Origin of the sequence: Acinetobacter kookii (genome assembly GCF_900096895.1) — a bacterium.
Classification (GTDB): domain Bacteria; phylum Pseudomonadota; class Gammaproteobacteria; order Pseudomonadales; family Moraxellaceae; genus Acinetobacter; species Acinetobacter kookii.
Genome location: NZ_FMYO01000001.1, coordinates 57,672 through 115,342 on the forward strand (window position 1 = coordinate 57,672; position 57,671 = coordinate 115,342).

At 40.2% G+C, this 57,671-nt stretch carries 62 protein-coding genes and 1 pseudogene (1 of these 63 only partly in view); 16 read left to right on the forward strand and 47 right to left on the reverse strand.

Annotated elements, in window-relative coordinates; all coding sequences use genetic code 11:
• Positions 1-183: 183 nt before the first annotated feature.
• Positions 184-417: a DUF2171 domain-containing protein gene (locus BLP85_RS00260; RefSeq protein ID WP_092818147.1), complete on the forward strand. Its 234-nt coding sequence runs from the start codon at positions 184-186 to the stop codon at positions 415-417.
• A 476-nt stretch (positions 418-893) separates the two neighbouring features.
• Here BLP85_RS00260 and BLP85_RS00270 read toward each other — a convergent pair whose 3' ends face one another.
• The 4 genes from BLP85_RS00270 to BLP85_RS00285 form a co-directional block, all read right to left on the reverse strand.
• Positions 894-1,115, reverse strand: coding sequence for a hypothetical protein (locus tag BLP85_RS00270; protein WP_092818148.1), 222 nt, complete (start codon positions 1,113-1,115; stop codon positions 894-896).
• A gap of 72 nt (positions 1,116-1,187) precedes the next feature.
• Positions 1,188-1,328 (reverse strand): hypothetical protein, encoded by a 141-nt coding sequence (locus tag BLP85_RS14880; RefSeq protein WP_165493318.1) that lies wholly within the window; start codon positions 1,326-1,328, stop codon positions 1,188-1,190.
• Between the two features lie 562 nt (positions 1,329-1,890).
• Positions 1,891-4,017, reverse strand: coding sequence for a catalase HPII (katE, locus tag BLP85_RS00280; RefSeq protein ID WP_092818150.1), 2,127 nt, complete (start codon positions 4,015-4,017; stop codon positions 1,891-1,893).
• Positions 4,018-4,102: 85 nt separating this feature from the next.
• The gene (locus BLP85_RS00285) at positions 4,103-5,518 is read right to left on the reverse strand and encodes an iron-containing redox enzyme family protein (RefSeq protein ID WP_092818151.1); all 1,416 of its coding nucleotides are present in this window, start codon (positions 5,516-5,518) and stop codon (positions 4,103-4,105) included.
• 247 nt (positions 5,519-5,765) lie between these two features.
• Here BLP85_RS00285 and BLP85_RS00290 point away from each other — a divergent pair, with 247 nt between their 5' ends.
• The 3 genes from BLP85_RS00290 to BLP85_RS00300 all read left to right on the forward strand — a co-directional run bounded on the left by BLP85_RS00290 (position 5,766) and on the right by BLP85_RS00300 (position 7,198).
• The gene (locus tag BLP85_RS00290) at positions 5,766-6,236 is read left to right on the forward strand and encodes a CinA family protein (protein ID WP_092818152.1); all 471 of its coding nucleotides are present in this window, start codon (positions 5,766-5,768) and stop codon (positions 6,234-6,236) included.
• Positions 6,237-6,441: 205 nt separating this feature from the next.
• Complete coding sequence (locus tag BLP85_RS14795; RefSeq protein WP_143002172.1) at positions 6,442-6,795, forward strand: hypothetical protein; 354 nt, start codon at positions 6,442-6,444, stop codon at positions 6,793-6,795.
• Between the two features lie 91 nt (positions 6,796-6,886).
• Positions 6,887-7,198 carry a hypothetical protein gene (locus tag BLP85_RS00300; RefSeq protein ID WP_092818153.1) on the forward strand — a complete coding sequence of 104 codons (312 nt, stop codon included), beginning with the start codon at positions 6,887-6,889 and terminating at the stop codon, positions 7,196-7,198.
• A gap of 675 nt (positions 7,199-7,873) precedes the next feature.
• On the opposite strand, the gene BLP85_RS00305 is transcribed toward BLP85_RS00300, so the two are convergent.
• From BLP85_RS00305 to BLP85_RS00320, 4 genes are all read right to left on the reverse strand, one after another.
• Positions 7,874-8,110 (reverse strand): hypothetical protein, encoded by a 237-nt coding sequence (locus BLP85_RS00305; protein ID WP_425550232.1) that lies wholly within the window; start codon positions 8,108-8,110, stop codon positions 7,874-7,876.
• A gap of 267 nt (positions 8,111-8,377) precedes the next feature.
• Positions 8,378-9,466: a YheT family hydrolase gene (locus BLP85_RS00310; RefSeq protein WP_092818154.1), complete on the reverse strand. Its 1,089-nt coding sequence runs from the start codon at positions 9,464-9,466 to the stop codon at positions 8,378-8,380.
• Positions 9,467-9,549: 83 nt separating this feature from the next.
• Positions 9,550-9,960 carry a nuclear transport factor 2 family protein gene (locus BLP85_RS00315; RefSeq protein WP_092818155.1) on the reverse strand — a complete coding sequence of 137 codons (411 nt, stop codon included), beginning with the start codon at positions 9,958-9,960 and terminating at the stop codon, positions 9,550-9,552.
• 170 nt (positions 9,961-10,130) lie between these two features.
• Positions 10,131-12,155 carry an FAD-dependent oxidoreductase gene (locus tag BLP85_RS00320; protein WP_092818156.1) on the reverse strand — a complete coding sequence of 675 codons (2,025 nt, stop codon included), beginning with the start codon at positions 12,153-12,155 and terminating at the stop codon, positions 10,131-10,133.
• Positions 12,156-12,290: 135 nt separating this feature from the next.
• Here BLP85_RS00320 and BLP85_RS00325 point away from each other — a divergent pair, with 135 nt between their 5' ends.
• The 4 genes from BLP85_RS00325 to BLP85_RS00340 all read left to right on the forward strand — a co-directional run bounded on the left by BLP85_RS00325 (position 12,291) and on the right by BLP85_RS00340 (position 15,498).
• Positions 12,291-12,836, forward strand: a complete 546-nt coding sequence (locus tag BLP85_RS00325; RefSeq protein ID WP_092818157.1) for a PadR family transcriptional regulator — start codon at positions 12,291-12,293, stop codon at positions 12,834-12,836.
• 14 nt (positions 12,837-12,850) lie between these two features.
• Positions 12,851-13,771, forward strand: a complete 921-nt coding sequence (locus BLP85_RS00330) for an alpha/beta fold hydrolase (protein ID WP_092818158.1) — start codon at positions 12,851-12,853, stop codon at positions 13,769-13,771.
• Between the two features lie 26 nt (positions 13,772-13,797).
• Positions 13,798-14,502 (forward strand): SIR2 family NAD-dependent protein deacylase, encoded by a 705-nt coding sequence (locus BLP85_RS00335; RefSeq protein WP_092818159.1) that lies wholly within the window; start codon positions 13,798-13,800, stop codon positions 14,500-14,502.
• A 96-nt stretch (positions 14,503-14,598) separates the two neighbouring features.
• A complete protein-coding gene (locus tag BLP85_RS00340) occupies positions 14,599-15,498 on the forward strand; it encodes a LysR substrate-binding domain-containing protein (RefSeq protein WP_092818160.1) in 900 nt (299 codons plus the stop codon).
• 425 nt (positions 15,499-15,923) lie between these two features.
• Here BLP85_RS00340 and map read toward each other — a convergent pair whose 3' ends face one another.
• Positions 15,924-16,718 (reverse strand): type I methionyl aminopeptidase, encoded by a 795-nt coding sequence (gene map / locus BLP85_RS00345; RefSeq protein ID WP_092818161.1) that lies wholly within the window; start codon positions 16,716-16,718, stop codon positions 15,924-15,926.
• A 359-nt stretch (positions 16,719-17,077) separates the two neighbouring features.
• On the opposite strand from map, the gene brnQ reads away from it, so the two are divergent.
• Positions 17,078-18,370: a branched-chain amino acid transport system II carrier protein gene (gene brnQ / locus BLP85_RS00350; protein ID WP_092818162.1), complete on the forward strand. Its 1,293-nt coding sequence runs from the start codon at positions 17,078-17,080 to the stop codon at positions 18,368-18,370.
• A gap of 466 nt (positions 18,371-18,836) precedes the next feature.
• A complete protein-coding gene (locus BLP85_RS00355) occupies positions 18,837-19,079 on the forward strand; it encodes a hypothetical protein (protein WP_092818163.1) in 243 nt (80 codons plus the stop codon).
• A gap of 74 nt (positions 19,080-19,153) precedes the next feature.
• On the opposite strand, the gene BLP85_RS00360 is transcribed toward BLP85_RS00355, so the two are convergent.
• The gene (locus BLP85_RS00360) at positions 19,154-19,624 is read right to left on the reverse strand and encodes a hypothetical protein (protein ID WP_092818164.1); all 471 of its coding nucleotides are present in this window, start codon (positions 19,622-19,624) and stop codon (positions 19,154-19,156) included.
• A 118-nt stretch (positions 19,625-19,742) separates the two neighbouring features.
• On the opposite strand from BLP85_RS00360, the gene BLP85_RS00365 reads away from it, so the two are divergent.
• Entirely contained in the window at positions 19,743-20,609 is an 867-nt protein-coding gene (locus BLP85_RS00365) for an alpha/beta hydrolase family protein (protein WP_092818165.1), read from the forward strand.
• Positions 20,610-20,879: 270 nt separating this feature from the next.
• Positions 20,880-21,365 carry an Lrp/AsnC family transcriptional regulator gene (locus BLP85_RS00370; RefSeq protein WP_092818166.1) on the forward strand — a complete coding sequence of 162 codons (486 nt, stop codon included), beginning with the start codon at positions 20,880-20,882 and terminating at the stop codon, positions 21,363-21,365.
• A 370-nt stretch (positions 21,366-21,735) separates the two neighbouring features.
• Here BLP85_RS00370 and BLP85_RS00375 read toward each other — a convergent pair whose 3' ends face one another.
• The gene (locus BLP85_RS00375) at positions 21,736-22,533 is read right to left on the reverse strand and encodes a BRO-N domain-containing protein (protein ID WP_092818167.1); all 798 of its coding nucleotides are present in this window, start codon (positions 22,531-22,533) and stop codon (positions 21,736-21,738) included.
• Positions 22,534-22,736: 203 nt separating this feature from the next.
• On the opposite strand from BLP85_RS00375, the gene BLP85_RS00380 reads away from it, so the two are divergent.
• Positions 22,737-23,093, forward strand: a complete 357-nt coding sequence (locus BLP85_RS00380) for an Arc family DNA-binding protein (protein WP_092818168.1) — start codon at positions 22,737-22,739, stop codon at positions 23,091-23,093.
• Positions 23,094-23,122: 29 nt separating this feature from the next.
• On the forward strand, positions 23,123-24,904 hold the full coding sequence (locus BLP85_RS00385) for a DUF4209 domain-containing protein (RefSeq protein WP_092818169.1): 1,782 nt from the start codon (positions 23,123-23,125) through the stop codon (positions 24,902-24,904).
• Between the two features lie 26 nt (positions 24,905-24,930).
• Here the strand turns inward: BLP85_RS00385 and BLP85_RS00390 are convergent, their stop codons facing one another.
• Positions 24,931-25,137, reverse strand: a complete 207-nt coding sequence (locus BLP85_RS00390) for a hypothetical protein (protein ID WP_092818170.1) — start codon at positions 25,135-25,137, stop codon at positions 24,931-24,933.
• Between the two features lie 388 nt (positions 25,138-25,525).
• Here BLP85_RS00390 and BLP85_RS00400 point away from each other — a divergent pair, with 388 nt between their 5' ends.
• On the forward strand, positions 25,526-26,236 hold the full coding sequence (locus BLP85_RS00400) for a hypothetical protein (RefSeq protein WP_092818171.1): 711 nt from the start codon (positions 25,526-25,528) through the stop codon (positions 26,234-26,236).
• Between the two features lie 12 nt (positions 26,237-26,248).
• Positions 26,249-27,355: an ImmA/IrrE family metallo-endopeptidase gene (locus BLP85_RS00405; protein WP_092818172.1), complete on the forward strand. Its 1,107-nt coding sequence runs from the start codon at positions 26,249-26,251 to the stop codon at positions 27,353-27,355.
• A 40-nt stretch (positions 27,356-27,395) separates the two neighbouring features.
• Here the strand turns inward: BLP85_RS00405 and BLP85_RS00410 are convergent, their stop codons facing one another.
• The 35 genes and pseudogenes from BLP85_RS00410 to BLP85_RS00575 form a co-directional block, all read right to left on the reverse strand.
• On the reverse strand, positions 27,396-27,680 hold the full coding sequence (locus tag BLP85_RS00410) for a HigA family addiction module antitoxin (protein ID WP_092818173.1): 285 nt from the start codon (positions 27,678-27,680) through the stop codon (positions 27,396-27,398).
• Between the two features lie 24 nt (positions 27,681-27,704).
• On the reverse strand, positions 27,705-27,986 hold the full coding sequence (locus tag BLP85_RS00415; RefSeq protein WP_086197396.1) for a type II toxin-antitoxin system RelE/ParE family toxin: 282 nt from the start codon (positions 27,984-27,986) through the stop codon (positions 27,705-27,707).
• A gap of 89 nt (positions 27,987-28,075) precedes the next feature.
• The gene (locus tag BLP85_RS00420; protein ID WP_092818174.1) at positions 28,076-28,663 is read right to left on the reverse strand and encodes an N-acetylmuramidase family protein; all 588 of its coding nucleotides are present in this window, start codon (positions 28,661-28,663) and stop codon (positions 28,076-28,078) included.
• Positions 28,664-28,739: 76 nt separating this feature from the next.
• Positions 28,740-28,889, reverse strand: a complete 150-nt coding sequence (locus BLP85_RS14885; protein ID WP_171259613.1) for a hypothetical protein — start codon at positions 28,887-28,889, stop codon at positions 28,740-28,742.
• 100 nt (positions 28,890-28,989) lie between these two features.
• Positions 28,990-29,376, reverse strand: coding sequence for a hypothetical protein (locus BLP85_RS00425; protein ID WP_086197398.1), 387 nt, complete (start codon positions 29,374-29,376; stop codon positions 28,990-28,992).
• 68 nt (positions 29,377-29,444) lie between these two features.
• Positions 29,445-29,678: a hypothetical protein gene (locus BLP85_RS00430; RefSeq protein ID WP_092818175.1), complete on the reverse strand. Its 234-nt coding sequence runs from the start codon at positions 29,676-29,678 to the stop codon at positions 29,445-29,447.
• Positions 29,671-31,650, reverse strand: a complete 1,980-nt coding sequence (locus BLP85_RS00435) for a hypothetical protein (RefSeq protein ID WP_409449171.1) — start codon at positions 31,648-31,650, stop codon at positions 29,671-29,673. Before BLP85_RS00435 ends, BLP85_RS00430 begins: the two co-directional genes overlap by 8 nt.
• A 14-nt stretch (positions 31,651-31,664) precedes the next feature.
• Positions 31,665-32,051, reverse strand: a complete 387-nt coding sequence (locus tag BLP85_RS00440) for a hypothetical protein (RefSeq protein WP_092818178.1) — start codon at positions 32,049-32,051, stop codon at positions 31,665-31,667.
• On the reverse strand, positions 32,048-32,353 hold the full coding sequence (locus BLP85_RS00445) for a hypothetical protein (protein WP_092818179.1): 306 nt from the start codon (positions 32,351-32,353) through the stop codon (positions 32,048-32,050). The genes BLP85_RS00440 and BLP85_RS00445 overlap by 4 nt, the downstream gene beginning before the upstream one ends.
• Positions 32,353-33,582, reverse strand: a complete 1,230-nt coding sequence (locus BLP85_RS00450; RefSeq protein WP_092818181.1) for a hypothetical protein — start codon at positions 33,580-33,582, stop codon at positions 32,353-32,355. Before BLP85_RS00450 ends, BLP85_RS00445 begins: the two co-directional genes overlap by 1 nt.
• A 54-nt stretch (positions 33,583-33,636) precedes the next feature.
• Positions 33,637-35,256 (reverse strand): hypothetical protein, encoded by a 1,620-nt coding sequence (locus BLP85_RS00455; RefSeq protein ID WP_092818183.1) that lies wholly within the window; start codon positions 35,254-35,256, stop codon positions 33,637-33,639.
• 282 nt (positions 35,257-35,538) lie between these two features.
• A pseudogene (locus tag BLP85_RS00460) lies at positions 35,539-37,315 on the reverse strand (hypothetical protein); the annotation flags it as partial.
• Positions 37,305-37,724, reverse strand: coding sequence for a hypothetical protein (locus tag BLP85_RS00465; RefSeq protein ID WP_092818184.1), 420 nt, complete (start codon positions 37,722-37,724; stop codon positions 37,305-37,307). The pseudogene BLP85_RS00460 and the gene BLP85_RS00465, both read right to left, overlap by 11 nt.
• Complete coding sequence (locus tag BLP85_RS00470) at positions 37,721-41,275, reverse strand: tape measure protein (RefSeq protein ID WP_092818185.1); 3,555 nt, start codon at positions 41,273-41,275, stop codon at positions 37,721-37,723. Before BLP85_RS00470 ends, BLP85_RS00465 begins: the two co-directional genes overlap by 4 nt.
• A gap of 104 nt (positions 41,276-41,379) precedes the next feature.
• Positions 41,380-41,529 (reverse strand): hypothetical protein, encoded by a 150-nt coding sequence (locus tag BLP85_RS14890; protein WP_171259614.1) that lies wholly within the window; start codon positions 41,527-41,529, stop codon positions 41,380-41,382.
• A 352-nt stretch (positions 41,530-41,881) separates the two neighbouring features.
• Positions 41,882-42,448, reverse strand: a complete 567-nt coding sequence (locus BLP85_RS00475) for a hypothetical protein (RefSeq protein ID WP_092818186.1) — start codon at positions 42,446-42,448, stop codon at positions 41,882-41,884.
• A 340-nt stretch (positions 42,449-42,788) separates the two neighbouring features.
• Positions 42,789-43,532, reverse strand: a complete 744-nt coding sequence (locus BLP85_RS00480) for a phage tail tube protein (protein ID WP_092818187.1) — start codon at positions 43,530-43,532, stop codon at positions 42,789-42,791.
• Positions 43,532-43,702: a hypothetical protein gene (locus BLP85_RS14895; RefSeq protein WP_171259615.1), complete on the reverse strand. Its 171-nt coding sequence runs from the start codon at positions 43,700-43,702 to the stop codon at positions 43,532-43,534. Before BLP85_RS14895 ends, BLP85_RS00480 begins: the two co-directional genes overlap by 1 nt.
• A gap of 4 nt (positions 43,703-43,706) precedes the next feature.
• Entirely contained in the window at positions 43,707-44,159 is a 453-nt protein-coding gene (locus BLP85_RS00485) for a phage tail terminator protein (RefSeq protein ID WP_092818189.1), read from the reverse strand.
• A complete protein-coding gene (locus tag BLP85_RS00490) occupies positions 44,152-44,652 on the reverse strand; it encodes a phage virion morphogenesis protein (protein WP_265733815.1) in 501 nt (166 codons plus the stop codon). Before BLP85_RS00490 ends, BLP85_RS00485 begins: the two co-directional genes overlap by 8 nt.
• 55 nt (positions 44,653-44,707) lie before the next feature.
• A complete protein-coding gene (locus BLP85_RS00495; protein WP_092818191.1) occupies positions 44,708-45,148 on the reverse strand; it encodes a phage protein Gp36 family protein in 441 nt (146 codons plus the stop codon).
• 7 nt (positions 45,149-45,155) lie between these two features.
• Complete coding sequence (locus BLP85_RS00500; RefSeq protein ID WP_092818192.1) at positions 45,156-45,431, reverse strand: hypothetical protein; 276 nt, start codon at positions 45,429-45,431, stop codon at positions 45,156-45,158.
• A gap of 10 nt (positions 45,432-45,441) precedes the next feature.
• Positions 45,442-46,515: a major capsid protein gene (locus BLP85_RS00505; protein ID WP_092818193.1), complete on the reverse strand. Its 1,074-nt coding sequence runs from the start codon at positions 46,513-46,515 to the stop codon at positions 45,442-45,444.
• Positions 46,516-46,518: 3 nt separating this feature from the next.
• Positions 46,519-46,902 (reverse strand): hypothetical protein, encoded by a 384-nt coding sequence (locus BLP85_RS00510; protein WP_092818194.1) that lies wholly within the window; start codon positions 46,900-46,902, stop codon positions 46,519-46,521.
• Entirely contained in the window at positions 46,902-47,873 is a 972-nt protein-coding gene (locus BLP85_RS00515; protein ID WP_092818195.1) for a hypothetical protein, read from the reverse strand. Before BLP85_RS00515 ends, BLP85_RS00510 begins: the two co-directional genes overlap by 1 nt.
• 224 nt (positions 47,874-48,097) lie before the next feature.
• Entirely contained in the window at positions 48,098-49,303 is a 1,206-nt protein-coding gene (locus BLP85_RS00525; protein ID WP_092818197.1) for a phage head morphogenesis protein, read from the reverse strand.
• A 2-nt stretch (positions 49,304-49,305) separates the two neighbouring features.
• Positions 49,306-50,766, reverse strand: a complete 1,461-nt coding sequence (locus tag BLP85_RS00530) for a phage portal protein family protein (protein WP_092818198.1) — start codon at positions 50,764-50,766, stop codon at positions 49,306-49,308.
• 9 nt (positions 50,767-50,775) lie between these two features.
• Positions 50,776-52,452 (reverse strand): terminase, encoded by a 1,677-nt coding sequence (locus BLP85_RS00535; protein ID WP_092818199.1) that lies wholly within the window; start codon positions 52,450-52,452, stop codon positions 50,776-50,778.
• Positions 52,449-52,940, reverse strand: a complete 492-nt coding sequence (locus BLP85_RS00540; protein ID WP_092818201.1) for a DUF2280 domain-containing protein — start codon at positions 52,938-52,940, stop codon at positions 52,449-52,451. The genes BLP85_RS00535 and BLP85_RS00540 overlap by 4 nt, the downstream gene beginning before the upstream one ends.
• 57 nt (positions 52,941-52,997) lie before the next feature.
• Positions 52,998-53,639 carry a putative metallopeptidase gene (locus BLP85_RS00545; RefSeq protein ID WP_092818202.1) on the reverse strand — a complete coding sequence of 214 codons (642 nt, stop codon included), beginning with the start codon at positions 53,637-53,639 and terminating at the stop codon, positions 52,998-53,000.
• Positions 53,599-54,036: a hypothetical protein gene (locus BLP85_RS00550; protein WP_092818203.1), complete on the reverse strand. Its 438-nt coding sequence runs from the start codon at positions 54,034-54,036 to the stop codon at positions 53,599-53,601. The genes BLP85_RS00545 and BLP85_RS00550 overlap by 41 nt, the downstream gene beginning before the upstream one ends.
• Before the next feature lie 35 nt (positions 54,037-54,071).
• Positions 54,072-54,296 (reverse strand): hypothetical protein, encoded by a 225-nt coding sequence (locus BLP85_RS00555; RefSeq protein WP_092818204.1) that lies wholly within the window; start codon positions 54,294-54,296, stop codon positions 54,072-54,074.
• A 539-nt stretch (positions 54,297-54,835) separates the two neighbouring features.
• Complete coding sequence (locus tag BLP85_RS14900; RefSeq protein WP_171259616.1) at positions 54,836-54,991, reverse strand: hypothetical protein; 156 nt, start codon at positions 54,989-54,991, stop codon at positions 54,836-54,838.
• Positions 54,992-56,610: 1,619 nt separating this feature from the next.
• A complete protein-coding gene (locus BLP85_RS00565; protein WP_092818206.1) occupies positions 56,611-57,075 on the reverse strand; it encodes a hypothetical protein in 465 nt (154 codons plus the stop codon).
• Between the two features lie 509 nt (positions 57,076-57,584).
• Positions 57,585-57,671, reverse strand: the 3' end of a protein-coding gene (locus BLP85_RS00575) for a hypothetical protein (protein WP_092818208.1). Its footprint extends 150 nt past the window's final position; the window shows 87 of its 237 coding nt (coding positions 151-237); its start codon lies beyond the right edge, outside the window; its stop codon occupies positions 57,585-57,587.

Genomic DNA, 57,671 nt, shown 5'->3' on the forward strand with positions numbered 1-57,671 from the left:
TCGAATACTGAGTTTCGCTATAAATTTTAATAAGACATAAATTTTTTTCTAAAGCTTGATATTTATGCACTAAGGTAAAGTTGCTTAAAGATTTGTTCCCTTTTGCATATATATGGCGCGAAAGATGAGAGAATGTCTTAAATTAGAAGGTACAAGATTACCGCTATATAGGAGAGGTATGAAATGACTACTATGAACGTAAATGACATTACCAAACATGCAGATGTAATTGCTTCAGATGGTCAAAAAGTAGGAACAGTAGATCACCTTCAAGGTACAGATCAAATTAAGTTAACAAGAAATGAAGAAGGTAGTCATCACCTTATTCCACTTTCATGGGTAAGTGAAATTAAAGAAAATCAAGTGATGCTTAATGTGGATGCCGAAGAAGTCAAAAGTCATTGGATTACTGCTTAAACAGTTTAGAACACCTTGATATAAGCCCTTTGATATAAGCCCTTTCTTCGCTCTGGAGGGCTTATTTAAATTTGATCCCTTAAAATTTAACAATATTAAAACAGCTTGAGCTGACCAGCTCTATTTAATTATACTAAAGCTTAAAATATTATTTTTCTGATTTTAATGTTTTTAATAGCCTTTTTTATTCTATAAATTTCTTTATATTTTATATTTAAAAATCAGTTTTTCATAAAATTAAACCTATTTTTATTTAAAATTATCTTTACATACCCAAACTTCACCATCTATACGTACTCGATCCGGTCCAATCAAATCCAATCTATGACCATAATAATTGGTCAGATTGAGAAAATTTCCATTCTTGTCGTAATTCGCCCATACACCTCGTTGAATATCCGGGCTATCGAGTTTATAAAATGTAATGAGTTTCTGTGGATATGTAGTTACTATATTATTCATTTTACCTGACCTTGTTAATTAGCAAAATAAGGTACATCCTCTTCAATAAAGAATACCTCACCTGTAGAATTCAAAATCCATTGATTGGTGCCCATCATTTTTGTCAATTGTTCTTGGGATGAATCATATACATTCATCAAATGATTCTCCTCATCATATTCCCCCGTATAAATTACGGTGGGTGATGTATCGAAATCCTCATTCATTTTATGGGCTTTTACAGGTCTGATATTCATGATTAACTCCTTTTATGTTTAAACGGGCTTCGCTCCCTTTAAACTTCAATGACCATAGCAATGACTCCTGTTTTATTTTTCATTTTGAGACTGCTTTTCAGTATCTTTCTGCTGATTATGCTTATGGTCTTGCTGTGGTAAATGATGGGGTTGTTTTATCGGTTGATTCCTTTGATTCATATCTGTTTGATTTTGAGATTTTGACTTAGACATAATACTATTCCTTCTTGTCATTATTTGATGCCAATCAATTAACAACAATTAACGGCCTAATTATTTATCACTCTATCAGAATATACCCAAGTTAACTGAATAAAAACAATGATGATGTATCAAAATATAATATTACAATAGTAATACATTAATAATATTAAGCATCCTGACTAAACAAAAAAAATTACCCAATTACTAAATAAATTATTAATACATTATTTTTAATAGTAATCTACATACAATTCCAACACATACATAAAATTCCATATTTTATATAGATTTTAAATAATATTTATTTCACAAAATCTAAAACAAAAACAATACATAAATAAACATGCAAACAAAACCTCTATATTCATCAGTTTATTGATAACAAATTCTATTATTTGATTAAAAAATACAATGTGTAATTAAATTATTAAAAGCCCTTAATGGCTCATCCTTAATTCTTTGGCTCGACCATAGAAAACACTGGCAAGTCAATTTTTACAAAGGATGTGCACTAAAAAACCCATCATAAAGATGGGTTTTTTATGAAAGACAAATACGAAAATATCATGATTTAAGCTGGTACGGTGTCGGCAATGGCTTCACGCGACCACACCCGATGATGACGAATCAGGGTTTTAAACTGTTCCTGTACAGCGGTAAAGTCCTCTGCATTTAAAGTCCCTTCATCGTGTGGCAATTTCAGCTCATGTAAAAGTTTTTGTTTATCACCCAACAATACAATCGGTTTCAGGTGCTTATAGGCTTCCAAAAGATAATGTTTTGTTACCCCATCTTTTAAAGCCTGCGGGTAATTATCACCATCTACAAGGACGATAGCATCATAGGCAATGGAAGGCTCAGCTTTTTGCATGCCATCTGATGCAACGGGAGACTGCTGTTGATTAAGCACAGGGCCCGGCGTTGGGGTCAATATATGCGCAACAGCTTTTTCAGCCTTAGCCCATTGCTGAATCGCGTCAATATTGGCTTGACTCACGCCATCATGAACCAATACGGCTATTTTTTTAGCTTGAATATCTTCAGGAATAAACGCTGTCATAGTAAGACGCGCCGATTTTTCTACTGAAGAATTTTTTGCCGGATTTTGTGGGGCAGTGACTTCTATACCCAGGTTTTTACCCACCTGTTGAGCCAGATCCAGATCTATATTGGCCAACACTTCCTGCACTTCGCGTTGGCGGATATGTGGACGTTGTACCTTACTCAATTCGAAGGTGTATGCATCCACCACATGTTTTTGTTCATGCGGCGCCAAGCTTTGATAATAGAGACGTGCTTGCGAGAAATGATCTGAAAATGATTCACTGCGCTGACGAATTTTTTTACCGTCTATGCGTTCCTGATAGCTCTCGAAACCGCCTTCCTGGGCAGCAGGCGGAGTTTCGGCTGGCCAATTGTTATCAATCGAATTGGGTTGGTAGGATGCCTGACCGCGATGAATAAAGCTTTGATGCATGGCATCACGCTGGTTATTATGAAATGGACAAACCGGTTTATTAATGGGCAATTGATGAAAGTTTGGCCCACCTAAGCGGCTCAACTGGGTGTCGGTGTAAGAAAATAAACGTGCCTGTAACAGTGGATCGTTGGTGAAATCTATACCGGGTACAATATGGGCCGGGCAAAATGCCACCTGTTCAATTTCTGCAAAAAAATTATCGACATTACGGTTCAGTACAAACTTGCCAATTGGCGTGACCGGAACCAGTTCTTCCGGAATAATTTTTGTCGGATCAAGCAAATCGAAATCAAACTTCATTTCATCTTCTTCAGCGACAATTTGAATACCGAGTTCCCATTCTGGATAATTCCCCGACTCAATCGCTTCATATAAATCCCGACGGTGAAAATCCGGGTCTTTCCCTGACAGCTTTTGCGCTTCATCCCAAAGCAACTGGCTTAAACCCTGTTTCGGTGTCCAGTGGAATTTGACAAATATGGCTTTACCTTCAGCATTGATCATACGGAAAGTATGGACACCAAAGCCTTGAATCGAGCGCAAATTACGGGGAATGGCACGGTCCGACATCGCCCACATCACGGTATGGGCAGACTCCGGTACCAAAGAGACAAAATCCCAAAAGGTATCATGGGCTGACCCTCCGGTTGGAATTTCCGTATGCGGTTCCGGTTTGACAGAATGCACAAAGTCCGGAAATTTAATACCATCTTGCACAAAGAAAACCGGAACATTATTGCCGACCAAATCGTAATTGCCTTCCTGTGTGTAAAATTTAATCGCAAAACCGCGAATATCCCGCACGGTATCGGCAGATCCCCGTGGGCCTTGTACTGTAGAAAATCGTACAAAAATGGGGGTCTGGATATTGGAATCGGTCAGGAAGCCCGCTTTGGTATATTGTTCATTGCCCGGATAAGCCTGAAAATAACCATGTGCCCCTACACCACGCGCATGCACAATTCGCTCAGGGATACGTTCGTGATCAAAATGGGTGATTTTTTCCCTTAGGATAAAATCTTCCAGTAAGGTCGAACCTCGTACACCTGCCTTTAAACTGTTTTGATTATCTGCAATCTTTACGCCCTGATTGGTGGTCAGTGCATGATCAGTAGCATCACTGCGTGAAGCATCTAACTGCTGGGTTTTTGCACTTTCATTCTTTTTGTCTAAAGCATCGGTGCCTGCAACTTCACTTTGCTTAGCTTTATGATTCATATTTGCGCCTCTTTTCTATTCCATTAAACATGTGTTTGATAAAATGAATGCGTTGATCAATAGACATTCGCCTGTATGATTGAAGTTAATGAGTAAACTTCTGATTGCTTAGAAAGGGAAACAGGTAATCGGCAAAACGTTGGGTACACCAGAGACCTGTTTCATGATGATGGGCATGAGGAGCTAAATAAGGCAGCAGTTTATTGATTTTCATGGCCAGATTGCCGGTTTCATAAATCTGATGCTGAATATCTTCCAGTTCTCCATCAGATAAAAAACTGAACATAAAATCAGTTTGATCCTCATGTTCAAGTTGGATTCTGTGTGCATTTAAATCGGCATCTGGAGCAGATTCACCGGCAATCCAGTCATAAATGATCTGCTTTTCAGTAGCCGTAAATACGCCAAACATTTTTCCATCTTCCTGGCTAATCAGCTTCCAGAAGCGGCTTTCTTCTGGATTTCTACCCAGCCTGATCCATTTTTTATCAATGAGTACATCAACAAATTCTTCCACTGACTCGGGTGATGCAAGCCAAGAATTAATGGTTTTGTTATTAAAGGTGCATTTATCATTGTGAATGACATTACCGACCAGGGCTTTACGTTTTAAAATCTTAATCACCAAAGTGTCTAGATTTAGATTCTTGATAATTTGCCTTGAGGACAAGCCTTTATCACTCAAAGCGAAACCGGCCTTCATTTTTTCTATAAAAGACCGCTTGTCATTGAATTTACTGTAAATTTTTTCAAATGCTTTAATGGATAAATTTGCATGTCCATTATCAATATTGTCGATGGTGATATGCAGATTGAAATATTTTGAATCTATACCTAATTCTTGCAGTTCATAGTTGGTGATCAGCAGATGTAACGGAAGTTGCTCATAGGCCAGATTAAAACCAATGATTTCCGGAATGAACTCGGGTGGTGCATAAGCCAGCGCGAGTTGAATTGCAGCTTGATGATAATATTCATCCTCCAGATCTAGTACAAAATGTTCCAGTCCTAAATTGATAATAAGATCATTAAATAAGCACACATGGTTGGATTTGGCTAAGCCCAAACCCAGCTCTTCCAGATAAATTTGTATTAGATCTCTGAAAACTGGATCATTCCAGTAATGGGTAATGCTAAACAACCAGGAACCGTCAACTTGCTTTACAGGCGCAACTTTAATCAGAAACTCGAATGCCTGCCCCACATTTTTAAAATATTCTCGCCCTGCTCCGCTATTTCTTCTTTCTAAATAGGCCTGGTATTCAGCACATTGAAGCTTATTATTCTTTAGAATCCAGTCATGGATTTTACTCACATCAGCGGGAAAATCGTTGGAATTATAATTTAGATTTTGAATTTCTTTTTTTAAAAAATATGAGGCTTTTCTTTCCTTTTCCTGAACAGAAACATCTCCATTAAGAAAAAAATTAACCATATCAAAATAATTCTGATGATTTTTATCTACTGATTCTAGCGGCTGTTTTTTTACTGCTACTGGCATTTTTATTCTCCAAGCGGTAATTAGCATATAACCTTAATCTACTTGCGATTCATGAAAAAACCCTATAATTGTTATTCATTCGTTTAATTTATGTTGATTCAATAGTAATCAAATCTGATTAATCAAAAAGTTAAAATTATAATCACGATTTAAAATGAGAAATGGTTCTCTTTTTAAAATATTTTATTGTTAATATTTTATTTATTATCTAAAATAAAAATATGATATTAAAATAAAGTGAAGAAATATGACTACTCAATGCTGTAAATTACTGGCTAAAAAAAAATTAAAAGTGACTTTCATTGAAAGTGCTTCAGCAGGTTATTTGGCTTACCGTTTTTCACTCACCCCATTTTCTGGCGAAATCTTAAATGGAGCTCTGGTATGTTATGATTTAAAAGTTAAAGAAAAAGTACTTAAGATATCTCCCAAGCTCATAAAAAAATATACTGCAGAATCTATTGAAATTACTGAAGAATTAGTAAAAAAAGCAAAGAATATATTTACCTCGGATATATATGTGGGATGTACTGGATTACTCAAACCCGGCGGTTCTGAAACTCCAGAAAAACCTGTAGGAACTTTTTTTTATTCAATTTTATACAAAAACAAAATATATAATTACCGATGTTTGTGTAAAGGAAAGAAAACAGAAAAATTAAACAAGCTTATCCAATCCATATGTAAAAGCCTCATTAAAATTATTAAAAAAATTTAAATTAATATAATTAAAATTTAAATTTGTAAATATAAGGCTTTCCAATAAACCATATATTTCATGGATATAATATATAAACGAATCATTATAATTACATTTCAAACATTATGTAACATCCCTTTTATTTTTTAATGAAATATTCATGCTAATAATAATTATATCTGGTTAAACAGATGTTATTAAAAAATATATATGAGGTGTAGAGATGACTAATCCAAATCAACCCCAACAACAAAATGATCAGCAACGCCAACAGCAACAGCAGAACGACCAACAACGCCAACAGCAACAGCAGAATGATCAGCAACGTCAACAGCCTGGTCAGCAGCAGGGCAACATGCCACAACAGCAGCAACAAAATGATCAGCAACGCCAACAGCCTGGTCAGCAGCAACAACCTAACCAACAGCAACAGCAAAATGACCCGCAGCGCCAACAAACTGGTCAGCAGCAAGGTAACCTGCAACAACAGCAGCAAAATGATCAGCAACGTCAGCAAACAGGTCAACAGCAAAATTTTAGACAAAATCAGAATGACCAAAACAATCAACAGCAATAATGCGTTGATTGAACATTCACTTTCACATTTTAGATTGTGAAATTGTCTTTCATTGCTTGGCTATTGATTCAAAAATGAGGAGCTACACAGAATGACTGATCCCACTTTAGAAAATCAAAACCGTACGTCAAATAGTGAATCTGATCGGTATTGGCGTGAAAATTATACCAGTCGACCTTATTATCAAGATTTACAGCGTGATATTCCCGATATTGATTATGACAAGGATTTATCCTCTGCTTATGAATTTGGAAAACATTCACGTTCTGAATACGGCGAAAATGCCCGTTTTGAAGACTCGGAAAATGATCTTCAAAGTAAATGGGAGCAGTTTAAAGCGAACTCTCGCTTAAAGTGGCAACAAGCGAAACATGCCGTAAAAGATGCATGGGACAGAATGTAAAGGAATGAAAAAATTTCCATTTAAATTCTACTCGTTAAAAAAGCACCCTTGGGTGCTTTTTTGTGCAATACTTTTCTGATTAATTAAACATTTGCCCAAATGCATAGATTACAAACATCAGCATCAGTGCAGATGATGAAGTTACAAGGAGTTCTATTGTTTTCATAACCCACTCTCACTTCCTTATCGTGGAACACTCTTTATACACTGAGATTTTTTGTCAGACAATAACAATTATTGACATAAATGTATCAAAAAATACTAAAAATATAAATATCACATTTTAAAATCTACACTTTCTCTCATCACAAATACAAAAATTCATTGCAAAATATGTCGCTTGTTTTTATAGCAGTTTATTTATTTAATATATTTTTATTTTTCAATTACTTAAAATTCAATAATTTAACTTTTTCAACTTTTTTACTTAGCTTCGAATATTCAGATCCCCCTATATAATTGAACTTTCCTGTTAATTTTTGCGACTCATTTTTAGGGGTTTTAGAATCGGATTTAATTTTTTTTACAACTTGTAGACTTTCGATCTTCTTCACTTACTGCTGCCTAGTGGTCCATCGAGCAAACATTTCCCGATTTGTTCAGCAGGCAAGCTCAAGTAAAATTTTCAGGCATTAAAAAACCGCCTTGAAGACGGTTTTTGTATTGTTCTCACCCTTACACCGCATTTACATGCGCATTAAGCCGGAACATTTCATTTACGCCCGTATAGAAACTGCGGCCATCAAGATTCAACTCAATTTCAATACCGGATTCAAGCAAGACTTTTTTGCCTACTTCAACCCATTTAAAGCCATCACGGGTATTTTGCATTTTTTTCAAAGGAATCAGCGATACAACAATTTCACGGCCATTTACAGATTTTGCAACTAAATTTTCAGTTTTATTCAACATTTACACCAATTTTTTAATACAGATAGAAAAGCCACCATTGGCATTTCAAAATAACAACCTTAACTTGGGATCACTCAAATGAGCGGAGATTTCTCGTTTACTAATTTTGAACGAGAACATTTTCATGTCAGTTTTATTGTTGAAATTATTATAACAGAAATATTGATTTAAGATACATCAGTATATCAGCGTTATGAATTAAAATTGTATTTAAATATTTCAGTTTTTAAGCCCTCCCTTTCCTTAGAAACCGAGAAATACAGGAAATTACTGATATACCCTTAAATAGTCTGCAATCAAACGTGATGCCCAAGATTCCGGTTGTTTAAAACCTTCGTAAAAAATACAGTGGCTACCTTTTTTAGTGGTCACGACGACAATATTCGGCATCTTCTGAAGGGTTTCCTTATAAGGTTCCAGATTCCGGATATGACACACAGGATCATCTTCCGCATTTAAAATCATCAATGGAATTTTGACATTTTCGAATACATGAATCGGATTGGTGGCCTGATTATAGTCTTCAAAACTGCTATAGCCTGCCAGTTCAAAATAATGAGATTGAAACTCTAATAAATTCCTGGAAGCCAGCACTTTGGGCAAGGAAGCGGTTTGTTGCCATGTTTCGCTATAAGGATGAATAAAGGATTCAAATAGTTTTTTCGTCATCACTTTACTATAGAAAGGATGCACATTTTGAAAACCCAGTTCAGTATCATAACCGGGACACAATGCAAATGCTGCCTTGAACGGTGTTTGCTCGCCTTGTTCTCCTAAATAGCGGACCAATAATCCGGTGCCCGCAGATGAGCCAACCGCATACAGGGTGGAATCTGGAAATTTGCTTTGAATATACTGAATCTGTTCACGCAAATCATCAGTCGAACCGAACATGGAAATTTTGGGAACAGGCAGCGGTAAATTGGCATGGCCACGGCGCAAACATAAGGCTACACGCCATCCGGTATGTCGATGCAAGTCACGGACCAGTTCGGCCATACTTTCCGGTGTACCCGTCAAGGTAGGCATCAACACAATGGTTGGCGTATCTGCAGCAACATGAAGCCCATACCAGGCAATGGCGGTAACTCCACCATCAGACATCTTGAGATGTTCGATCACATCATACTGGAGTTGCACCGCTTTTTTTTTGATTAAGTCAAAATAGATCAGATGCAGATGTGTATTGGACAACCACGGCGTTGGACGGTATTTCTGTTTGAGTTGGGGCAAAATTTCAAGCATCTGCCCTGCTTCACCTTGTGGATCATAGTACAGGGTAGGTAATTCAGCCCCTGTCACCTGATCGACAATTTCTTGCACCAACTGACTGATTTTATTGAGCACAAACTTCATATTCGGTTTACCTCAAAAATGATGTAACGCAAAATACTTAGTACATGTCACTCCATTAACAGCATATATCTTTACTATACTCTTTATACTTTTGGTATAAAAGCAGCCATACGTTTTCCCATCTGTGCCGCCAATGCTTCCAGTCCACTCTTCGGACGCAGCATCACTTCAAAATCAATGATTTGACCTTGTTCATTCAACTGAATCATGTCAATGCCTTTGAGTTTTTTCTCACCGACATTGGCAGAAAACTCCAGTACCACATTCATGCCATCTTCGGTATAGAATTCGCGATGGTACGTAAAGTTTTCAAAGATCTGAATGACATTACTCAGAATAAAAAACACCACCTGTTTACCCGGATAAGGTTGATAGGCGACTGGTGAACGAAACACCACATCTTCAGCCAGTAATTCATTTAAAATCGACATGTCACGTGTTTGCAGCATGGTGTGCCAACGTTTAATGGCCTGTTTTGTTGTTTCAATGGTCATTTAGGCTTCCTTTTTTGTTGTGTATTTAAAAAAACTCCTCCCTGAGCAAGTTTTAAAGCATTGCCTTAAAACGAAGCGCAAGGAAGATTGGGAAGGATTAATTTTTAGCATTCATTGATAAGAATCCCTCTAAATCCCCCTTTTATAAAGGGGGACTTCATTGAAAGAAATTAAATCACTGCCGCCAAATCTGCACCCTGACGAATGGCACGCTTGGCATCCAGTTCGCCGGCTTCTTTGGCCCCCCCAATCAAATGCACATTTTTACCATCGGCTTTCAGTTGCTCGAACATTGCGGTGAAAGGTTCCTGACCGGCACAGATCACGACATTATCAACTTCTAAAACAGTCGGCTGACCATTCACTACAATATGCAAGCCCTGATCATCCACCTTTTCATAGCTGACACCTGCCAGCATTTTTACTTCCCGGTGTTTCAATCCGGTACGGTGAATCCAGCCCGTCGTTTTACCCAGACCTGCGCCCACTGAACTTGCCTTACGCTGCAATAAGTAAATTTCACGATTGGACTGTTCTACTTGTGCGTTCTTCAATCCCCCGACATTTTCATAACGGGTGTCAATACCCCATTCATTATAGAATTTTTCAGGGTTCAGGCTGGCACTATCTCCTTCATGGGTTAAATATTCCGCGGTATCAAAGCCGATACCGCCCGCCCCAATAATCGCGACACGTTGCCCTACTGGCTTGCGTTCTTTTAATACTTCGAGATAAGTCAGTACTTTCGGATGGTCGATACCTTCAATTTCTAACTGACGCGGAGTGACACCGGTCGCTACAACAATCTCGTCAAAATCAGAATGGCTTAATGCTTCATAGGTCGCCGGATGATTTAAAAGCAGCTTAATATTGGGCTGTAATTCAATTTTACGTTTGAAGTAACGCAAGGTTTCATAAAACTCTTCTTTACCCGGAATGGTTTTGGCAATATTGAACTGCCCCCCAATTTGATTGGCGGCTTCAAAAAGAGTGACCTGATGTCCACGTTCAGCCGCATAGGTGGCAAAGCTTAAGCCTGCCGGTCCTGCACCAATCACCGCAATCTTTTTCGTCTGAACAGTTTCTTTAAAAATCAGCTCCGTTTCATAGCAGGCACGCGGATTGACCAGACAGGATGCAATTTTCATCGAGAAAATATGGTCCAGACAGGCCTGGTTACAGCCAATACAGGTATTGATTTCATCACTGCGGCCCTGTTCTGCTTTTTGCACAAAGAAGGCATCGGCAAGCATGGGACGCGCCATGGAAATTATGTCTGCATGACCCGAAGCCAACACATGTTCCGCCATTTCCGGGGTATTGATACGGTTTGAAGTAATGAGCGGAACCTTGACCAAACCCTTGAGTTTTTCTGTAACCCAGGTAAATGCTGCTCGCGGGACCTTGGTGGCAATGGTCGGAATGCGCGCTTCATGCCAGCCAATCCCGGTATTGATAATGGTGGCACCGGCTTTTTCAATTTCCTTGGCCAGTTGCACCACTTCTTCAAAAGTAGATCCACCATCAACCAGGTCCAGCATCGATAATCGGTAGATGATGATAAAGTTTTCACCTACCGCTTCACGGGTACGGCGTACGATTTCAATCGGGAAACGGATACGGTTTTCATAGCTGCCGCCCCATTCATCATCACGATGGTTGGTCCGTGCCGCAATAAACTCATTAATCAGATAGCCTTCCGAACCCATGATTTCTACGCCATCATATCCGGCATACTGTGCCAGTTTTGCACATTGGGCAAAGTCTGCAATGGTTTGTTGTACTTCTGCGCTGGTTAATGCATGCGGTTTAGTCGGGTTGATCGGTGCCTGAATGGCAGATGGTGCCACCAGGTCGGCCTGATAGGAATAACGCCCGGTATGCAAAATCTGCATGGCAATTTTACCCCCGGCATCATGCACCGCCTGGGTAATCACCTTATGTTTTTCCGCTTCTTGTATAGAATCTAATTTCGCTCCGCCTGCGAAAGTCAGGCCTGCATCATTCGGTGCAATTCCGCCCGTCACAATCAGCCCGACACCCCCTTGTGCACGTTCTGCATAAAATGCCGCCATACGCTCATAACCACGTGGAGCCTCTTCCAGACCGACATGCATGGATCCCATCAGAACGCGGTTTTTAAGTGTGGTAAAGCCTAAATCTAAAGGCGCTAATAAATGCGGGTAATTAGACATACAATCTCCTTGGCGTGCTTTCTCAGCTGGCAAATATCTTTTAATGCAACTTGTTGCATAACTTATATTCCAGATTTGTTTTTTATGCAACATGTTGCATAATGAAGCTGTAAAGATTTATTGACTGAGCCGTTTATGTCCTTAGCCCATGTTTTATTGACCAGCCTGATTGAAAAACCCAGTACCGGTATTGATTTGGCTCGTCGCTTTGACCGCTCCATGGGATTTTTCTGGAATGCGACCCATCAGCAGATTTACCGTGAACTCAGCGCCATGCAACAAAAGAACTGGATTTCTACGCTTGAAGATCACAGCTCCAATACCCGCAAAAAGACCTATCAGGTTGAAGCATTGGGGCGCGCCGAACTGGCCGACTGGATGCTCAAACAAAGTCCACCTGCACAATTGCGTGACGATTTAATGGTGCGTTTGCGTGCCGAAGCTCAACTCGGTGGCAATACGGTGTTGCCTGAACTGGAAAGGCACCTGATCTTGCATCAACAAAATTTGAAAATCTATCAAACGATCTTTGCCAAAGATTTTGCCCATGCACAGGATCAGGACCGGACCCTGTTTATTCATAAAATGATTCTGCAACTGGGCATTGACCTGGAAATGGGCTGGATCAAGTGGTTAGAGACCATGATTCCACAGTTAAAAGCATTTGAACATAAGAACTAAAAAAGGACACACACATGCCACATTACCTGATGCCTGATAATGAACAACTTTTTGTTCGCGAGTTTGGACAAGGACAACCGGTCTTGGTCCTGTCAGGTCTGGGGATGCAAAGCTGGCAATGGCTTCCGTTTCTTTACCGGCATGCTAAAACGCATCGCTTTATTATTCCGGACTGGCGCGGTTTTGGGGCTTCACAAGGGTGTGCCATTCCCGAACTGGATGCGATTTCCAGTCACTGGCGTGATATTGACAGCCTGATTGAACAGCTTCGGTTAAACGATATTGTAGTGATCGCCTATTCCATGGGTGCAACCACGGCCATGCATGGCATGCAATATGGCAACTTTTCCGAACAGATTGCAGCCTATTTACATATTGACCAGACCCCTAAAATTTCGGTAGATGATAGCTGGGATTATGGTTTATTTGGTCCACAGCATCAGCTGTTTATATCTATTCTGACCGAGCTGTCGCAGTTGCTGGCTCAGCATCAACACATTCAATATATAAAAGACCTGAATAGCCAAGCCCGCGGACAGCTTGCCAAGCTCTGGTTAGAGTTTATTGGCCTGCAAAATAGCAATAGATACAGTTTAAAAGCCTTTGAATGGGTACTCAACCAGTCGCGATTGCAAAGCTTATTACTGCCCTCTCACCGGGTCGACTATATGGCCTGGTATATCAACAACTATCTTTACCATCAGGAAGATTACCGCGAAGCCCTGCAAAAGCTGCAATGTCCGGTAACTTTTCTCAGTGGCACGCAATCCAGGCTTTATCCGGTGAAAGGTCAAACCTTGATTGCAGAAAGTATTACCCATGCCAAACAAGTCCGTTTTGAGAAATCTGGACATACCCCCTTGCTTAGCGAACCGCTAAAGTTTGCGCGAGAAATTAGCGCATTCTTGAAAGCCAATGCAGCTCATCAACCTTAAACTGCTGAATCAAGTCAGGAGCCAAAATGAAAAAACTGGTGGTCTTTTCCGGTGCTGGCATGAGTGCCGAAAGTGGCATCAACACTTTTCGGGACAGTGATGGCTTATGGGAGCAGTACCGAATCGAAGACGTCGCCACACCTGAAGCCTGGAAACGTGATCCGGAACTGGTCCAGCGTTTCTATAACCAACGGCGCAAACATATTCTCTCTGCCAAGCCCAATGCCGCCCATCTACTGATTGCCGAACTTGAAGAGTTTTTTGATGTGCATGTCATTACCCAAAACATTGACGACCTGCATGAACGCGCTGGAAGCAGCCAGGTCATTCATCTGCATGGCAATATTCGGCTGGCGAAAAGCTCCGGTCCAAACGCTGAGTACAGCACTGAATTCTATCCGGTCGAAGGCTCTGAGCAGGATTTGAGTAAACACTTCTGCAAGGATGGCTATCCTTTACGTCCACATGTGGTCTGGTTTGGCGAGGCTGTGCCTGCTTATGCCGATGCACAAGACTGCGTACAGGATGCGGATATTTTTATCGTGATTGGCACCAGCCTGCAGGTTTATCCCGTGGCAGGTTTAATTCATGAAATTCCAGCGCATTGTAGCGCTTACTATATTGACCCCAAGGCGGACCAGCAACAGCTCCCACCACAATTTCAGAAAATTGTGATGACCGCTACTCAAGGCATGCAACATCTAAAAGAATGGTTAGAACAACAGCACTAAACTATTCTGTTCAATATCAAAACGACACAGCAGCGATTGACATAATGCAACAATAAATTTTTAATCTGCTTATTGTTGCATAAATGGAATTCTTAAATGCTGTCCGATCTTGATGATTTTTATTGCTTTGCCTTGGTGGTGGAACATGGAGGGTTTAGCGCAGCAGAACGTGCAACCGATATTCCAAAATCAAAATTAAGCCGCCGCGTTTACAATCTGGAAGAACATTTAGGCGTGCGGCTGATCCAGCGCAGTTCCCGCCATTTTGCCGTAACCGACATTGGCATGAATATTTACCGCCATGCCCAGGTCATGATGAATGCGGCACAAGCGGCCCACGATCTGGTCGATCATCTCAGCATTCAGCCACGCGGTGTGATTAAGGTCAGCCTGCCTGTTTCAATTGCGCAAAATGAAATTGCCAAGATTTTACCGAAATTCCTGAAAACCTATCCTGAAATTAAGGTACAGCTCATTGTCAGTAACCGCCGTGTCGATATCATCAATGAAGGCATTGATGTGGCACTCCGGGTACGTTCTAATCTGGATGATGACCCGAATCTGGTTTTACGCAAATTTGAAAATATCGAACAGCACCTGTTTGCCAGCCAAGCCTACCTGAATGAATTTGGCGACTTAAAACAGCCGGAAGATTTAAGCGATCATCAAATTCTCAGCATGTCGGATGAGCATTTAGACCAGTATATTGTTGTACACGATAATAAAAAACAGCAGAAGAAAATCAAGGTCAATCCCCTGGTGATGGGGTCTGACCTGATGATGCTGGCACAACTGGCACGACAAAATTGCGGGATTGTGTTATTGCCGGACAGCATTGTTCAGGACTATGTTCAAAGTGGTGAACTGGTACGTGTACTACCGGACTGGAAAGCACCGCATGGTATTTTTCATGCAGTCTATCCTTCACGCCGTGGCTTGCTCCCGGCGGTCCGTGTCTTTATCGACTATTTGGTGGAACAGCTCAGCAAGTATTAATACCTATACCTCTGCTTGGAAAAACAATCTTGGAAAACAATCAGGTTTATCTTCAAGCCAGCGGACAATGCCTTTGAGTTGTTAATTGCACACTATAAACAGCTAGCCTGATCACAAAAAAGTAAAATTCACTTGAGTAATACAAAATTTTAGGCAAAAAAAAGCTTATCCGAGGTGGATAAGCTTATAAACTTTAAATAAGGAAAAATAAGAAACTACAGCTAGAATCTATAGTTGTATAGTACAAAGAAAAAATATATAAATCTAATATATAAAATATATTACAAAATAATAATAAAAATAATTTTATTATATAAATTAACAACTTAAATTAAAATTAATAGATTTTAAAACTTTATTTGAACATAAAATCAACAATTCTATACCAAAGTATAAAACAATCTATTTCATTTTATCTTTCTCGTTTAAATTTCAGGATATGTACCGGTACCTTCTGGCCAAGGAGATAAAAGCTCAAAACCGGTATCTGTTACAGCAACCATGTGTTCCCATTGGGCGGTTAAGGAACGGTCAGCAGTCACTACGGTCCAACCATCTTTAAGCTCTTTGACACGCGCCTTGCCTGCATTGACCATCGGTTCAATGGTAAAAACCATGCCCTTTTTAAGGATCAGACCTTGACCAGGCTGCCCATAATGCAGCACATTCGGCTGTTCATGATAAACCTTGCCAATGCCATGACCGCAATACTCACGGACAATGCTATAACCTTCACGATGAGCCACCGATTGAATGGCAAAACCGATATCGCCTAAAGTTGCGCCCGGTTTCACCGCATGAATGCCGGCCACCATGGCTTCATAGGTGGTTTCAACCAGTTTTTTCGCTTCCGGTTTTACATTTCCGACATAATACATCCGGCTGGTATCGCCAAAATAACCATCTTTAATGATTGCCACATCAATATTGATAATGTCACCATCCTGCAAAATGGTGTTTGGCGATGGGATACCGTGACACACCACTTCATTTGGAGAGATACAGGTGGTTTTGGTGTAGCCATAATAGCCTACATTGGCCGGAATTACTTTTAAGGTATTCACAATAAAATCATTACAGATATCATCCAGATACTCCGTACTTACTCCAGGCTTGACATACTTCCCTATCATCTCCAAAACCTGAGCAGCCAAACGTCCGGAAATACGGAGTTTCTCTAAATCTTGCTCAGTTTTAATGGTAATAGTGGAAGCTTTCATTGCATCATCCTCAGGAATAAGGCTTATGATTATAGTCCTTTTACATTAATTTTGTTTAATATGAGCAGATAAACAGTGGAGTTTTGAACCTTTTTAGCCAACTGTGTGATTAATTTATATACATTTAAATAACCCTAACCGAAAATTAAAAAATTACTTAAATAATTAAAAAAGAATAATATTTTATATTTTTTTATTTTTTACCCATTAATCAAATATATAAATAGACTTAAATTTTCCCAGTTGCTCATTTTAGTGGATGATTAAATTACTAAAATTTATAAGTCTCATAAAAGGAACTATAAAAAAGCGCGGATATCCTCTAAAATCGCTTTTTTTTTTAATTCCTCTCCCCATTTATGACAAATCTCCGTACAAGGGATATTATTGCCTTGGGTTTTATGACTTTTGCACTTTTTATTGGTGCGGGCAATATTATCTTTCCACCAATTGTCGCTCAACAAGCGGGTGAACATGTATGGTTAGCTGCTTTAGGTTTTCTGATTACCGCAGTTGGTCTGCCTGTTATCACCATTATGGCACTGTCACGTGTAGAAGGATCAATCCAGAATTTAAGTTCGCCTTTGGGTAAAGTCGCCAGTCTGATTTTAACCATTGTATGTTATCTAGCTGTTGGTCCTTTATTTGCAACGCCTCGTACAGCCACGGTTTCCTATGAAATCGGTTTTTCTTCTTATTTTGGAACATCAAGTAGCAGTCTGCTCATTTATAGTGCAATTTATTTTGCAGTCGTCACTGCTATTTCCTTATACCCCAATAAACTGCTCGACACTGTCGGTCATTTCCTGGCACCTTTAAAGATTATTTCTTTGGCGGTATTAGGTATCGCCGCATTTGTCATTCCTGCCGGATTCATTCCACCTGCAATTAACAATTATGTTGCTGCCCCGGTTTCTGAAGGTTTTGTCAATGGCTACTTAACCATGGACACTTTGGGTGCATTGGTTTTCGGTATTGTCATTATTCACGCGATTCATTCACGTGGCGTAACGGATAAAAAACTGGTCACCAAGTATGCCGTGATTGCCAGCCTGATTTCTGGTGTAGGTTTAACTCTGGTTTATTTAAGCCTGTTCAAGCTCGGTTTAGGCAGCCATGAAGTCGCGCCAAATGCAGCCAATGGTGCAGTGATCCTGCATGCCTATGTGCAGCATGCTTTTGGTGATATTGGCTCGGTGTTCCTGACCGGCATGATTTTCCTGGCCTGTATGGTCACAGCGATTGGTTTAACCTGTGCATGTGCAGAATACTTCTCGGAACTGACCAAAGTTCCTTATAAAATTTTGGTTTTCATTTTAGTGGGATTCTCTTTCATCATTTCAAACCTCGGTTTAACCAAACTGATTGCAGTATCTGTGCCTGTTTTAAGTGCCATTTATCCACCGGCAATTGTGGTGATTCTACTGAGCTTCTTGTGGAAATTTTTCAACAAGCCCGCTTATGTGGTTGCACCCGTCACTGCAGTGGCTTTGCTATTCGGTATTTTTGACGGCCTGAAAGTTGCAGGACTCGAAGCATACTTACCGGGTTTCATTCAAAATTTACCTTTAAATGCACAAAATTTAGCCTGGCTGATTCCCTCTATTATTGTGCTGATTATTGCCATCGTCATCGACAAAGTTAGAAAATAACCGCTGTTGATAGGATTAAAATCTCGTTTTACCCAAACCAGATTTTAACCGTGATCAATAAAATGCCATGTTTTACCCAAACTGGGTTTTATTGTTTACATTCTCATCGCCCCAATACGGTTTGTTAAAAATATAAAATCAGCCCTACCAGGCAAATTATCCCTGTAATCTCCTTTCAGACATTGATGCACTTCCAGACTGGCATCAATATTGCTTCTTTATATTCACTATTGTTGTAACTTTAATGGTTTCTCATTCACAAGCAGATGATAAGCATAGATATATGCTTAAAAATAACCAATATTCATGTGAATAAGGTCATCATGTTTATTTATGCATTAACATGCTTTTATTACAAAATAATGACATTTACTATTGAAATGAAATGAAATAACAAGTACAACATTAGAAACTAATCTGACTAAAACAATTAGGTTTAGGTCAATAAACAACCGGAGGGGTGGAGATGTTATCATTACATTTCAATAAAGAAATCTTCATTAACGCTCTAAAAGCAAATAAGAATATGGTCACTTATCTGAGTACCACTGCTGCTCTGCTTGTGACGCTCATTATTCATGGTTTAATTCAAGGCAATTTAAAGCCTGAATTCTTCATATATGCTTTTATTGTATCGGTGGCTTTCTATGTGTGGGCTATAGTCGATCAGAAATATCGTTACCAGAAGCAGAATACATCTACAGAATAAAAGATGGGTGAACTATCACCCATCTTAAAAAGAACTAAAAAGATTAATGATCAAGTACTTAAAAAAAAAAGCCATCAAATTAAAATCTTGCCCAAGCCCCTCATTGTACCCAGCAATAATCCTGCTGTAGCCCCCAATTCCCCGACGATCAGCAAAATCATTGCACTGCTCAGCATCCATTTCGGTAAATGCCAACGTCCCACCTGATGCGGTTGCTTAAACTGATTGGTGGTATCTTTCAGCCAGCCATGCAATATATAGCTTAAAATTGAAAAGCTAAAAAAGAAAAGATTGATCAATACCAAGATTAAATTGAGCAGTTCATTCCATACTGAAAAATAGGCTAAAACTGCAATAATCAGGCTGGCAGGTGCATAGAGCAAACTGCTTCTATGCGCAATATCGACATAATAATGCGCACGTGCCTGTGCTGACTGCCTGATTTGATAATATTTCCATATTCCGGTCAGCATCCCCACCCAAAGAAAAATACCGCTAAATAGCACTGCCCAAGCTACGGCCTGCGTTAAATTTTCCGCTTCCATTGATTTATATCCTTATTTTTAGACCGTTATTTTGACTTTAAAGTCATTCATTTTACAAGTTTCTTTTTAGAACTTAGCTACAGTAGTCATCATACCCACTTATCCTATATTCCCTCATATGAACACTTTTGAAGCATTAACAATTACCTGTAAAGATGGATATTCACTCAGCGCTCGCTTTTATACGGCCAGCGCTATGCAAAAAAAGAATTGTCCCGTCCTCATCTGCCCAGCAACCGGGATTACCCAAAATTTTTATCAAGCTTTTGCAGAATGGTTAACCACGCAAGGCTATGATGTTTTGAGTTTTGACTTCCGCGGAATTGGCCGTTCTTTACATGGTCCGGTTAGCCAATCTGAAGCCAGTATTGTAGATTGGGGGCAACTGGATATTCCTGCTGCAATAGAAACCTTATTATATAAAACTCAAGCAGATCAGGTCATTTTAGTGGGTCACAGTGCTGGCGGTCAGCTTTTGGGTATTGTGCCTAACCATGAAAAAGTAGCCAAAGTCGTCGCGGTTTCAGGCTCAACAGGACATGTTAAAGGCTTAAAGGGCCGTACCAGATTGCTCGCTCCTGTCATGTTTAATGTCATTTTTCCATTGGCACGTATTACCAAAGGATATGGCCCAACCCAGGCTATCGGCATGGGCGAAAACTTGCCTAAAGATGTGGCACGTGAATGGGCACAGTTCTGTAGCAAACCAGGTTATATCATCAACGCAATTGGTAAAAAAGTGGCATCCGCACATGATTATCACAACCAGATCACCTGTCCAATTACGTCCATTTGGGCAACGGATGATGAGATCGCCACTCAAGCCAATGTGAAAGACCTGCTGCGTTTATATCCCAAAGCACATACAGAAATGATTGAACTGCAACCGCAGGAATATGGGCACAAAGGCATAGGTCATATGCTGATGTTTAGGAAATCTCATCAAAACTTGTGGCCGGTGATTGAACAGCACCTATCTGTCTAGTTTCCTTTTTCATTCTTCACCATTTGATCCGTTATCTGCTGCAATATTTTCTATTTTCATCACTCAAAATGCATACGGCACCTGATGTATTGCTACACAGGTGCCGTATGCACACTCAAGGTTATTGACCCAAACAACTCTGAGTTGATGTGCTTATATTAGCAACCTTTGTACCAATAATTTTGCCTAACTTTCCATGATTTTTCTTTTAAACAGCATATTCATGCTATAAATAACATTTATTCAGAAGAATCTTTTGCAGTTTGTGTTATGAAGGAAAATAATTACAGTTTGGACAAGATTGACCGCCGTATTCTTGCTGAACTTCACCGTGATGGCCGTTTAACGGTGACGCAACTGGCTGAAAAAGTCGGTTTGTCTTCCTCTCCTTGCTGGACGCGTCTTAAGCGTCTGGAAAACCTGAAAGTCATTGATAGCTATACCGCCAATATCAATCCCAAGGCGATTGGTATTAATGAGCTGTTTTTTATTGAGATTACCCTGGAACGTCATGATGATGAAATTCTGGAACAGTTTAGTGAAGCCCTAGCCAATATGCCTGAAGTGGTGGAAGCCCATTTGGTCACGGGAGATTATGATTATCTGGTCAAAGTTGCGGTAAAAAATTCGGAACACTATGAGCGTTTTCTGCGTAAAAATTTATATTGCATGAATGGAATCCGTCATACCCGTTCGATTTTTGCCTTAAGGCCTTTAAAACTGGCCAATACTGCCGATTTAATGATGATTGAATAATCTGAAAGATTAAGAATTTCAATCACACAAACGAATGTATTTATGTTTTAATACGCGCAGTATGAGATGAGCCTCTTACAGTATGTGCCCTGGATGTGCATACGACTAGCCCCTAACCATGGGGCTTTTTAATGCCTGAAATCAACAACTTAAAATTAATCGGCGTAAAACTGGCGTAAATACAAAGTTATCCACAGGTAATAACTGCTTGTTAGTATTAATTATATCATCTGATTTATGAGCAAAACACTGAATTATAAAAATGAAAACATGGGAATATTTTCACATCAAGCAGATATTAAAGCATGGGGAAATATTTAGAATTTTTGTAGACTCAAATAAAAAACCGCCCTTTCAGGCGGTATTTTTGTTATTTCAGTAATCTGTATCGTTCATGCGGAAATGTTTTCAGTTCAAACATATGGTCATAGTCATAGGCTGGAAGGCTTATACCAAACTTTTTACATAGATCCGATATGGCATGGTTCATAGAGAACATATTGTCATGCAACATATAGACCAGTTGCGGATTGAGTTTGGCCAATGTCGGACTATGGGTATTCCACCATGCTTGAAATAGGCGAGCATGACTACAGAGCATTTCTATAGATTGATTTTCATCTATATGAATATCCCCTTTTGCCTTGATCTGCATCGTTTCCAGGTAATCTACAGCATCTTGAAAATGAATAGCCAAGAGTTCGCTGTAACGTGTGATGCGAAAGTGTTTGTTGTGACGTGACCACATTTCTGCATGAAGTCTGCGTTCACCTTGAGCACGTCGGTCAACAATTTCTTTAAGTTCAGCTTGCTGTTCTGAGTTTATTTTTACTCGAGTGTCAATTTGCTGCTGCAGAACTTCTTTTTCCAGTACGTCGAGTACCCATTTGCGGAATTCTTTGGCAACAGCTGTGCGGGCAAAGATTGCTATTAAATGAGCGCCACGTAAAGAAAATATCCGTAACGTCAAATTGACGTTAGAGGGGTTCTCGATAACTCTAGTCATTTTAGAGGTAAATTCGTCAGCTTTACGATTAAAGATCTGAGTTACTTTATCTAATCGTGAATATCCAAGCATTCGAGCTAGTTCAGATGATGTTATCCAAATTTGATCATCATTCTGATTAATTGGATTAAAATTCATGTCATTAAATGATAGACTGTTCATGTCTAATCTCCTTGCAGGGTTTAGATAGAAAGCCCCTCCTTCCGCCAAGTTGTAGGGGCTTTTTTTGTTTTGAACTTTTTAAACTCCACACCCTCAATCTGAGGTTATGGATATTTTGGTTCATATTTAAACCAAAATTAAACCATTGTGGTTCACAAGTCAATCTGTTAAATTGCTTTCTATCAACAAACGGAGCTCATACAATGACTGAAGATGCACAGCTAAAAATACGACTATCGCAAGAATTGAAATCTATTCTAGAAGAAAGATCTAAATTAAATAATAGAACAATGAATGGTGAGATCGTTAACATCTTGGAGCAAGCATTATTAAACACTAAAGCAGACTCTGGCCGTTCTATTTATTTCCAAGACATGAATTGTATTGAAGATTATCCAAAAGAACCTCTTCATGAAAGGACTGCACGTGTTGAAAGTATGATTTCTGATGTTTTTTATAGAAATCCTCAGTATCAACTAATCAATATTGAAACTTTAAATGACGGGAAAAAAATACGTTACTGGTACTCTATTCCTAGAAGTGAGAGCTTTAGGGATTAAATTTTATTAATTATTACATAAGGGAAATTATGAAACATATCGAGCAACTCAACAAAATCATTGAAACCAATGTTAAATTTGCGCTTTTAGATGATATACAGTGGGAAATAGGTAACTTAGAGTATAAAAATAATATACATGATGATTTAAAAGCAATAAAAATAATCATTCAAACCATAAGTCTAGATGCAAAGAAAAAGAGTGAACCTTATTTGGTTAAAAAACCTATAGTTAAAGATGGATCCGTAACGCACCAAAAGACAGGTGAAAATATAGATGATTATTTCAATGGAATATTTAATCTAAGTAATGAATTAATTTCTTCAATTAATTCACCTGCATTGAGAGCTAGACTATATGACTTAAAATTTATAACAAGCAGAGAAAATAAGTATGAAAATAGTCAATTAGCATTAAAAAGTTATTCCGAAATTCCTTTGTCTATTGAAACTTGGAGAATGATTGATACTCCTATTTTCATTAGACGTGCATTAACTCTATCCACGCAAACAAAAAATCAAGATTTATTTAATTTAATTGCCACCAATGTATATAACTTAATATTAAATACTAATGATATTGATGAATCATATACTTTACTTCAAATGGTGATGCTTTTGAATGATTTTAGTTTTTTCAAAGAACATGACTTTAATTCAATTGCAGAAAAACTGATAAAAAATACACAAGACGAAAAATTCGCTCAAGATAAATTATATATTTATGTGCACTGTTATGAAATTTACTCCAAAATAGCAGATAAAAAAATATTAGGAATAAATATATTGTTTAATGGAATTGAAAATATTGTAGGAGAAACGACTCCAATATTCACAAATCACTCATACTTAATACGATTAAAGAAAATTCTAGAATCAAAAATACCTATAATGCAAAGAAGCAGTCTAAACTATGAAGAACTAATGAAATTATTGCAAAATAAAATTTCAATCGCTGGTAAAGATATGATTGATAAAATAAATAAAAATGAAGGAGAAAAAATAGATATTACAGATTTAGTTGATTCACATCTAAACCTAATAAAAGACTTAGATCTAAATGAGTCTTTAAATAAATTATTCAATTTTCAAAAAAATAAAATATTTTTTAATACACTAGAAAAATTTTCTCAAAAAGACTTAAGAGAACCTTTATTATTTTCCTCTTTATTTAATAATGAAACTGCTTATTCAGCAGATGGAAGAATAATACACAACAGCCCCCCAAGACCTGAAACTTTAGATAACGAGGACTTGATAAAAAATTATCTAACTTATAGGAATTTTTTTTGGTTTAATCAACTTTTTACTTATCATGTTTTCTCAAGCATTTTTCCTGCATTTGATTTTATAATAAATAAATTCAAAAATGAAATTAATGAAAATTTCATCTCTGATTTAATAGATAATTCAGCACTTGTACCTGAAGATCGCAAAGAGTTATTTAAATTAGGAATAGGTTATGGATTTAACTTTAAATTTTGTGAAGCAATACATATTCTTGCACCACAATTAGAAAATTTAGTTAGAGTGCAGCTTCAAACCTTAGGAGTTTCAACAATCGTATATGACAAGGAAACATCTGTTCAAAATGAAATAGGTTTAAGTTCATTAATGCAAAAGCCTGAGGTAAGCCAGTTGTTTGACGAAAATACAATATTTGAGATTAAGGCTCTTTTTACTGAAAATATTGGTTTTAATTTAAGAAACAATGTCGCACATGGCCTATTAAATGATAATTCAATTAACCGTATTGATACTTTTTATGCATGGTTATTAGTTTTGAGAATTATTTCCCTCAATAAAATTTAAAAAAGCGCCATTAGGCGCTTTCCTTATTACTTAGATAGAACTGCAACCGTTGTAAGCCAAGGCTTACCATCTGGACCGTCTATAGTCTCTGAGCCGATGTGCTCAATTTTATAACTGTGTTCTATAAGATAGTGGTTCACACTACCCTCAAAATCCTGTGAACCATCAATCCATTGTTCGCACTCTTTACAACTCGTTCCAAGATTAGTGCTGATATATACAATTTCAGTCATTCTTTACTTATCCTTTTATAAATTTTAAACACTAAAGATTTTGCAAAATTCTACTTGTGAAAAAAATGGATTCTCACAAAAATTCTTAGTTAGAAAGTATATCGCGAAAAGAAAAATTAAAGCAGCAATCATCAAAAATATACCTGTGTATTTCCAATTTATGACATCTTGGTTTCCACATCGACCGCAGTAGTAATAATAGCCTTTGATACGCCCACCGCATTCAGGACAATATTTATGGTTAATGAATAAGTTACTCATCTACTCCCCTATAACATTCTTATTCTCAAGTTGCTGCTGAAGATAGCACATATTTTTAAAAATGTCTTTTTTCAAACATCAAAAGATGTTATAAAAAAGACATTCGCTATTTTAGGATGTATATCTCATGAATTTAAATCTTCTCGATGAAGAATCAATGCAACCCTCTGAACCCAAGCCCTGTAATTTTTTCAAAGGTGAAGATGCAGTCAAAAAAGCTAAACAGTTAGGATTACCTGATCTCGAGCTAGTAAGACAGGCCATCATGATTGGCGATGCTGACTTTAGGACAAATACTTACTATAACCGTGCCCGCTTTATTGCACGCTGGGGAAAAATTGGGGAGCAGCTTGCTTTACTGCTTCGACACTCTGATCCTGCTTGGGTATTTCACAATGACAGTCAGCCAAGAATTGAGAATATAGCTAAGAAAATTCAAATCATTTTTATGAGTGGCAATATTGCTTTAGGTCATGCTGACCAAATTGTTTCTGCACATTGTGAGAAAGGATTTATGACCTTAAAAAACATTAAAGAAAATCAGTCGACTTATGATGATGAGACAAAATTGCGGACATGGATTTTGTACTTCCCTTCAGCCTCTCATCCAGCTTACAAAGGTATTGATATCCCAACAATTCCTTTTGAGTTTGCATATCCAACTAGCTTTGTACAAAACTCAAAAGCTGAAAAAATCTCCATTCTGCCAAGCAACCATACTTGCAGAATTGCATTTGAGATAGATAATACACTTCCTGTAAAAGCTGATCCTAAGCCAGTATTGGAACCATCTGATGAAATTAAACCTGATGATTTTGATATTCAGCTTGTAGTTTAATCTGAGGTTAATGTGTTTAATAAAGATCGTTTACGTATTGCTAAAGAGTTACGCGGTCTTAGCAATACCGATTTCGCAGAAAAATTAAGTTGCTCTATCTCTAAGGTAAAGCAACTTTTGGATGTGGAAAAAGAAATCAATGAAAATGATCAAGTTGAAATATGTCGTGTATTAAATTTACCTATGTCTTTCTTTATGGGGTATGAAACACAACCTCACGAAACCGACAGGATATTTTATAGATCTGTTGCCCGTATTAAGGCACAGCACAGAAAAGCTAATGAGGCATATACACTTTTAGCAATCAACATTAACAAATACCTGAATCAGAAAGTAAAGTTACCAACATTTCAGCGCCCAGATTTAGACATTACCGAGTTTCTTGGGGAGTCTAAATATGCTGACCATCTAGCCTCTGAACTCAGGGGGCTATGGGCTTTAGGTAACCAACCTATCAACAATATAGTTTCATTATGTGAGCTAAAAGGAATCCGTGTATTTAGGTTGCCTACAGAAATTAGAGAAATTGATGCTCTATCTTTTTTTGATGATGAAAGTGGAAGCCCTTTTATCTTTCTAAATACATTCAAGTCAGCCGAAAGAGCTCGTTTCGATTGTGCACACGAACTTGGCCATATTGTTATGCATACGCATAATGAGAAAATTCGTGTCGAAAAAGATAATCGTGTCCTAGAAACAGAAGCAGACCAGTTTTCTTCCGAATTCTTAATGCCGACCGATTCATTCTTCGCAACAGCCCCACGCTACCTTTCACTTGAGAATATGATTGAGTATAAAAAGGTTTGGCGGACGTCCTTAAAAGCTATTAACTATAAAGCACATAAGCTTGGGTTAATTAGCGACTGGGTTAATCGAAGTAACTCGATGAAAATTAACTCTTTGGGTTACAACATTAACGAGCCTGAAGAAACTCATCGTGATGAAAGCTTAATGCTGCCTAAAATTATCTCTGTATTAGCAGCCCAACCTTCATTTGATAAGAATCAAATGCTTGATGAAATTGGAATTTCTGAAGAGGATTTTAATGAATTAACATTTGATGCCTTAGCTAAAATTGAATCTCCAAAGAAAAAACACAAGTTATATCTTGTCGAATAATCTCGGTTCTATATAAATAAAGCGCCTCACGGCGCTCTATTTATGCAAAATCCTGAACCAATTTTTTTATGACTGGTCGCTGACGCTGACTCGCAATCCATAAGTCATGCTGCATCTGCAAATTTAACCAAAACTCTGGTGAAGTTTCTAAAGCCTCGCTTAAACGAATCGCCATATCTGCCGAAATACCGGTATGGCCATTCAAAATACGAGACAGATTTGCTCGCGTAACACCTAGAGCTTGAGCAGCCTCAGTCACAGGAGTTTCACCAATATACTCCCGCAGCATTTCGCCTGGATGAGGTGCATTAAACATCATATTCATGATTAGTACTCCTGAGCTGAAAGCTTAGTGATAGTCCAGATAATCGACAACGTAGACATCACCATCTTCAAATTTAAAAATTACCCGCCAATTACCATTTACAGTTAGTGACCATTGATCCTGCAGATTCCCATTCAACTTATGCAAACGCCAATTGGGTGGTGTTCTCAGATCATTCACTGTAGATGCAGCATGCAATGCCGCAAGTATTAAACGCAATTTGGCAGAATGGGCTGCTTGAATACCTGATGTCGTACCAGTTTGGAAGAAAGCCTGAAGACCTTTATGTTTAAAACTCTTAATCAAGCTTTAGCATCCATTCGTATAGCGTATATATACAATATACACCACATTGGAAAATATGTATAGAGATGAGCCTTAATCTAAAATAGAGTTTATTGAACTGACCACTTCTTATAAGCATTCGCCAACTTAATATCATAGCTATTCTTTGCGTATGCCTTACCGTTATATCCACGTGCAAAGGCTTTCCAGTCTTTGTTCTTCAGAGCATTAACCAGGTTATTTACCTGGATGTACCGGCACATTGCGTCAAGCTGTGAGGCCTCATCTTTGTACATTGCGTTAATGAAGGTTTGTAATGATAGATAACCTAAAGCCTGCCAGTGATAGCCCATCACCTGCCCTAATCCCCAAGATGCAGATTCAAGGGCAGAATCCCGATGATATTGAGCAGCTGCATTTAATCGTCCATGCTGAGCAGAATACAGGCCATAAGAACCGGTAGACTTACTACATAGATCTGGTCGTTCAGCACTGATTAGACTCAGATCGATATCACGTTTGTTTGCGATCAAACGCTGACGCATGACATGCCGTTCAAATAAAATGACCGGCGTTCCATCTGCATTAAAGCCAGAGCCTTTACACTCAACTTCAATCACAGCCCGGAGTGCTGCAACTTCAATACCCAATACTTTGGCTTGTGTTGCAATTTGTGCTTCAGTAAGTTTCTTATTCATTTCACTTTCCTATAGGCGAAAAAAATGCGCTTTAAGGCGCATAGATAATAAAAAACCGACCTCATATTGGGTCGGTTTAGGCTTTAACTGCTGAAATAATCTCTGGTAATTTCCAAATCAAAATCGGAATGGAAAATAACACTAAGAATGCAAATATTGTTTGCCACAATCCGTATTTTTCAATAGACACTTTTATAAGCTCCACTACTGGTTTAAAATGCTCCATACGAAATACTTTTCCTCTTTACTTACTCTGTCTCTGTGGATTGGAAAAACAAAACCCCGATGTTTCCAGCATCGGGGTTTTATCTTTTGAGCATGAATAACTATTTTCTTAAATCGTTTTTTGCATCTTTAAGCTCTTTGACTACTTCAATAATCGTTTTACCTTCCTGTTTATTAATGAAGTTAAAGGTCCACCGGACAATAGCCCAGCCTGGCAATCCGCATACAAAAAAGAAACCGCCTAAAGCAATAACTCCCCATATATCCCTAACCCATTCATGCAGCCCCCATTTCACAATGATGAATGCTCCACCTGCCAGACTGGAAACAACCGTACAGATCAAACCGACAGCCCATTCCTGTGGTGAACGTGGAAAACGCATCATAAGAACAACTGTAGCCACCATGGCTATAGCTAAAGTAGTGACAATAACCATTCCATAGAACTTTAAAAATGTGGCTATGCCACTTGTAGAGACTGGCTCCATTTACTTAATTACCCCTAATTTTTGGCAATAAAAAAGCACCCGATTGGGTGCCATTGGTTTGTTTTTACTTAAACTTCAATTTCTGAATGTGACCCGCTGGGTGCAGGTCGCAAGATAGCTTGATTTGCAATAAACACCCGGGCACCTAAATTGTAAGTGGTGCCTGATGTGCAGAGCACTGGACCAGATCCGCCATCGACTTGCACCCGGTATTCCGGATGATTCACCGATGTAATGGTGCCACGGTATTCAGCATGGGTTGGATTAAGAAGCTTTCGTAATTCAAATAAAGGATTAGTCACGACTGATACGCTCCACTGTAATAGTTTCATTCACTTTTTCATGTGAGAAACGACCACTCACCCCATCAATCACACCCCACCACTGGCCATTAAAAGCAATGGTTTTACCTGGTAGCATTTCGCCAATTGCTTGGCTTACCGGAAGATCTGCAAAGGTATGCAACTCCTGAATATTTGCCTTGATCAACTCTGCCTTGCCAAAGCTGGCACCGGATACCACGTTAAACAGTGGTCCTGTGACTGCTTCCAATGGCACATCGCCTGATGTGCCACGCTGCTGTACTTTCAAGCTTTCACCGCTGCGACTATTCACTACAGTGATGGCATTGAAGTCAGCAATATATTCATCGTTCTGTTTGATGTTTTGCTGTATCACAACGCTTTCAGGCAGCAGGATATCGTAGTCAGATACGGTCAGTGAATCCCAGTAGCCTTTCTGGTACCGAGGCAAAATAGTGAGTGTATTGCCTGCTTTCTGGCTATAAATAAAGCCACCACCCGCATCAACCACCTGTTTAATTGCATCGATTGGCGCAAGTTCTGCATAGCTTAGGCTCTCAACCAGTACGATCCAGCCCAGTTCATCAATCAGTTTCCAGTCCAGAGTGGTGTTAGATTGAGCTCGATCAATTTCAGCCTGTACCAACTGCACAGAGGTGCGTTCATTATCCTGGATAAATGAACGCGAAGGCGCATATTTATCAGAGTTTAATGCAGTAACACTTCGGCCCGGGTAAGTGTATAGCACACTGGCAAAGCGTCGAGTTTCTTCTGGGTCCTCAAGCAGAATGTGATGCTCGAATCCATTGATCATGACTTTTAAAATCACCGGCTGGCCATCCATTGGCTGAAGCTTTTCTTTTTCGGTGGGTGCCACAGTAACGGAATAGGTCCAGCACCACTGTGATCGGCTGGTACTATAGGTGCCATCAATCACTTTAATTTTTTCGCCGGTATCTAATCGCTCGGCTGTTAATACATTCACGATATACCACCAGTTCCTTTTCGGCAGAGCTGGAATACAGTCATCTGCACCAAAATTTAAAACAACATTATGTGAATCAACGTCATGACACAGACAAACAAAATTGAGATCTGTTGAGCCAACATATTTAGGTATTTCAGGCTTTGGCCAGGGTTGAACCGGGTGCTTGCGGTAATGAATTGCTTTGGCTTTGTCCCATGGCAAATCTGACTTGGTAATAATCTCAAGGCCTTTATCCCACTCAAATGAGAAACGTTTTTCAAAGACATGCGCCACTTCATGTGAGTAAGCAAATGTCTTGCGCCTACGGATCATTTCTTGCCAAACAGCTTCGCGGTTATGACGTAGCTTGATTGTTTCTTGATGCGCATAGAGCTGATGAATAAAGCGCTTATCAGCTTCTTCCCAGATTACATATGCATCAGAATTTAAACCGGTCGCCTGTTCATGTAGCGATCTAATCGCTCGGGTTAATGAGCCTGCTTGCTCATGCTGAATAGTGGCCTGATTTGAAATCACCAAGCCCTGCTCATAAAAAAGAGCCTCATTCGAGACTCTTAATATTGGCTTGGCCCAAGGGATTTCTGCAGTACTCAGACATGCAATCGCTTTCTGATATCGCATGTCAAAGCCATAAGACACGCCAACCAGGTGATTGATATCGAATACCGCCTTAATTTCAAACTGAAATCCAGTATCTAAAACTGCATCAATCGTGCACAGATTTTCACTAAATACGGCTTCAATTTCAAAACTAAAACTGGTGTCTAAGACTGTATCAATCTGCCCGGTGACATCAGTAGTTTCTTTAAAGACTGCAGCAACTTCAAAGCTGAATTCGGTATCGAGTACCGTGTCTACGATTGCGTTATCTACAGCACTTTCATCACCAAAATTTAAAACAACATTATGGGCATCTACAGTTTCAAAAGGTTTTTTAAAATCAAGGTCTATATGATGTGCATCAATCTCGTTATTAATTTCCACATGCACACCTCAATTTATGGTCTGAGTTTTACTGATATCACCGACAATGAGCCGCCCAGTACAAGATTGGTATTATCAAGCGCAATATCTGTACCCACGCTAAGATCGGCAGCCACTTCACCAGCACCGTTATAAATACGCGCCCATGTTGCTGTACCCCCTTTAATCACAGTGGCTGTATCAGTTGAATGAAACTCTACATGAGTGGTTGTTGTTTCTTTAATGCATGGCTCGGGAAAAGTTAACATCACCAAAGCATTGTTTGAGTCTGCTGCAATCGCTGGGCTTGTAGGCTGTACGCCTTGATAAAAAATAACGGTAGCACTTTGGCTACCGTTATCCATAAAGTTGGCAAAGGCTTGAATCATGGCAAGCCGAGCATTAATTGATGTTTTACTCATTTCGGCACCACGTTATCTTGAATGACTGCGTTATATTGAGAATCTGGATCAAATGCAATAACCACATATGTTGCCATTGGAACACTATTAAATTCATAACTTCCCGAGTTTGATACGGTAGTTGCAACATTTTCAAATGTTTGTCTGTTGAGCAAGATCACTCTTGCATCCAATGACCAGCCTAACTTTTTAATTGAGCCAGCAATTCTCCCTCTGAAACAACTACCAACAAATGAATTGGGATTGCTTTTATCTTGTCTTGCCAAGATAACTGGATTATCAATAACTGTAAGTACAACCATCACATAATCCTCATCAATATTTGCCCTGCTCTTACAATCCCTGTTGATACGCCTACTGGATAGAATGAAAAATCTACATTTCTACCACTCACACCTGAATTAAGCGGAATTTTTGTATATAACCAATGTAGCAACGGCATTTTCCCGATGGGCACAAAATTTTCATAAAGAATGGGTTGAGAAGTCATTTGATTTATGCTTGCTGATGTACCAATTGTGTTAAACCAGCCACTTGCATAGTTCATATCCCAGACAAGCCCCATTGTGAACGCATCAATGCTAGATGAACCTGTTAATCCTTTATGCAAGCAAATAGTTTTAAATGCATTTACACCACCAATTTTTTCAGCAACAGTTTGGTTTGTTGATGCTATAGAATTATTTAGACATGAAATTAAGAAAGTGTCATTACCAGCGCCTTGTAGCAAACTATCTATTACACCAAAACCATGCATAATATAGTTACCATCACTTATTGAGACATTATTTAATAGATAGAATACATCACCATCACCAAATATAAGCCACGGCCTAATTCCATTGTCCGGTGATTGAGTTTCATTTTGTGAAATATGTGCTGCAGAGCTTAATGCGTAATACCATTTCGCCCAACCATTTGATGCTGCACTACCGCTGCCAGTACCTTCCCAATTCTTATTTGATGCTGATATATCAAATGGAACCTGAAAACCTGAAAGATCATCAATATCATTCATGGCTTCAACAATGCCAACTTTTGCAAATTTAGCATAAGATGGATTCCACACTGGATCAATTGCATCAACTACGCGCAAATATGGGCGACTAGATAATAAAGTGTTCGTAGATCGATATGCGGCTTTTCCTGATCCGCTAAACGGCTTAGAAAAACCTAATGGTGGTAAAGAACAATTGATTGTTCCACTAGCAGTAGCAACGCTAGGTGTGGATGCAAGCTGGAATGTAATCGAATTGCTATTTGGTACGGTTAAAATGCGGTGCTCGCCATTGAACTCATCCTGATTCGCACCAGTAATCATGATGACTTGATATTGCAATAAATTATGGGCGGCACTAAATGTTGCAGTGACTACTGCTCCAATTGCAGTAAGAGAACTAACAATTCCAACTTGTATTCCGTTAACTAAACAAGCATCTAGAACACCAATCATTGAACCGTAAGCATTTTGAAGTTGTGGTGCATTGTTATTGGTATGTGTATAGAACTTAATATCTGTACTTGCAACCATTTTTATTCACTCATAAAAAAGACCGCTTATAGCGGTCATATTTGATTTAAATTTTTAAGCAATGCGATCAATGTCGCCACGCAGCATGATCTGAAACTGGTCGGATAGTACCGTGGGTTCGGATTGCTTCACTGTTCTGATCACCCAGACCGGGAAATTGGCAGCCACTGTATTATGGCGCAAGACATTACCATTAACCCAACCACTACCCCAACCCTCCTTCTTGATCGTGAAGTACGGCACACCAGTGACCGGGTTTATTGGTGCATAGTCTGCATTTATGGTGCCAGTTCCGATCTGACCAGAGTATTCACCCACACAACGAAAGTCTGTTGTACTTGTAAACTGGATATACCAACGTTCCTGAATTGCACCCTTGTTTGTGACCTGAATCGGATACAGTGCATCGTTGTAATTGGCTGGAATTGTGGCACCCACAGGCTCATCCGCCCAAGTACCATTCCATGAACCTTGCACAAACTTGCGCGTATAACGTGCCTGCATATCACCAATAACCAAAGCAGATCCCACAATCGTATCCACCGCATCATAGTTATGAGTTAAAGGCTTGGTGAAGGTTAGCTGGCCATTGATCTGTACATCACGGATCAGACCCATATCCTGATAGCGGTATTTCACTGACAGCGGTGCAACTAGATTACCTAACACAAAGTCACCGCCCAATGTCACACGGCCATAATCATAATCGACCGTGTATAAATCAAACGGTACTTTCGTTCCGTTGGCATCCTCCAGTTCTGCCCATGAAATGCGCTGATCATTCAGATTGTATGTAGTGCCCGCAATTACACTTGGTAATTCCTGAGCTTTGCTTGAGCTGACAATCCCGATACCACCAACACGGAAAATCGGCACCCGGCCATCAATCGGTAAGCGCGTAGCAGACAGGCCTAAAATTTCAGAATCCAGAGGAATGTAGGTATAGGCCACTGCGTTGTATCGCACTGATGAAGCGTCTACCCAAACTGGGACATTGATATAAGTGTCCACGCCTTCCTGGTACTCCAGCAACGGGTCATACCAATCATTGGCCTCAATCTCCGCCCGGTTGGCTTCAGTGATTTTAGTTTTGGTGTAAAAGTAAATCGTGACAAAGCCATTATCCCAGTTCACCTGACCATGCGCCCGACTGGTTTCAATCACGCCATTTTCATCAGCTGTCAGTGTAAGTTGTCCGTGTTCAAGCGAGGCCACAACAATGGTCATCGACTGCGGGCGGATCGGAATAATTGGTGTTCTGAAGCTGATCTTATTGATTGGCGGTAGATCGGTTGTGGTGATCAGAGATTCAAGCGTTAATGAATTGGTTTGCCCTGGTGTCCATGAACTCAATTCAATTTCACCAGTGCCCAATCGAATCAACCCGGATTGAATACCACTGCCATTGCTTGGATTGACATCTCGGTAAATCAATCCGTCACGATCAATAAAAGTGCTATTGCCCAGTTTAAAACGTACCGATCCAGATAAAATCTGCTCACTGAAACCATAGGTGAGATCAAACTTTAAATCACCACTCGTTACAGCTTTCGTTCCCGATGTACTGCCGGAAGCATCGCGGTAATGCGCTTTAATTCCTGTCGTTTCAGAAAAAGCCTTATATGTTGTATTTCCAAGAGCAACATTACTTGGCTGTGATTGATAAATTGTCATATTTCCTCACTTAACCGGCAACATAATTTGCCCACGGGTTTGACTGTGGCTTATAGATAGTGGTTACTGTGGCTGTCGGTAGTGATGAGCCAGAGCCACTTTGGGTTGAACTGGAAAGGCTGAAAGTCTCAGGTGTCTTTTCATAGAAAGATGAAGTTAAAACAACCGGGGTTATGCTTACTGCACCTGTTGTGTAGTTGATTGTTCCCTGCACCTGGCTAAAAGCATCAATCAGCGAGCCGGAGCCATTGTCTGTAACCACAAGCGTAACCGTGTCACCCAATGCAGATGTAAGCGGAATCTCAATCATGACCGAGTTGGGTTGCAGTGCTACACCAGTGCCGATAGTAAAGGCGAGTTGTTGATTGATATCAGGTATGGCTGCTGGCACATCCTGAGTTTTTGCCTCACCAAACTGGTAGCTAAAGTTAAATATAGTGCCTTTTTGTGGCAACTGATTTGGAATCAAGACACCTTTACCCAATGCAAAATTAATAAATCCTGTTGCATCACCAGTAAACCGACCGGCATTATTTGAAGTTGCTGTTTTTGTTACACCTTCCAGCATCCAAGTCACTGTCACACTGCCAGCTAGAATAGCCTCTTGCTGAAGATCAAATTCAAACTTCGCAGGTAGCACAGGCAAATTAGCGCGCTGATAAGTTGCGATTGGTGTACCCCAGTTAAGCAGAATCGGTGTATCTACATCTGGCAAAGCTCCAGTCGTCAATAACCACGAACCGGTTTCATAGTTGATCATGCCTGAGCCAAAAGATGGGCTTAAAGCTTTGAGCTGACCCGATCCATCATCCTGCAAGGTATAAAATTTGCCTTGACTCATGTATGAAATCGATAAAGCACCTGGGGCTGGAATCGGAATTAAAACCCCGGTCCAGTTGGTACTTTGGTTGTTCTGGGTCACCGGAATAGCATGGCTCTGGTAATACTGGTTTGGCGCTGCTGCTGGCTTAAACGTGATATTCAAACTCACAGTTCCTGTTGGCGCTGCAGCAGTCCACTGGATTAAGCCACGCTGGTAATCAATCGTTCCGACCTGTGTACCTTGGGTGTTTTTAAGTAGCCCGCCTTGATCGGTAATTTGCTGACCCTGCAAGGTGAATGATACGCTTGAAGGAATCACCGCAGAACCGATATAAAGATTCTGGCTGACACCAATCACCATATTGGGGTAACTGGCCGTAATGGTGCCGGTATTACCCGCGACCAATACCACGCTTTCACCAGCAGCATTGACATCAATAATTGGTGTTTCAGTCTGGGCAGATGGGATCAGCTGGGCAAAGATGCTTTTGGCATTGACCGTAAATTCTCCTACATTTGCATTAGATGCCAGTGCAGTAGACGAGTAATACAGCCCGGTATCGGCAACAATGGTGTCCCGGATAATGGTTTTTGATGTGCTGCCTGAATACCATTGACGGGCCGATAGACCCACGAAATCAATTTCAAGTGGATCATTAAGTGTATAAGTGGCAATTTTGTATTGCACATCTTTACCATCGATAACCATGATTGCAGTACGAGTTTCAACTTTGGTAATACGTACATATTGCTCATATTCCAAAGCCTTGCCCTCATCACTGATCAGGACAATCGTATCACCCACGGAAGATTCAATTTCTTGTGGAAACATGGCCACCTGAAGTGATGACATGCCCTTCCAATGTGTATCCATTGGTGTTCCAGCAATTTGCCCACCTTTAGCTGAGTAGTTTTCCACCCGGTTCTTGGCAGCTTGACGTTCATCCGTCCAGTTTTTTGTGCTGAATAAGAGCGCTGAAACATTTGGATCGGCAGGCAATTCAGATACAAAGGCCGTTGCACCCATCAGCAAATCGGTATCTTCAGTAATAACTGCCGGGAAAACCTTACGCATGGATACATCGCCCATGGTTCGGTCCATCTCTGACACATCATTGAACAGGTTATTGCTGATGCCGTCCTGTACTACAACGCCTGAATATTTACCGCCGCCATCAGAGTTATCGGTCAAGCGCTCAGACTTGTAAATCACTAAATCCTTAGTTTCAATCACCATCGTTTAACTCCGTAAAGCGTAAGGTTACGTTGTAATAATCATCCAGTGATACCGCTGGAATCCCTTTAACCGGATCAGCCTCTAAAGCCCCATCCTGGTGATTAAATTTGACTGTGAATTGCCGGTTGTCATGTGGCTGCTCAAACTGCAGTTGAAACACTTCATTCTGCAGCTTCGACCATTCCAGAACAGTTAGTAATTCACGCAGCTTGATCCAGCCCATTTCCTTATCTGCCGGCTGTAACGTAATCGGTCGACCAGATTTCTTTTTGCCTTCTTGAATCACCAGAGAGCCATCGATTGCATAGTTTTGAGTCTGCTCAATAGCCTTCCAAGAGAATTCATCAGGCCATAAAAAACCGTCCTCTAATGGGACGGTTTCGGATGTTGCTAAGCGAATAAGTTTCATGATGATTTCTTTATTACCTTTAATTTTTCAAGCATTGCTAGCAATGGATCTACCTGGTTTGCATCAACCTGAGCCTCTACCTCCTGCCCATTCGACTCGAAGCGGATTATGGTTGTAGGACTTGAGTTAATGTTGTTGGCTGCATTAGATACTGAGGGAATAGACGGCGCGTAGTCATTCAAGTTACTCGAACCGGTTGAAGCCATATTGATAGAGCGAAGCAATTCATTGATCTTGTTTGTGCCATTTTGAGTTGTTAGACCCTTAGACGCGGCTTTATCAAATTCAGCATTAATCAATGCGGTTAATGGACCACTTCTGCCAAGGCTTGAGTATTTCGCATCCCGATCCGCCGCCAAGCCCTCAGACCAAATTGAACCCGCTAATTTCTGAGCCTCTTTGTCGCTATAACCCTTGCTCTTAAGCGCAGCCAAAACATCTGATTTACTGTATGACTGATAATCATACATAGAGCTAAGAGCTTCACCCTGTGCCTTCATTTCAGCTTTAAAATCCTGGTTTGCTTTCTCTACAGCAGCCTGCCATGCATCACCAGCACTTTCAGCCTCCTCCCGCATAACATTACCTGCAGATCGAGCACCATATTCAATACCCTTAAAGCTATTGCCGGCACGTGTGATAGCTGTTTCAAGCTCATCCATGGATTTAACGGAGGCTTTACTGGTGGCATCAATTTGGACTTCGAGATTACGCCCCACATTGGCTGCATTGGTAGATGCTATTACACCGGCATCACCTGAAGCTGCAGCTGCTTGAGCTGCTTTTTCGTAAGCCTTTTGAACACCTTCAGCTGTAGCTTTACCACTATCTCGGATTGTGATGTAGTCCATTAAAGCTTGCTGTGCTGCGAGCTTTAGGTTTTCTTTAGTTTCAATTCCGAGACGTTTAAAAGCTTCGGTCACAGGATCAATATCATCGGGTAGCTTTTGAGCCTGCAATTTGATTGCAATTAAGCCTTGCTCGACTTGAGATGTGGAAATCTGACCTTGATCACCAAATTCTTTGAGCTTTGCTTTTGCAAAATCAATCTCAGCCTGGCTTTTGGCTGTTTCAAGTAACTTCAACCAAGCTTGATACGTGACATCTGCGGCTTGCTCACCCTTAACCCCCATAAGTTCAAGGCTATTAACAAAATCATCAAGGTTTTTCTTTTTCCCAGCAAACCCTTCTGATACACGATTGAGAGCAACGTCTAAATCCAAGCCTAATGCTTCTGCACCTTTGCGCCCAGCAACCAATTTATTATTTAAATTAGTTACCCCAACCGATCCATCACCCATGGCTTTTACGATAGCCTTTCCAGCACTATCAAATTCAAGCTTTAACCCTTGTGCTGCAAGGGTCGTCTGCATAGTTTTTTGAGTGGCTGCATCGGCTGCTTTTTGAGTCCCATCTGCTGCCACAAGCTGAGCATTTACCCAGTCTTGAGCGGCTTTAATTTTCTCATCGGTAATCTTTTTGCTTTCGGCTTGGTATGCCTTCTCCTTGGTATCCAAGTCAGCAAGACCTTTTACAGCTAAATCAATTGCGGCCTGATTACCAGATTTACGCGCATCAAAAAGCTGTTGCTCTGCCTTAACTCGCTCGTCACTTATGGCTTTATAGTCAGCCTTATGCTTTTCCTCCTGGGCTTTTAACTGGTCAAGGGTTTGCTGGGCATTGGTTACCCTTTCCTGATTGGCCTCTGCCTCTGTTTGAGTAATATCTCTAATGGCTTCACGGGTAGCTGATTTACTTTCTAAGGCTAGATGTTTAGCTTCTGAGGCATTCTTTTCGGCCTGTCTGAATAAGGCGTCTGAAGCATGCTGAGCCTGTGCTGCAAGGTCATCAAAACCCAGAAAATCAAGCACTGCTGCACTAAGTGAATGAATACCGCCTGAAACAAACTGGATACCTGAAAGAAGCAACTTCAAGGCAATATTTAACCCTGTTGCTCCATCAGCAACTACGCCTAATGCAATTTTAAAAACATTAAATAATGTAGTTAATCCACTGACTTCTTCTTTGCCATTCAAAATTGCATTAAACAAAGGAGCAATAGCATCTAAGGTAGATGAGAAAGCACTCCATGCAGTTTCACCAATTCCTGCAAGACTGGATATGACCGTTTTAATCGTGTCATACACAGCAGATAAAGTACTTCTAATGGACTCAATGGTGGATGGATCAATCTCTGACAACTGGTCTTGAAACCATCCTACCCCGGCAGCAACATCATCAAAGAATACTTTTAAGATACCAAGGTTATCTGCAATTACTGATAAAGCATTTGCTACTGTTGCACTCGAACCATTGGCCTGATCCATTTCACCAATCAGAATCTGCCACTGCGTAGAAATTTTCTGCAGTGCATTGCTAATCGTTAAAGGAAACTTGGCATAATCAGCTTCAATTGCTTTAGATTGGTTTTGTATAGCCTTGATAACCTTCTCTGATGATAGTTCACCATTCTCAGCCATCTTTCTGAGTTCATCAGTAGCAACCCCGAGCGAATGAGCTAAAGCTTTGGATATACCAGGGGCCTGTTCCATGATTGAGTTGAACTCATCACCACGAAGTACACCAGATTGCAAAGCCTGAGTGAATTGGTAAACAGCCGCCTCGGTAGATGCAGCCGATCCGCCACCAGTTTGGATAGCCATGTTAATGGTCTTAACCAAATCTAAATTCTGCTGCTGGGTTAACCCCATCTGCTTACCAACGTCATTCACTTTAGTGAATAATCCGGCAGTAGCATCAAGGCTTGAATTGGTCATCAGTGCAACCTGATGCACCCCAGCCATAGCCTGTTCAAAGTTTCCACCATCACTAGTAGCGATATTGATACGTGCTGATAGGTTTGTATATGAATCAGCGGCCGCAGCAAGCTCTCGAATGCCTAAGCCAATACCAATACCACCCATCACACCAATAAGAGCTGTATAACCAGTTCTAAGCCCAGCTATGCCTTTTTGAGCTGTCTGAGCTGCTGTGTCAGTTTGGGCAAGCTCAGTATTTGTTTTATCTATAGCTTGATCAAGGGCGCTAATCTCTGGGGCAACTAAACCCAATTCTGATTTAAAATTTTTGAACGCCTTATCCGCTTGCAAGATCTCTTTTTCTAACGCATCTACTTGCTGTTGCGCATTACGAATATCCTCTGGTGTTGCATTGGTTTTTGAGAACTCTTCAAGCTTTGTTTTTGAAGTCGCCAAATTGGCTTTTAAGATATTCAGCGATCGAACCGAATCAACACCCAACTTTTTAAACCCATCAATCGCCCCATCCGCTGCAATATCTGTACTTTTTAACGACCCTGTAATAGCGTTCAATGACTCAGTAAGTTTGATCGCTCGTTCATTCGCATTTTTTGGAATAATGCCATCAATAGCTTTGGCTGCTTGATCTGAAACACCAACTATACTTGCAGATCCATCTTTAATTGCAGCTATTGCTTTTTCCGCAGCTTGTTTAGACTGATTAACATTAGTGACAAAGCTTTTAGTATCAGCATCCATCACCAACTTAAATGTTAAATTTTTACTAGACATGCTGACCTCTAAATTTCAAGCATAAAAAAAGCGCCTTTAGGCGCACAGAAATAAGAAACCGACCTCTTATTGGGTGGGTTCTAATATGTATTCATTAATTTGCTCTATTTTAAAGCCAAGACTAAACCAATAGCGACTATTCCACATACAAGTATAAGCAGTGCAATAGCTTGTAAAAAACCAACACGATCAGCGCCTTTTTCGCTCATTTTTCCATCTACCTTTAATTGTGAATTTGAGGTATGATCATTCATACAAATTTAACTCCATAACTTATGTCGGTTGAGTTGATTTAAGAACCTCAGTGTTGGCGCACTGGGGTTTTTGCTTTTCAGATATTATTTAGATTTAAAAAAGAGTTCATCCTGCGGTTTTTCTAAATAAAGAGCCCATGATTACTAGTCACAGGCTTTTTGCTTATTTTGAATGCTAAAATACTGACCAGCGACCAGCTTTAAGTTAAATAAAATACGTAAAAATTAAAATTTATTAGCGTTGTATTAAGCTTCAATACAACTTGAAGCTAATTTTGGGTATTAAAAAATCACTCAGATATTATTCCTTCAATTCCTCAAAAACTTCTTAAATTCTTTAGCATTGGCATGATCAATCAGAGCCCATATCTTTTTTAAATGCCTCAAATCCTTTCTTATCTGATTGAGCCACACGCGCAGCAACGGCAGAATTAACAATCCCTTGCCTATGCATCTTGCTTGCAGCCTTAACGTAACCATCAAACGCACCGTAGGTCATCTGCATGATTTCGCTATGTTGGTGGCCCATTGATACTAGAAACTGAAATGAATCAAACCAGGTGGATGCCGTTTGAGTATTCTCCTTAGCCCCACGCTTTGGCTTTTCATATTTGAAATAGGCTTGATTTACCAGAAGCACATTTTTAAGCAGTTCTTTAAAGGCCTGCTCATCTGCAGCAAGTTTGAATAGGGGTTCATTATCTAGATCCGTTACGCATGCAATTGTAGAAATGACCTGCATACCATGCGCTGCAAATAGCTCTGTCAAAACCTCATCTGAATGTTTTTTATTTTTAAGGAACTGCTTGATTACCTCAGCATATGTAGCCCAAGTATCAAAATCTTTCATCTGGATCTGGCGAACTTCAATATCATTCACCAGGACAGATCGATTTGTGGCTAAGAAAAAATCATTCATGATAAGGTCTCAATGTAAATTTTGGACATAAAAAACCACTCCGAAGAGTGGTTTTTTATTTTCTAAAGATTCAATTAAACATTTGCCCAAATTGGTGGATAACCAACATAAGCATTAGAGCTGAAAATGATGTTACCAATACTTCTATTATTGCTGTCATTTCTTTTCCCTCTGATTTTAATTGTTCTTTTTTTATACAGACAAATAAGAATATTCTCAACAATTAATTCAACCAAAAGGTAAAAAAAATTATGACAATATTCAATATAAAAAGGCTGCATTGTAATAGGCACAAAAAAGACGCTTAAGCGCCTGTGTGGTTCTTTGTGCCTGTGTGGAGTTACGCTGTTACGCTAAAGCGCTCAATATGACCAAACACACTGAGTTCAGCATCATTGGCTTTAGAGATATCTGCTAATGCCTCACCTTCAATTGAATAAGATCCAAAGTCTTCATGAATCAGATCAAATTCAGTATCTGGTGAGAATTTCACACGCCATAACGTCATGACAACCTTGTCACCAGTAAGCGTATCAATGCCCTTGAAGAGGATTCGATATTCACTCCCAATGTTATTAGCAATTGTAGTACGTGTCTTAGCACCAGCCTTGGCAGAAAACTTAACTGGACCAACGATAGCTTCATTAAATACTACTGTGCCGTAAACAGCATCCAGTACATATTTATCTGAAGTAATGGCTACATCTGAGCTATCTTTAAAAGCCACATTACTTAAATTGCGGTGGCCTAAATCAATCATAGCGCCAGCCTGTACAGTACCAATATTGATATCAGTCAGCTGAGCCTCAGGAATTTCAATTGATTTACCGCTAAGGATTAACTCTAGATTTTCCTTAGTCACCTCTTCAATTGTTCCCGAAATAGCAACACCAGTTTGCTTGTACAAGACTGCATCTTTCGAACGTAGACCAGTTTTACTTTCATAATGGTCAGTAGACTCAGTAGAAATAGCAATCTGTAATTCCGGAGTACTACCGACTGGTAATAATGCAGCAGGTACACCACTAACCATTTTTGCTAGATGAAGTTCACCCTGAAGTGAAATCACATTTGAATTAGCCATTACTTTTCATCCCCTATGGTTTTCTTGGCTGGAACAGCTTTAGGTTCAGGTACTTCCTGAATTACACCATCTGCCAGTAATTTTTTGAGTTGAGCATCATTCAGCCCACCGACAACATCGCCTTTTTTGAAGCGACCGACGGGCTGCAATGCCTTGTATTGTTTTTCCATACATTTAATCCGCTATAACATTGGTTTTAGATTCAAAAATACCCGTGACATAAAGACACGTTTTTGAAATATCATGATCGATATTTAAAAGACTTAGAGGCTCATTGCTTGATTTTGGTTGCCAGCCTATGAGCTTTTTAATCACTTTTTTAATCAGCACACCACCTAATAAAAACGCTTGTGTTGCATCAAGCTGTGAAGCTGCATGACGCACCACCACTGTTACTTCCCATTGAGGTGCTAAAGCAACCGCTCTGCCACGTGCCTTCTCATCAGTTTTTCGCATTCGACGGTAGTTCACTTGGATATTAGGGGTTACTTGACTTAATTCACTGGTAGCCCCTACATTCATCGGCGTATAGATCTTCAGTACACCCCATTCCTGCATGAACGGCGTTAGACGCGCTTCAATCTCTTTCAAAACCGCAAAAAGATCATCTTCTTCTAAATTATTCATCAAGAATGGTTCCTTCTACCAAGTTGACAATATCTTGTGCATCATCGTCCGTAATACCCAACCAAGGACGTTCAGGCATATTCACCTTATAGGCTTTGGCTTGTACGTCTTGAGCAAAATTAGATCGGCTTTGACGCACGAAACGATTACCCACCAAGCCTGTGCGACCATCCTGTCGAAAATATAGTGTGCGCGTTCGTGCAGGCATATCAATCACACCACCAAAGTGATGAATTGCACCATACTCAGCATCAGTTCCGATTTCTAAACCGTTATCTGTTGCGTTGTATGTAATAGAGTTCATTAGTCGTGATGTTTTTCGCAGTGTCGTACCACCTTCACGCATCACTCGAACTGATAATGGCCAACGACCATTTAAGCCCTCACCACGCGTCCAACGCTCTCGGATATTTTCAGTGACCGTTGAGCCAATATCCTCAAACAATCCACGCTTTCGGTCTTCAAAGTCGCTAAGTTTTTTCAACAAAGCCATTAAGACGGAATTTTCATCCGTCTTAATTTCTATAAGCACTCCGGCCATACGGACCTCACTTGATGCTTGGCATCATATTCAAAACATCATCACCAAATACACCGCCGGTATAGGTGGTACCGATTGGCATGGTGGAAGGTTTATTTTTTGGTTGTTCTTCAGTGACTTCATTTTGAGGATTCAAGATGTTGAGTGTCGCCTTACCATCCGCAATCCGTTTCAGAAAATCAATTTCCGCTTTATAGCGGTTTTCAACTTCTTCAGTGGGTTGCTGAAAGTAAAGTCGGTAACGTGCAATGTTGCACGCTATCCGTTTTAAGGTACTAGGTGTACTTGGCAAAGGCAGGACGTATTTCACAGCAATGTAACTATCGATTTCCTCAGAAGCATCCTGTAGGGCTTCTTCTATCGAATTGCCCACAGTTTGCATTATTTCCAGTTGCTGAAGTTCACCCTCCCCAAAACGCGCCTCTAAGTCATTTCGAGTAGCGTACATAGATCACCTATTTAGCTTCGTCAGCTGGCTTGTCACTGGCTTTTGGCTTAACTACTGGCTTTGCTTTTTCAAGTTCAGCCACTTTCGCCTTAAGCTCAGCATTTTCTTTTTCCAGCTCAGCCAACCGTGCGGCGGTACCGTCTGCCTTAGGTTCTTTAAGCTCTTGATATTCTTCAATAGCCCCAGATGCTAAAAGGGCCTGAAGTTTTTTCTCTTCAAGCCCTTGGATTTCATCACCTGGACGAAAATGTCCGATCGACTGTTTTGCAATATACTTTGGCATTTAGTTCTCCTTATACGAATCCACGGCCACCCACTAAACCGTTCTTGTTATTTGGAACAGCAAGTGGAGAGGATTCAGCCAATAATTGAATGCTTGAAGGGTTCTTTTCTTGCCATTGGCTTAAATAGAATTCCAAAGCCTGTCCAAATGCTTCAACGTTTTGCAATGCACAATGGGCAATCCAGCCATTTGCATCAGAAACAAGACCGAAGAAATCTTCAGGAATAAAACGTTCCGCAACACCTTCCATGCTGTGCTTAACGTCATACGTCCAGATTTCAATATTATCCACTGTGCCACGGAACTGAGGCTTATCTGCCTGGTCAAAAGTTGGCGTGATTGGAACACTAATACCTGCATAAGGAGCAATGAATTTTTCTTTAAACTCAGGGTCCTTAATCAAGACATTAAATACTTTAGATGTGGTCAAAGCCATATTTGGCGATGTACCTGAGTGCTCAACAGATAAGTCAATCATTGATTGAATATCTTTAACAGGAGTGGCACCGGCTTGTCCCCATTTGATCAACGGCGTGAAGTTACAAGCAGGGTTGCGCTCATAATCCACTTCATACATTGGGAAGTCTGCTGAAGCGAAAGTGGTTTTACCGTAGAGTAAGACATCACGGGCAATCAATAACTTTCGGTTTTCGATAGACTGGCGAAGATACAAAGCTTTTTGAGCCTGATCGATTAACAATAGATCCGCATCGGATAAACGATTTGAACCGGTCGCAATCACCCCAAACTGACGTAAGCGTGCGATCAGAGCAGTGTTTTGCACTTCACTTGGCATAACCGTCATCATTGGCTTTAAGTAAGCAGGCTTCACGAATTTCACGTTGCCAGATTCACCTACTTTGATTTGGCGACCAGCAGCCGTCGGAGTAACGAACGGCGCAAGTGGAGTTGCTGTATTCAACTCACCAACTGGAACTTCCTTTTTGGTGTATGAAACACGTTGAGGGAAAAAGCGATCCATCAACCAGGTATCTACCTTTTGAGTAGTATCGGTGAGTAGCACCAGTTGTGGTACATCCAGCAATTCAACTGGTGCATTTTGAAATGTAAAAGTCTGACTCATGTCTTAGTTCCCCACAACTTTACGAAGTTCGATTTTATTAGCCAATGCCTGTGCACGTACTGCATCGTATTGATCTGCTGTTAATGGAACTCCGTTCACAGTAACTACAGCAATATCGAAAGGACCTTGTGTGTAGATTGGCATTTCTAAGTTATTGTTGGCGTGATATGTAGATTGCTCTGCCGTGAAATCTGATACAGCAATCGCGTTCCAATCCCCTACCACCCCAGTGGTAACAACAGGGTGGTCAGCCACATTATTTGCACCAACGTTGAGTAGATCCCCACGTTTGTATGCAGTTGCTGTTTTTACTTTGGCATTTTCGGTACGAATACCATCACCTACCACCAATTGATTGGTCGTAATGGTTTGAGTAATTGTTCCCATTATTTAGACTCCTGAGCTGCCGCAAATTTGGCGAATGCCTGATCCAAAGCTGATCCTTGTGGAGCTTGCCCACCCTGACCACCAGTTGCCTGATGATTAAACAAATGTGCATATGCTGGATTAACACCTGGTGCCGGCGTTTGTTGTTGCTGTCCAGCTGGCGGTTGTTGGTTGCCTGCTGCAAATTGCTTAAGCGTTCCAGCCATCAGATCAAATGCATCATCTGGCATTGCAGAAAACTTGGATTTTTCATCAACACTAAACTCTTTGTTCAAGGCTTTTGCCAAAGCATCAATCTCAGCATTGCGCTTATCTGTAGCAAATTTTTTAACCTGATCCTGCAAACCCGAAATGGTTTGCTCATGCTCTTTAATTTTTGCTTTCGCTTGTTCTAGGTCCACGTCTGTGTCCTCTGGTTGATTAAAGTTTTTTGGAGAGTGACTGGCTGCCACTGCGTTTGTGTTGTCATCCGCACCCAAAGCACAGAAAGACACTTCACGAATACGTCCACCGCGGAATACTGCAACAGGAGCTTGGAATGTTCGACCATTTACAATGATCGAACCCTCTTTAACTTCCTCAACTGTGGTCGGATAAATTCGAACTGACATTTGCCATGGGAAGTCATCATCAGAGTCTTGAGCGACTTGAGTGCCAAATTCATTTGAAAGCAAATTGCCTTCAATTTTCAGACCTTCAGCATGACTGATGGAATGGGAGTTGATTGCTCCAACACGCTGACTGGTTCGATGTTCAAGTAGTGCAGGAATACGACCTTTGATTTGAATTGAATCAAGATCAAATACCACTTTGTCCCAATACCAGTGATCAGTAATTGCTTCACCACTGTAAGCAATACCCGAGAATGTGCGTTTCTTTTTTCCATCTTCAGGCTTGTCTACACTGACTTGACCTAATTGGAAGCAAAACTGGTCTTGCTCCTTTTTTTGATTTTCATTTGGATCTGGCATTTTTCATGCTCCAATAAAAAAAGCACCCGAAGGTGCTTAAAGTTAAATTTGTTTATGGTTTTTTTTGGTGGACTAGATAGTGCATGACAGAATGCATTCACCAAGCTTTTAATACCTGATTCTTTGGCACCAATCACAGCCACTTTTTTGCAACCGCATGGGCTATATCCATTCCCATTGCGACCATTAAAGCCACAGCGGCATGATTCGCATTTTTCAGTCATCTAATTCACCAATGCCTTTAACGTATAAACCATTCGCCCGTCAGTCGCTTCAATCCAAACAACCTTAAATGACAGCCCAATTTCAAATAAAACACCCCGCCCAGCATTAAGCTTTTCAAGATCAATACCTAGACCTTTTGCATTTTCAATCTGAATCACGATGCTTGAGCCACTACCAGTCATCAGCAACGGCGAATCTAGTGTGATGACCTTACCCACCTCTAAAGATGCTGCATAAGCCAATGAAACAGATCCCGTTACAACTGGTGAAGTGTTTGCTGATACAACCTGGATATTTGCCATATCTTCTTTAACCCAGCGCTTCAGCACATCATCAGCCAGTGAGCTTGTGGCAGAGTTTAAGTAACTGGTCAGTGCAGCATCATTTCCCTGCACATAGTCTAGGAAGGTGCGGATTGCACTTGGTCGAATGCTTGGATCTAGTGGAATCACTGTATTGGCCACCGTATCGAATAGGTCCCGAGTCTTATCATCCATCGGAGCAAACAGACTGGTGAGCTTTTTACTTGCTGTCCACTCAGCTCTAATGACCTCCTTCTGCTCAAGGAGATACTCCTTATCCAGTGATGAAGCACCAATCTTCTTATCAACCAGCGATTCAAGCTCACCAAACTGCAATGGATGTGATGACCAGTCCAAAGCCTCAGCTACTTCTGATAACTGATCATCAGGTGTAATGCCGTATTTCAATGCTTGTTTCTCGGTTAAGGCAATCACGGTGCACCGGCAACGGAATGAAATGGGTGGATAATGTGTCAGCCAAAACGGATGATCAATCGGCAATACAATTCGATTCAAAGCCAAATGACTGGGACGGACCCGGCTATCATTGATAGCTGAGTACATCAAATACGGTCGTTTAGCCTTATTACGTTGCTGTTGTTGCCACCGCCCATGGCCATAAGCATTCTGGATATTTGTACGAAATACATTGTCCAAATAATGCTTTGGCAGAATGATTTCAGATTCCGCAATCAGCTTTTGGAAGTCGTTAAACGTTCCACCGTCGGCAATAGATTTGTTAACAGCCTTGATGACGGTTTCAATCTGCTCAAGACTTGATAGGAAGCTGACTGTAGTCGCCATCTGCCGAGTCTTAAGGTCCATTGAATAGAACTCATCCGGGAGTACAATCTTTTTACTGTGAGCGTATTGGAGCGCCTCAAGGAATGTGACTGGTTGCATCGTTATTCACCCTTACTTGAGATTGCATACCCCAGCACATCAGCCGCATATAAAGCTTGATCCAATTTAGCTGTGAACTCAGTCTGTGATGCCTTAGGTATTAACTTTGCCAAGTTAAAAACTAAAGTTTCAGGACTATCGGATTCAGCCACCAATTGTTTAATCTGATCCTGATTTAAAAGCTCTAAATCACCCTGGCCATCCGTCAGCTCTTCAACTTCTTGCTGCGCTGCAGATAACTTGTTGGCAGATGCCTTAAAGTTGAATGCTTGGCGAGGTAATGCAGAGAATTGAGTATTCATCGGTAGTTGCTGAGACTCAGCAATATCACCGTCCTGTAAGCCATATTCACGCTGAAAGTATTGCGGTGTCAGGTTAGCCCCGGCATTTTTAAGATGAGCATCACGTTCTGCCTGTTCTTTGTTGAGTGGCTTTGGCTTCTCGCCAAGCATGACCTTATATTCACCCCAGCCATTTAATGCACAAAGGGCATTAACCACTGCCTGCAAAGTTGGTGTTACTAAGCGAATATCCGACTTCAGCTTATCTGCTCGTACATTCTCATGTACTTGACCTAGTGCATAACTCCCCTTGCCATCTGTACCACTGGTGAGCGTCTGCCCCAATACAACCTTTTGGATCTGGCGAACCAATTGATTGTTAAAGGCCTCAAATGCTGCACCGGCTGTCCCACTTGTTCCTGGTGCAGAAAGGATTTGCACATCATCTTCAATATCAATAGACAAAACACTTTGAGCATGAGCATCCAGCAGTGCTTTGCTCATATCATCAGTTTCAGTATCTTTGCATTTACCAAGCAGAATTGGCGTACCAAAACGCTCCAGGAATTTTGCCCAGAACTTAAAACCATTTTGCTTAAAGAAGAATAACCAATACAGTGTGGCCAGCAAGGCCTTGCCATAGGGCTGCTCGTATGTAGCTTTACGGCGTGTTAAGAAGAACTTAAACGCCTGATCAACTTCACGCTCTGCATTATGACCATCCTGCCGATAAATCAACCGACCATCGTTCTTAGGCTCAAACCATTGCATCGGCTTCTCACCGATCCACTGAATACCCACATAACCTTCCGGCTTTAATTCATACACAGCTTCTTGCACTGAATATCCAAATAGCAAAGCATTAAAAGCGGCTGCAGCAATTTCATAAAACCACTCTTTCAATATCAAATTCAGCATCTCTGCTTCTTTGCTATCACTTGGTTCAATACGTAACGGCGTGGCCAAAAGTGCATCTAGACGTGTTTCAACTGCTTGGGCAATTTCATCATCATCCAGTAGTACACGCAATCTATGGCGTGCAATCCCTGCTTTTCGTAATACTTCATCAGTATCTGGTTGCTTCCCAAAATTCACCAAGAACTGAGTGACTGCTTCTTGAGTGTATAAGTTGCCATAAGACAAAGCCTTTTTTGACGCTTTGTCCTTTTTAGACTTTGCCATGTAAACACCTTAATAAGTTCGAGTACCCGCACCTGCAGGTTTTTTTCTTTTCCGCTCTCTAATATCACTGAAACAAATCATCACGCTATCAGCCCGGTTTGGTGACAGTGCACCGTCAGGCTGCTTATTCACCAAAATTTTGCCTGCACCATTTTTACTATAGGTTGGCTGAGAAAGTTCGCGTTTGAGCTGTTCCAATTCCTGCTTGGTAATATCAGCAGTTGATAAAGAAATCAGATTATCTGGATCGTATTGCATGCCCTGGAGTGCGCGGTAGGTGTTTTGAAATCTAAGCCGCAATGACCACCACATCTGAGCTTTAAGATTAGCAAAGAAGTCCACGTTTTTACGCGCCTCAACCATCTCCTGCTCAGGGTCATGCACTGCACCTGATCCCCGAAAAGGATTAGCCTCAATTTCTGGCATCCCCTTCACTTGATTCTGCTCATTAATGACACGAGCATCACCGCGTACACCAGCTCCTAAACCATCCGCATCGTAGAAGAATAAATTCAGTTTTAGATCCAGGCATGCATCGATAGCTTTTTGCGTGGTACCAAAAATGTCATCACCAACACCCGACCATGTATCCAGATATTGCAGTACGATCCCATGACGGGCAGCAAACGAGTTTTTATCCTTACCTTCATCCGCCACATCAAGTGCGCCGTTGCGTTGTCCTGACGGCTGAATCTCGAGCTTAAGATGAGAATCAACAGCAGCTTCAACCCATGCGGAGGGAATTAATACACCCTCAACCGATGCAGCGTAATCAATATCCACTTCCTGAGCCAAAACGACATCATCGAGTGTGGCCTTTTGTTTTTCATACCATGGATAAATCAATTTTCCATGTAGCTCAGCCTGCCAGTTTTTGTCCGGATTAGCTCTCCAAGGCATAGTAAAGACGGCGTAACGACCGCTAAAACGGTCCTGATGAAAGCGATCTCCGATACCATTTGGAGTAGACCCCTTGATATGAACGTTTGTGTTCTGGGAGATCGCAGCGTCTACCGCTTCTTGTCTCTCTACAAATGCCCATTCATCCAGAAAATACATTGTGGTACGACCACCACGGCCAATGTTGTCACCAGCTTCACCGGTAACGGTTGCACCGTTATCTGGGTTAATAATTCGCATGTAGTTGTCATGTATTTTTTCAACAAAACCCTTAGGTTTCATCCAATCTGGCAACTTGGAAAACATATCCCGAAACTTATGCAGTAATGTCTTAGGATCACCTTTCTTATCGACCAAATCCTCTTTACGACTACCAACACCTCCAGCGAAGCCTTCGACAAATAACCACCGATGCAAATAAAATCCCAAAACTACATAACTCATCCCTTCATCACGGCTTTTTTCAATTAATCCATGTGTCTGGGTGCTTTCACGCTCTAATAGCCAGTCTACAAGTTCAACCTGACCAGGGCGCAAAACAAAAGGAATATTCGCCGGCAATCCAAAAGGCATGCCTCGAGGATCATAGGTCCATACCCAGTGATTAAACCAATGTGCCGGATCACTTTTGCATTTATAGATTTCAGCCTGAGTACTTAGTTCATTCTGCTCTATCAGCATTCGGTAGTAATAACGCCGTGTCATTTCTTCAATGACTTCAGGCAAACGTGTGTTGATCGTCCACTCTTTAATTAGTGGCGCTATATCTTCAATTGCATAAGTCATAACTTGCCATTAATTGCCAAACGCGAAAGCTCCTGTGCAGACAGCTTTGCAAGTTCTTCAGGTGTGTATTGAGGTGAGGGTTTGTTCTCTTGTTGAATAGGACCGCCATTAGGGCCAGTGATTTCCTGTTTGGTTACCCGGCCATCCGTCTCTTGAAATGCTTGCTTCAATAGATTTTGCTTTGCACGTTTATTTCGCCCAGAATCTTCATACATTTTTTGAAGTTCCATTAACCGGAAAGCCTTATTCGCAATCGCAATATCTTCAATATTCTCTCGAAATTCTTTGCGCTTTTGATGAAACAAGTCTTTTAATTTTTTACTCAGATTCCGTCCAGCAACTTTTGTTGGATCATAAAGTGCCACCTGCTGTCTTGTAATTTCAATCTTATATTCTTGCTTTACAGCTTCTACTACTTGCTGAGGGGTTTCAAAGCATGCAAGAGACTGAACTATAAACATTTTTACAGGCTCTTTTAGTGCTGCCATAAACACCCCTTTGTATAGCTACGTATAGCAAGATAGGCAAAAAAAGAGCCCTTAGGCTCAATTAATCACACAGTTCCCACAGCACGCAGCAATATTAGTTTCAGATACAAACGGCGCATTCTTGGCGATTTCCAAAAGTCGTTTTACTGACTCATCAGCGCCCCATCGTTTGGTCTCACCGAAGAACACTTCAACGTCATGGCCAGCCAGGTAATGCTTGGGTAGACCGGTATGGTCGCTATAAATGATCTCGCCATCTTCATCACGTTCAACACCGATGTGATACAACTCATGCTCAATCAAACGACAGAACTCACGATCTGAAGTTTGCTCACAATATGCTGCATCCACAGTAATGAGATACACCGGCACAAAACCAAACCAGTCACGCATCTGCTGTTCCTGCCGTGCTTTCTTCCATCCGCCCTGGTTAAACATAACCTTTTCACATTGGCCCAGCACCATACGCTTTTTCGCTACGGCGGCCGATGATGCCCAAGCAAATGCCAGGAATGTTTCATCGTCATGCAGCAGTTCAGCAATGTGGTCATGATCTGGGTTATGAAGTTCACCGCCAATGGTCAGCCAGTTTTTAACAACCCATTCTTTTAATTCCACGGCGGGTGCCAGGCGAATCGCTTCTTCTTCCTCAGCCTGATCAATCAGATTCGACGGCGGGAATGGTCTGAACTGGTCCATAAGATGCCTTTAAATTTCTAAGCCACATCGTAGCTCTGCCCATGTAAATATCACCGGTTTCAAAGCGCTTATACCGGTATCCCATTTCTTCAGCATGATCGTATCGGTCGACACTCCATGCCTTCGTGGCCAGCTTACCTTTACGTCCACCTGACCAGGGACCACCAGCAATTTCTATCAACATTCGATACTCAATCAAATGAAAGTCAAACCGCCAATGCTTGGTGCTTTTGAAGTGAAAATACTCTTCGTATTTAATTTCCATACGATCAAGGATTTTTTTGAGTCGATCGAATGCTTCCAAGTATTTTTCACCAGCTTTGGGTAGTGGTCTGGTGCGGGGTTTTGTCTTAATGGGCTTTTTATTGGTTAGGGATTTATATACGTCCAGTTCCATAAATTCCCCCAATAAAAAACCTCCCGGAGGAGGCTCTACTCTATTATTTCAATAATCACGATCGTCCTATCACCCAGGGTAAAAGTCATATTAGGTACTACTGATTTTCTCGGTAGTTTTTTATAAGGACGGATTGTGGATCTTAGATAATTTCCTTCTTGATCATGATAGAAAAAATTTAAGGTGCCAGAGGTAACATCCTCTTCAGCATTAAGCTCTATCATTTCACCTGTATCTTGAACTCTGGCTATAATTTTCATTGTAGTGCCTTATGTTGATTTGGCCCTATAATTTATCATTAAAACTTAATTTAACCCATCTTCATAACACCCCTTCACATCATCCGGCACAGTCAAATGAATACCCAATTTTGTGATAGTAAAATCATGCAAGTGATTCAAATATTCAGTCATCTGAATTGGAGTTGATAGGAAGCAAAGCTTTTTGCATTTCCTCACCTCAATACTTATCATATTACCAATAGTTATTAAAAAATTAAGAACCACAATGCTTTATATCTTTGGGATTCTGTTTCTGCTCTTTATTGCTTACCACTACAGGCTTGATCAAGCATCTGGAATTGGTAAGTTTCTTTTATACATAGTCATTTTATTAATCGTAATCTGCATAAGAGCTGCGTGGCGTGTTCTAACCTAACATTCAACAACTTAGACTCTGATACTTAGACAGCTCAGCAGTGCAAAATTCTAAGTCTTGTTTCGCTTGTACTTTGTCTGTAATAAGACCACCAATCAATTTTTAAATATAAGCCATGTAATGACCAAGCATACTGCAGCAATCAATAAGCACCATTTACCTGTATTTTTTGTGGCTCAAATTGCTTTTCGATTTCACGCTCAAACCACTCTTGACTATCACTCCAGGTTTGAATGCTTTGCTTTTCATGTGGAGTTAATTTAATTTTTGCTTGCTTCTTTGTAAGCTCTCTTGCCACTCGCTGCTTGGCCTTCTTCTGCTTTCAATTCATCTTCTATCACCAATAAGAAAAGAAAACCCCGCCAATATCTAGTATGTAGCGGGGTCTTATGTGCCGTAATACGCCCTGTAAATGTCACCGAAGTGACAAGGGTCTATTTAACTTCTTTCAAACAATCCCGACACACCTTGATTTCTTCATCATCAATCGTGTAATCGATTTCAGTGGCACCATGCAGGCCGAATAAACACATCAATAAACGGAGCATCACTTTTCTCCTAAATTTCATGCAAAAAAAAGCCCACTCCAGTAGTAGTTGGATATGGGCCTATAAACTAAGGACCTTGGAGGGTCATTCAGAAACTACAGCTGTTTCTGGGTGGCTATTTTGTACACTATTCAAATAACATTCAGTGGCGGAATATACCAAAAACAAAAATAATGTTAATTAAATCAAATTATTAACCTATCTTAATTTATGCCTTATTGAGTATTAAAAAGCCCAATAAATAAACAATTTTTCTCACCATATGAAATCTGGAGGCGGTACCTGATTTCAAACCATTTGATTAAGGTAACCGCCATGAGGGTGCCCCGATATTGCTTACACATGCCATTTCTCAGAACATTAAAAAGACCCTCCTTTCGATGAGCTCTTAAATTCAATTCTTTGGCTTCCGTATATACACTTCAGCCTGATCTGTGGCATCACACAGCTTTATATCTTTCCCTCTATACAAAAAAAAGCCCACACATGGAAAGAGGATGTGGGCTTGTAAACTAAGGACCTTGGAGGGTCATCCAGAAACTACAGCAGTTTCTACCTGCCATCCTATATACTTATTCGTGAATTTCTTGTGAAGAAAATTCATTAAAAAAGCCCGCTTAACTCGGGGAAGTTAAACGGACTAGTATGGTGTATCATCTTTTTTATTTTTTTTATTGCGCTTTCTCTTGGAGCAAAAAAAATATATCACTAGGCTTTGATTTACAAAGTATAGAGAATTTGGAGAAACTGTTTTCCTGTGTCTGCTTTTGGTTATTTTTTGATCTTTGTTAGACAATGATCATTAAATCTAATTTGGGTGCCCCGATATTGCTTACACCGAACATTTCTCAGGGCATTAAAAATGCTCACATTACTGTAAGCATTTGTGGTACTTCTCGTCTTTCCGAGTGTCAGTCGTTTTTCCCAGCTAGGCGATAGATAACTTCGTCTAACCTGATAAAAAATTAACCGGGATTTGCTATCCAATCAATCGTTTTATTTCGTAATTTTTTGATAAATATCACGTTTAATTCACGACTGATCTGATTTTGAATTGATCGCCACAAAAGATCCATGCTGTGGTCCATGGCTAATCCCTACTTTGATTGCCACTGAATAGGCACAGTACTAATCAATTTTCGGTTTCGATTCAAATTTCGGCGGGGCATCACTCCCAATTCTGATTTCACTTTCCTGCATATCCTATTCATGCTCGATGAACTGCATGGGTTGTACCCTCTTTCGTGGGGCCCATACGTATTTGCTCAAACAGGCTTTAGCTAATCAGCAAACTATAGAAAATGGGTTTTAAGATACTTTTCTCCTGGCATTAAAAAACCTCCCAAGGGAGGCCTATTTAGCAATCTAATTAGGTGATTTTTGAATCTTCAAAATTTTTAGGGAGATTTAAATTTATTTTAAAATTCGCAATTTGATCAGCATTGCCCCAATCCCCATAAATAAGCGCTTTTACTTCAATTCCAGTATCTTCATATAGATGCTTATCCTTTAAAATTTTGAGAAACTTTTCTGCATCTTCATCACTTAGATAACCTATTTGAATACCACCTACAATCACCATAATTGCATAAGTGTATTCTGTGTTTGTGGTATCCATGATCAAAAGAGCATTGACAACTTTACTGACAGAATGATCAAGTTGAGGGCCAACTATTTCAATTATTGGTTCTTGAAAGTCAATTGCACTGTAAATTTGATGACCAAACTTATTTTTAGTCATTTCTTTAAACTTTCCACCGGACTTATATTGGGTGGGCTTCACCATGACAAAAAATGTTATTAGAACAATGATCAGAAGAAGAACTAGACCCATGACTCATACTCTTCACATGGGAAAGACAACAACACCTTAACACGAAAGGATGTACGTTCTTTAGATTTTGATCTGCCCTCACAATTTATTTAATTCAGAAGACAGATACTCAACGAGCTGCTTTTTGCACCCTATCTCAGGTATATCAAATACCCAATAACATGTAGATCTAGACCTGCATTTAAATATGACGGTCAAAGTATTGATTTCAATATAAGCATCTTCATCCCTAAGCTCTGCAAATAATCGCAGAGTTATTGAAAAAAACTTTAACTTATTGGCTATTTCATATTTTGATGGCTCATACTCCTTTAGAGCTTCATCATAAATAAACTCAAAGATCTCTTGGACCATAGTAATGTCCAGCAGTTTAACTTCGACTAATGAAGATAAATGAACACTTACCATTACGCTGTACAAAAAATGTATTGTGGCTTGTTCTAATTTTTAAAAGGTTGTAGATGCAAAAAAGCCCACCATCTGGCAAGCTTTTGTTGGTATAGAAAAAATTATGTTAAACACTTCACCTCAAGCTGATTATCATCTTGAGTGATTCTAATTTTAATCTTCTTGTATTTTCGCTTATTTGGTTCCAT

Coding starts and splice junctions, on each gene's coding strand:
- BLP85_RS00260 (WP_092818147.1), top strand. CDS start 184: ATGACTACTATGAACGTAAATGACATTACCAAACATGCAGATGTAATT.
- BLP85_RS00270 (WP_092818148.1), bottom strand. CDS start 1,115: ATGAATATCAGACCTGTAAAAGCCCATAAAATGAATGAGGATTTCGAT.
- BLP85_RS14880 (WP_165493318.1), bottom strand. CDS start 1,328: ATGTCTAAGTCAAAATCTCAAAATCAAACAGATATGAATCAAAGGAAT.
- katE (WP_092818150.1), bottom strand. CDS start 4,017: ATGAATCATAAAGCTAAGCAAAGTGAAGTTGCAGGCACCGATGCTTTA.
- BLP85_RS00285 (WP_092818151.1), bottom strand. CDS start 5,518: ATGCCAGTAGCAGTAAAAAAACAGCCGCTAGAATCAGTAGATAAAAAT.
- BLP85_RS00290 (WP_092818152.1), top strand. CDS start 5,766: ATGACTACTCAATGCTGTAAATTACTGGCTAAAAAAAAATTAAAAGTG.
- BLP85_RS14795 (WP_143002172.1), top strand. CDS start 6,442: ATGACTAATCCAAATCAACCCCAACAACAAAATGATCAGCAACGCCAA.
- BLP85_RS00300 (WP_092818153.1), top strand. CDS start 6,887: ATGACTGATCCCACTTTAGAAAATCAAAACCGTACGTCAAATAGTGAA.
- BLP85_RS00305 (WP_425550232.1), bottom strand. CDS start 8,110: ATGTTGAATAAAACTGAAAATTTAGTTGCAAAATCTGTAAATGGCCGT.
- BLP85_RS00310 (WP_092818154.1), bottom strand. CDS start 9,466: ATGAAGTTTGTGCTCAATAAAATCAGTCAGTTGGTGCAAGAAATTGTC.
- BLP85_RS00315 (WP_092818155.1), bottom strand. CDS start 9,960: ATGACCATTGAAACAACAAAACAGGCCATTAAACGTTGGCACACCATG.
- BLP85_RS00320 (WP_092818156.1), bottom strand. CDS start 12,155: ATGTCTAATTACCCGCATTTATTAGCGCCTTTAGATTTAGGCTTTACC.
- BLP85_RS00325 (WP_092818157.1), top strand. CDS start 12,291: ATGTCCTTAGCCCATGTTTTATTGACCAGCCTGATTGAAAAACCCAGT.
- BLP85_RS00330 (WP_092818158.1), top strand. CDS start 12,851: ATGCCACATTACCTGATGCCTGATAATGAACAACTTTTTGTTCGCGAG.
- BLP85_RS00335 (WP_092818159.1), top strand. CDS start 13,798: ATGAAAAAACTGGTGGTCTTTTCCGGTGCTGGCATGAGTGCCGAAAGT.
- BLP85_RS00340 (WP_092818160.1), top strand. CDS start 14,599: ATGCTGTCCGATCTTGATGATTTTTATTGCTTTGCCTTGGTGGTGGAA.
- map (WP_092818161.1), bottom strand. CDS start 16,718: ATGAAAGCTTCCACTATTACCATTAAAACTGAGCAAGATTTAGAGAAA.
- brnQ (WP_092818162.1), top strand. CDS start 17,078: ATGACAAATCTCCGTACAAGGGATATTATTGCCTTGGGTTTTATGACT.
- BLP85_RS00355 (WP_092818163.1), top strand. CDS start 18,837: ATGTTATCATTACATTTCAATAAAGAAATCTTCATTAACGCTCTAAAA.
- BLP85_RS00360 (WP_092818164.1), bottom strand. CDS start 19,624: ATGGAAGCGGAAAATTTAACGCAGGCCGTAGCTTGGGCAGTGCTATTT.
- BLP85_RS00365 (WP_092818165.1), top strand. CDS start 19,743: ATGAACACTTTTGAAGCATTAACAATTACCTGTAAAGATGGATATTCA.
- BLP85_RS00370 (WP_092818166.1), top strand. CDS start 20,880: ATGAAGGAAAATAATTACAGTTTGGACAAGATTGACCGCCGTATTCTT.
- BLP85_RS00375 (WP_092818167.1), bottom strand. CDS start 22,533: ATGAACAGTCTATCATTTAATGACATGAATTTTAATCCAATTAATCAG.
- BLP85_RS00380 (WP_092818168.1), top strand. CDS start 22,737: ATGACTGAAGATGCACAGCTAAAAATACGACTATCGCAAGAATTGAAA.
- BLP85_RS00385 (WP_092818169.1), top strand. CDS start 23,123: ATGAAACATATCGAGCAACTCAACAAAATCATTGAAACCAATGTTAAA.
- BLP85_RS00390 (WP_092818170.1), bottom strand. CDS start 25,137: ATGACTGAAATTGTATATATCAGCACTAATCTTGGAACGAGTTGTAAA.
- BLP85_RS00400 (WP_092818171.1), top strand. CDS start 25,526: ATGAATTTAAATCTTCTCGATGAAGAATCAATGCAACCCTCTGAACCC.
- BLP85_RS00410 (WP_092818173.1), bottom strand. CDS start 27,680: ATGAATATGATGTTTAATGCACCTCATCCAGGCGAAATGCTGCGGGAG.
- BLP85_RS00420 (WP_092818174.1), bottom strand. CDS start 28,663: ATGAATAAGAAACTTACTGAAGCACAAATTGCAACACAAGCCAAAGTA.
- BLP85_RS14885 (WP_171259613.1), bottom strand. CDS start 28,889: ATGGAGCATTTTAAACCAGTAGTGGAGCTTATAAAAGTGTCTATTGAA.
- BLP85_RS00425 (WP_086197398.1), bottom strand. CDS start 29,376: ATGGAGCCAGTCTCTACAAGTGGCATAGCCACATTTTTAAAGTTCTAT.
- BLP85_RS00440 (WP_092818178.1), bottom strand. CDS start 32,051: ATGAGTAAAACATCAATTAATGCTCGGCTTGCCATGATTCAAGCCTTT.
- BLP85_RS00445 (WP_092818179.1), bottom strand. CDS start 32,353: ATGGTTGTACTTACAGTTATTGATAATCCAGTTATCTTGGCAAGACAA.
- BLP85_RS00450 (WP_092818181.1), bottom strand. CDS start 33,582: ATGGTTGCAAGTACAGATATTAAGTTCTATACACATACCAATAACAAT.
- BLP85_RS00455 (WP_092818183.1), bottom strand. CDS start 35,256: ATGACAATTTATCAATCACAGCCAAGTAATGTTGCTCTTGGAAATACA.
- BLP85_RS00465 (WP_092818184.1), bottom strand. CDS start 37,724: ATGAAACTTATTCGCTTAGCAACATCCGAAACCGTCCCATTAGAGGAC.
- BLP85_RS00470 (WP_092818185.1), bottom strand. CDS start 41,275: ATGTCTAGTAAAAATTTAACATTTAAGTTGGTGATGGATGCTGATACT.
- BLP85_RS14890 (WP_171259614.1), bottom strand. CDS start 41,529: ATGAATGATCATACCTCAAATTCACAATTAAAGGTAGATGGAAAAATG.
- BLP85_RS00475 (WP_092818186.1), bottom strand. CDS start 42,448: ATGAATGATTTTTTCTTAGCCACAAATCGATCTGTCCTGGTGAATGAT.
- BLP85_RS00480 (WP_092818187.1), bottom strand. CDS start 43,532: ATGGCTAATTCAAATGTGATTTCACTTCAGGGTGAACTTCATCTAGCA.
- BLP85_RS14895 (WP_171259615.1), bottom strand. CDS start 43,702: ATGGAAAAACAATACAAGGCATTGCAGCCCGTCGGTCGCTTCAAAAAA.
- BLP85_RS00485 (WP_092818189.1), bottom strand. CDS start 44,159: ATGAATAATTTAGAAGAAGATGATCTTTTTGCGGTTTTGAAAGAGATT.
- BLP85_RS00490 (WP_265733815.1), bottom strand. CDS start 44,652: ATGGCTTTGTTGAAAAAACTTAGCGACTTTGAAGACCGAAAGCGTGGA.
- BLP85_RS00495 (WP_092818191.1), bottom strand. CDS start 45,148: ATGTACGCTACTCGAAATGACTTAGAGGCGCGTTTTGGGGAGGGTGAA.
- BLP85_RS00500 (WP_092818192.1), bottom strand. CDS start 45,431: ATGCCAAAGTATATTGCAAAACAGTCGATCGGACATTTTCGTCCAGGT.
- BLP85_RS00505 (WP_092818193.1), bottom strand. CDS start 46,515: ATGAGTCAGACTTTTACATTTCAAAATGCACCAGTTGAATTGCTGGAT.
- BLP85_RS00510 (WP_092818194.1), bottom strand. CDS start 46,902: ATGGGAACAATTACTCAAACCATTACGACCAATCAATTGGTGGTAGGT.
- BLP85_RS00515 (WP_092818195.1), bottom strand. CDS start 47,873: ATGCCAGATCCAAATGAAAATCAAAAAAAGGAGCAAGACCAGTTTTGC.
- BLP85_RS00525 (WP_092818197.1), bottom strand. CDS start 49,303: ATGCAACCAGTCACATTCCTTGAGGCGCTCCAATACGCTCACAGTAAA.
- BLP85_RS00530 (WP_092818198.1), bottom strand. CDS start 50,766: ATGGCAAAGTCTAAAAAGGACAAAGCGTCAAAAAAGGCTTTGTCTTAT.
- BLP85_RS00535 (WP_092818199.1), bottom strand. CDS start 52,452: ATGACTTATGCAATTGAAGATATAGCGCCACTAATTAAAGAGTGGACG.
- BLP85_RS00540 (WP_092818201.1), bottom strand. CDS start 52,940: ATGGCAGCACTAAAAGAGCCTGTAAAAATGTTTATAGTTCAGTCTCTT.
- BLP85_RS00545 (WP_092818202.1), bottom strand. CDS start 53,639: ATGGACCAGTTCAGACCATTCCCGCCGTCGAATCTGATTGATCAGGCT.
- BLP85_RS00550 (WP_092818203.1), bottom strand. CDS start 54,036: ATGGAACTGGACGTATATAAATCCCTAACCAATAAAAAGCCCATTAAG.
- BLP85_RS00555 (WP_092818204.1), bottom strand. CDS start 54,296: ATGAAAATTATAGCCAGAGTTCAAGATACAGGTGAAATGATAGAGCTT.
- BLP85_RS00565 (WP_092818206.1), bottom strand. CDS start 57,075: ATGGGTCTAGTTCTTCTTCTGATCATTGTTCTAATAACATTTTTTGTC.